The sequence below is a fragment of the Bacteroides pyogenes genome (assembly GCF_014196225.1).
In the GTDB taxonomy this organism is placed as follows: Bacteria; Bacteroidota; Bacteroidia; order Bacteroidales; family Bacteroidaceae; genus Bacteroides; species Bacteroides pyogenes_A.
Genome location: NZ_JACIDI010000001.1, coordinates 230,687 through 280,710 on the forward strand (window position 1 = coordinate 230,687; position 50,024 = coordinate 280,710).

46 protein-coding genes, 1 tRNA gene and 2 pseudogenes are annotated in these 50,024 nt (G+C 48.8%); 21 read left to right on the forward strand and 28 right to left on the reverse strand.

The window, feature by feature from the left end; genetic code table 11:
• Window positions 1-82 precede the first annotated feature (82 nt).
• Window positions 83-1,943, reverse strand: a pseudogene (locus tag GGR07_RS00865) (sensor histidine kinase).
• A complete protein-coding gene (locus GGR07_RS00870) occupies window positions 1,924-2,610 on the reverse strand; it encodes a response regulator transcription factor (RefSeq protein WP_034544039.1) in 687 nt (228 codons plus the stop codon). Before GGR07_RS00870 ends, GGR07_RS00865 begins: the two are co-directional and overlap by 20 nt.
• A 114-nt stretch (window positions 2,611-2,724) precedes the next feature.
• Between GGR07_RS00870 and GGR07_RS00875 the strand changes: the two genes are divergently transcribed.
• The 6 genes from GGR07_RS00875 to GGR07_RS00900 all read left to right on the forward strand — a co-directional run bounded on the left by GGR07_RS00875 (window position 2,725) and on the right by GGR07_RS00900 (window position 8,814).
• Window positions 2,725-3,159 carry a hypothetical protein gene (locus tag GGR07_RS00875; protein ID WP_122056549.1) on the forward strand — a complete coding sequence of 145 codons (435 nt, stop codon included), beginning with the start codon at window positions 2,725-2,727 and terminating at the stop codon, window positions 3,157-3,159.
• 381 nt (window positions 3,160-3,540) lie between these two features.
• Window positions 3,541-4,737 carry a hypothetical protein gene (locus GGR07_RS00880; RefSeq protein ID WP_034544095.1) on the forward strand — a complete coding sequence of 399 codons (1,197 nt, stop codon included), beginning with the start codon at window positions 3,541-3,543 and terminating at the stop codon, window positions 4,735-4,737.
• Window positions 4,734-4,916 carry a hypothetical protein gene (locus GGR07_RS00885; RefSeq protein WP_183200457.1) on the forward strand — a complete coding sequence of 61 codons (183 nt, stop codon included), beginning with the start codon at window positions 4,734-4,736 and terminating at the stop codon, window positions 4,914-4,916. Before GGR07_RS00880 ends, GGR07_RS00885 begins: the two co-directional genes overlap by 4 nt.
• 274 nt (window positions 4,917-5,190) lie before the next feature.
• Complete coding sequence (locus tag GGR07_RS00890) at window positions 5,191-5,994, forward strand: DUF3805 domain-containing protein (protein ID WP_122056702.1); 804 nt, start codon at window positions 5,191-5,193, stop codon at window positions 5,992-5,994.
• Window positions 5,995-6,037: 43 nt separating this feature from the next.
• Window positions 6,038-7,885: an ABC-F family ATP-binding cassette domain-containing protein gene (locus tag GGR07_RS00895; protein WP_122056551.1), complete on the forward strand. Its 1,848-nt coding sequence runs from the start codon at window positions 6,038-6,040 to the stop codon at window positions 7,883-7,885.
• A gap of 65 nt (window positions 7,886-7,950) precedes the next feature.
• Entirely contained in the window at window positions 7,951-8,814 is an 864-nt protein-coding gene (locus GGR07_RS00900; protein WP_034543677.1) for a histidinol-phosphatase, read from the forward strand.
• A gap of 163 nt (window positions 8,815-8,977) precedes the next feature.
• Here the strand turns inward: GGR07_RS00900 and GGR07_RS00905 are convergent, their stop codons facing one another.
• Entirely contained in the window at window positions 8,978-10,213 is a 1,236-nt protein-coding gene (locus tag GGR07_RS00905) for a fucose isomerase (RefSeq protein ID WP_034543678.1), read from the reverse strand.
• 172 nt (window positions 10,214-10,385) lie between these two features.
• Between GGR07_RS00905 and GGR07_RS00910 the strand changes: the two genes are divergently transcribed.
• Together GGR07_RS00910 and GGR07_RS00915 are read left to right on the forward strand one after the other, a co-directional pair.
• Window positions 10,386-11,588, forward strand: a complete 1,203-nt coding sequence (locus tag GGR07_RS00910) for a pyridoxal phosphate-dependent aminotransferase (protein ID WP_021646915.1) — start codon at window positions 10,386-10,388, stop codon at window positions 11,586-11,588.
• A 28-nt stretch (window positions 11,589-11,616) separates the two neighbouring features.
• The gene (locus tag GGR07_RS00915) at window positions 11,617-12,888 is read left to right on the forward strand and encodes an ABC transporter permease (protein ID WP_021646914.1); all 1,272 of its coding nucleotides are present in this window, start codon (window positions 11,617-11,619) and stop codon (window positions 12,886-12,888) included.
• 25 nt (window positions 12,889-12,913) lie between these two features.
• On the opposite strand, the gene GGR07_RS00920 is transcribed toward GGR07_RS00915, so the two are convergent.
• From GGR07_RS00920 to GGR07_RS00955, 8 genes are all read right to left on the reverse strand, one after another.
• Window positions 12,914-14,083 (reverse strand): glycosyltransferase, encoded by a 1,170-nt coding sequence (locus tag GGR07_RS00920; RefSeq protein ID WP_021646913.1) that lies wholly within the window; start codon window positions 14,081-14,083, stop codon window positions 12,914-12,916.
• Window positions 14,084-14,145: 62 nt separating this feature from the next.
• On the reverse strand, window positions 14,146-15,171 hold the full coding sequence (locus GGR07_RS00925; RefSeq protein WP_021646912.1) for an AI-2E family transporter: 1,026 nt from the start codon (window positions 15,169-15,171) through the stop codon (window positions 14,146-14,148).
• A gap of 555 nt (window positions 15,172-15,726) precedes the next feature.
• A complete protein-coding gene (gene bioD / locus GGR07_RS00930) occupies window positions 15,727-16,377 on the reverse strand; it encodes a dethiobiotin synthase (RefSeq protein WP_034543681.1) in 651 nt (216 codons plus the stop codon).
• Entirely contained in the window at window positions 16,377-17,174 is a 798-nt protein-coding gene (gene bioC / locus GGR07_RS00935; RefSeq protein WP_021646908.1) for a malonyl-ACP O-methyltransferase BioC, read from the reverse strand. Before bioC ends, bioD begins: the two co-directional genes overlap by 1 nt.
• A complete protein-coding gene (locus GGR07_RS00940) occupies window positions 17,167-17,841 on the reverse strand; it encodes a DUF452 family protein (RefSeq protein WP_034543682.1) in 675 nt (224 codons plus the stop codon). Before GGR07_RS00940 ends, bioC begins: the two co-directional genes overlap by 8 nt.
• Before the next feature lie 549 nt (window positions 17,842-18,390).
• Window positions 18,391-19,545, reverse strand: a complete 1,155-nt coding sequence (locus GGR07_RS00945; RefSeq protein ID WP_034543679.1) for an 8-amino-7-oxononanoate synthase — start codon at window positions 19,543-19,545, stop codon at window positions 18,391-18,393.
• 84 nt (window positions 19,546-19,629) lie between these two features.
• A complete protein-coding gene (gene bioA / locus GGR07_RS00950; RefSeq protein ID WP_021645014.1) occupies window positions 19,630-22,041 on the reverse strand; it encodes an adenosylmethionine--8-amino-7-oxononanoate transaminase in 2,412 nt (803 codons plus the stop codon).
• Between the two features lie 65 nt (window positions 22,042-22,106).
• Window positions 22,107-23,210: a DUF4421 domain-containing protein gene (locus GGR07_RS00955; RefSeq protein ID WP_021645015.1), complete on the reverse strand. Its 1,104-nt coding sequence runs from the start codon at window positions 23,208-23,210 to the stop codon at window positions 22,107-22,109.
• A 251-nt stretch (window positions 23,211-23,461) separates the two neighbouring features.
• Here GGR07_RS00955 and GGR07_RS00960 point away from each other — a divergent pair, with 251 nt between their 5' ends.
• Window positions 23,462-23,707: a GlsB/YeaQ/YmgE family stress response membrane protein gene (locus GGR07_RS00960; protein ID WP_021645016.1), complete on the forward strand. Its 246-nt coding sequence runs from the start codon at window positions 23,462-23,464 to the stop codon at window positions 23,705-23,707.
• Window positions 23,708-23,770: 63 nt separating this feature from the next.
• Here the strand turns inward: GGR07_RS00960 and GGR07_RS00965 are convergent, their stop codons facing one another.
• The 5 genes from GGR07_RS00965 to GGR07_RS00985 form a co-directional block, all read right to left on the reverse strand.
• The gene (locus GGR07_RS00965; protein WP_021645017.1) at window positions 23,771-24,538 is read right to left on the reverse strand and encodes a copper homeostasis protein CutC; all 768 of its coding nucleotides are present in this window, start codon (window positions 24,536-24,538) and stop codon (window positions 23,771-23,773) included.
• 89 nt (window positions 24,539-24,627) lie between these two features.
• Window positions 24,628-26,163, reverse strand: coding sequence for a ribonuclease Y (rny, locus tag GGR07_RS00970; protein ID WP_021645018.1), 1,536 nt, complete (start codon window positions 26,161-26,163; stop codon window positions 24,628-24,630).
• Between the two features lie 128 nt (window positions 26,164-26,291).
• Entirely contained in the window at window positions 26,292-26,582 is a 291-nt protein-coding gene (locus GGR07_RS00975; protein WP_021645019.1) for a cell division protein ZapA, read from the reverse strand.
• A 21-nt stretch (window positions 26,583-26,603) separates the two neighbouring features.
• Window positions 26,604-26,897 carry a hypothetical protein gene (locus tag GGR07_RS00980; protein WP_021645020.1) on the reverse strand — a complete coding sequence of 98 codons (294 nt, stop codon included), beginning with the start codon at window positions 26,895-26,897 and terminating at the stop codon, window positions 26,604-26,606.
• A gap of 203 nt (window positions 26,898-27,100) precedes the next feature.
• Window positions 27,101-27,256: a hypothetical protein gene (locus GGR07_RS00985; RefSeq protein WP_021645022.1), complete on the reverse strand. Its 156-nt coding sequence runs from the start codon at window positions 27,254-27,256 to the stop codon at window positions 27,101-27,103.
• Between the two features lie 31 nt (window positions 27,257-27,287).
• Between GGR07_RS00985 and GGR07_RS00990 the strand changes: the two genes are divergently transcribed.
• From GGR07_RS00990 to GGR07_RS01010, 5 genes are all read left to right on the forward strand, one after another.
• A complete protein-coding gene (locus GGR07_RS00990) occupies window positions 27,288-27,866 on the forward strand; it encodes a 5'-methylthioadenosine/S-adenosylhomocysteine nucleosidase family protein (protein WP_021645023.1) in 579 nt (192 codons plus the stop codon).
• Window positions 27,867-27,902: 36 nt separating this feature from the next.
• Window positions 27,903-28,643 (forward strand): (Fe-S)-binding protein, encoded by a 741-nt coding sequence (locus GGR07_RS00995; RefSeq protein WP_034543683.1) that lies wholly within the window; start codon window positions 27,903-27,905, stop codon window positions 28,641-28,643.
• Window positions 28,640-30,025 carry a lactate utilization protein B gene (locus tag GGR07_RS01000; RefSeq protein WP_021645025.1) on the forward strand — a complete coding sequence of 462 codons (1,386 nt, stop codon included), beginning with the start codon at window positions 28,640-28,642 and terminating at the stop codon, window positions 30,023-30,025. Before GGR07_RS00995 ends, GGR07_RS01000 begins: the two co-directional genes overlap by 4 nt.
• Window positions 30,022-30,603 (forward strand): LutC/YkgG family protein, encoded by a 582-nt coding sequence (locus GGR07_RS01005; protein ID WP_021645026.1) that lies wholly within the window; start codon window positions 30,022-30,024, stop codon window positions 30,601-30,603. Before GGR07_RS01000 ends, GGR07_RS01005 begins: the two co-directional genes overlap by 4 nt.
• 556 nt (window positions 30,604-31,159) lie before the next feature.
• Window positions 31,160-32,032: a pyridoxamine kinase gene (locus GGR07_RS01010; RefSeq protein WP_039972537.1), complete on the forward strand. Its 873-nt coding sequence runs from the start codon at window positions 31,160-31,162 to the stop codon at window positions 32,030-32,032.
• Window positions 32,033-32,312: 280 nt separating this feature from the next.
• Here the strand turns inward: GGR07_RS01010 and GGR07_RS01015 are convergent.
• The 3 genes from GGR07_RS01015 to GGR07_RS01025 form a co-directional block, all read right to left on the reverse strand.
• Window positions 32,313-32,385: transfer RNA gene (locus GGR07_RS01015), tRNA-Trp, on the reverse strand.
• A 66-nt stretch (window positions 32,386-32,451) separates the two neighbouring features.
• A complete protein-coding gene (locus GGR07_RS01020) occupies window positions 32,452-32,805 on the reverse strand; it encodes an arsenate reductase family protein (protein WP_021645030.1) in 354 nt (117 codons plus the stop codon).
• A 34-nt stretch (window positions 32,806-32,839) separates the two neighbouring features.
• Window positions 32,840-33,424: a uracil-DNA glycosylase family protein gene (locus GGR07_RS01025; RefSeq protein WP_021645031.1), complete on the reverse strand. Its 585-nt coding sequence runs from the start codon at window positions 33,422-33,424 to the stop codon at window positions 32,840-32,842.
• A gap of 94 nt (window positions 33,425-33,518) precedes the next feature.
• On the opposite strand from GGR07_RS01025, the gene GGR07_RS01030 reads away from it, so the two are divergent.
• Together GGR07_RS01030 and GGR07_RS01035 are read left to right on the forward strand one after the other, a co-directional pair.
• Window positions 33,519-34,235, forward strand: a complete 717-nt coding sequence (locus GGR07_RS01030; protein WP_021645032.1) for a nucleoside-specific channel-forming Tsx family protein — start codon at window positions 33,519-33,521, stop codon at window positions 34,233-34,235.
• Window positions 34,236-34,485: 250 nt separating this feature from the next.
• Window positions 34,486-35,814: a nucleobase:cation symporter-2 family protein gene (locus tag GGR07_RS01035; RefSeq protein ID WP_021645033.1), complete on the forward strand. Its 1,329-nt coding sequence runs from the start codon at window positions 34,486-34,488 to the stop codon at window positions 35,812-35,814.
• On the opposite strand, the gene GGR07_RS01040 is transcribed toward GGR07_RS01035, so the two are convergent.
• The 4 genes from GGR07_RS01040 to GGR07_RS01055 all read right to left on the reverse strand — a co-directional run bounded on the left by GGR07_RS01040 (window position 35,811) and on the right by GGR07_RS01055 (window position 40,123).
• The gene (locus tag GGR07_RS01040) at window positions 35,811-37,940 is read right to left on the reverse strand and encodes a KamA family radical SAM protein (protein WP_021645034.1); all 2,130 of its coding nucleotides are present in this window, start codon (window positions 37,938-37,940) and stop codon (window positions 35,811-35,813) included. The genes GGR07_RS01035 and GGR07_RS01040 overlap by 4 nt on opposite strands.
• A 159-nt stretch (window positions 37,941-38,099) precedes the next feature.
• Window positions 38,100-38,507: a DUF4332 domain-containing protein gene (locus GGR07_RS01045; protein ID WP_021645035.1), complete on the reverse strand. Its 408-nt coding sequence runs from the start codon at window positions 38,505-38,507 to the stop codon at window positions 38,100-38,102.
• Between the two features lie 118 nt (window positions 38,508-38,625).
• Window positions 38,626-39,258, reverse strand: coding sequence for a hypothetical protein (locus GGR07_RS01050; protein ID WP_039972539.1), 633 nt, complete (start codon window positions 39,256-39,258; stop codon window positions 38,626-38,628).
• A 220-nt stretch (window positions 39,259-39,478) separates the two neighbouring features.
• Entirely contained in the window at window positions 39,479-40,123 is a 645-nt protein-coding gene (locus tag GGR07_RS01055) for an AlbA family DNA-binding domain-containing protein (RefSeq protein WP_021645038.1), read from the reverse strand.
• A 147-nt stretch (window positions 40,124-40,270) separates the two neighbouring features.
• Between GGR07_RS01055 and GGR07_RS01060 the strand changes: the two genes are divergently transcribed.
• Entirely contained in the window at window positions 40,271-40,447 is a 177-nt protein-coding gene (locus GGR07_RS01060) for a hypothetical protein (protein WP_021645040.1), read from the forward strand.
• Window positions 40,448-40,648: 201 nt separating this feature from the next.
• Here the strand turns inward: GGR07_RS01060 and GGR07_RS01065 are convergent, their stop codons facing one another.
• Window positions 40,649-42,061, reverse strand: coding sequence for an MltF family protein (locus GGR07_RS01065; RefSeq protein WP_021645041.1), 1,413 nt, complete (start codon window positions 42,059-42,061; stop codon window positions 40,649-40,651).
• The gene (udk, locus tag GGR07_RS01070) at window positions 42,051-42,668 is read right to left on the reverse strand and encodes a uridine kinase (protein ID WP_021645042.1); all 618 of its coding nucleotides are present in this window, start codon (window positions 42,666-42,668) and stop codon (window positions 42,051-42,053) included. Before udk ends, GGR07_RS01065 begins: the two co-directional genes overlap by 11 nt.
• A gap of 90 nt (window positions 42,669-42,758) precedes the next feature.
• Here udk and GGR07_RS01075 point away from each other — a divergent pair, with 90 nt between their 5' ends.
• Window positions 42,759-43,058, forward strand: a complete 300-nt coding sequence (locus GGR07_RS01075) for a Dabb family protein (RefSeq protein WP_021645043.1) — start codon at window positions 42,759-42,761, stop codon at window positions 43,056-43,058.
• 18 nt (window positions 43,059-43,076) lie between these two features.
• Window positions 43,077-45,104 carry a protein-disulfide reductase DsbD family protein gene (locus GGR07_RS01080; RefSeq protein ID WP_021645044.1) on the forward strand — a complete coding sequence of 676 codons (2,028 nt, stop codon included), beginning with the start codon at window positions 43,077-43,079 and terminating at the stop codon, window positions 45,102-45,104.
• 138 nt (window positions 45,105-45,242) lie between these two features.
• Here the strand turns inward: GGR07_RS01080 and GGR07_RS13835 are convergent, their stop codons facing one another.
• On the reverse strand, window positions 45,243-45,407 hold the full coding sequence (locus tag GGR07_RS13835) for a hypothetical protein (protein WP_256680575.1): 165 nt from the start codon (window positions 45,405-45,407) through the stop codon (window positions 45,243-45,245).
• Window positions 45,408-46,177: 770 nt separating this feature from the next.
• On the opposite strand from GGR07_RS13835, the pseudogene GGR07_RS01090 reads away from it, so the two are divergent.
• Window positions 46,178-47,159, forward strand: a pseudogene (locus tag GGR07_RS01090) (ISAon1 family transposase).
• Between the two features lie 246 nt (window positions 47,160-47,405).
• Here the strand turns inward: GGR07_RS01090 and GGR07_RS01095 are convergent.
• The gene (locus GGR07_RS01095) at window positions 47,406-48,293 is read right to left on the reverse strand and encodes an ion transporter (protein WP_034543684.1); all 888 of its coding nucleotides are present in this window, start codon (window positions 48,291-48,293) and stop codon (window positions 47,406-47,408) included.
• 130 nt (window positions 48,294-48,423) lie between these two features.
• Window positions 48,424-49,404: a lytic transglycosylase domain-containing protein gene (locus GGR07_RS01100; protein ID WP_021646901.1), complete on the reverse strand. Its 981-nt coding sequence runs from the start codon at window positions 49,402-49,404 to the stop codon at window positions 48,424-48,426.
• Between the two features lie 125 nt (window positions 49,405-49,529).
• Between GGR07_RS01100 and GGR07_RS01105 the strand changes: the two genes are divergently transcribed.
• Entirely contained in the window at window positions 49,530-49,805 is a 276-nt protein-coding gene (locus GGR07_RS01105; protein ID WP_021646900.1) for a GNAT family N-acetyltransferase, read from the forward strand.
• Window positions 49,806-50,024: the final 219 nt, after the last annotated feature.

Here is a 50,024-nt window from a genome sequence, read left to right on the forward strand (position 1 = left end):
AATTTATGAATGGAGAAAACCTCAGACGCCGTTTCTTCGGACTGATTCTTTTTCCCCTCCGCATGAAAAGAGCAGGAGACTTCTATTTCCTTTTCTTCGATTGTTTGCCGATGGCGGGCTTTTCTTTCGCCAGCGTGAAAAGGAACTCCAGTCCTCCTTCGGGACTGTGCTTGGCGGAGATGCTTCCGCCGTGTATGAGAACCGCGTTCTTCACGATGGCAAGTCCCAACCCCGTTCCGCCGAGCTTGCGCGACCGCCCCTTGTCTACCCGGTAGAACCGTTCGAACAGACGGCTCAGGTGTTCGGGCGGCACTCCCGCTCCCGTGTCGGCAAAGCTGAAATAATAGAATTGGTTGTCTTCGCGGAAGCAGCCGATGCGGATCTGTATGTCCGTGCCGGCATAAGCGATGGCATTGTCCGTCAGATTGCGGAAGATGGAGTATAGCAGCGAATGGTTGCCCCTGATGCGTATGCCATCCTTCAGCGTGTTCGTCACGGTGATGCGCTTCTTCTCCAGCTCCAGCGACACTTCGCCGATGATGTCGCCCACAAGCGCGCCGATGTCCACCGTCTCCATGTCCGTCAGGTCGGCTGCCTCGTCCATGCGCGTGAGTACCGATATGTCGCGCAGCAGGCGGCTGAGGCGGTTGCTCTGCGCATAACACCGTTCCAGAAACGTATTCGCCTGCCCGTCGGAGATGCCCGGCGTGTTCAGTATGGTTTCCAGATACCCTTGTATGCTGCTGACGGGTGTTTTCAGCTCATGCGCTATGTTCTGCGTCAGTTGTCGTTTCAGGCGGTTCTGCTCCTCCTCGCGTGTGATGTCGTTGATGGAAATCTCGAAGCTCGCGTCTTGAAAGAGGATGCACTCGACGTGGAACGTCCGTCCGCTTTTCGGGATAACGACCGAGAGCTTCTTTTCTCTTTTCCCGGCGGTGGGTTGCTTCCGGTTCTGGTTGATGAAGCGGGTAATCTCTTCGAATTCGGCGATGGCGAAGACCTCTTCGGTCGTCTCCAGATTCGAGTCGGCTATCAGGTTGCTGTACCGGATGAAGAGGTTGTTCGCCAGAATCTCCTTTTTGTTCCTGTCGAATATCCCCAGCCCTTCGCGCGAGATCCGGAGGTGGGTGATGAGCTTTTCGCGTTCGATGTAAAGCGCGTCTTTGGTTTCGTGCAGCCGTTCGTATATCCGGATGATATGCTGCGATATTTCGCCCAGTTCGTTGTGAGGGAAGGCCGCTTGCATCTCCGCGCTGATGGGTTCGTTGCGGTCCGCCCGCATGGCAAATTCGCGCAGCCGGCTGACCGAAGTCCCCAGCTTGCGCACGTACCGGTAGAACACCGCCATCAGCAGCAAAGTGATGAGCGCCGTAAACCACAGGTAGTGCGAGTCCGCCCGCAGGGTGTGGCTCAGACTGACGTTGTAGGGAAGCGCCGAGCGGACGATGCAGCGCGGAAAACGAGTGGCGGAATAGAAGTACGGCAGTCCGGTGGTTTCGGAAGTGCGGCGGACGTCGAACCCGTCTCCGTTTTTCACCGCTTTCCGCACCTCCGGACGGTTCAGGTGGTTCTCGGCGGGATGGTTCGGAGCGTGAAAGCTGTCGTACGCCACATCGCCTTGCAGACTGATGACGGTCACCCGAAGTTCTTTCAGCCCGTGCTTTCGTATATAGCCGTCGACGGCTTCGCTCTCCGTCCTTCCATTCCCGTCCGTGTTTTCGCTCAACAGTTCGTACAGCCGCGCGTTGTGGTTTTGGAGTTGCGTGTGAAGCAATTCCACCTTATAGCTTTTCTCGCGGCGGTACTGGTAGGCGATGAAGCTCACGGCAAAGGCCAGAAACAGGGAAACCACCGAAAGGAACAGCTTCCGGCTGAAAGAAAGAATTCGTTTGCGGCGTACGGGCGTGTGCATGATGTCGGTCGTTATTCGGTTTCGAAACAATATCCGTATCCCAGCCGGGTGACAATGTTCTTGCCGTATTTCCCTATCTTCTTGCGCAGGCGGGTGATGTTCACGTCGACGGTGCGGTCGAGCACGTACACTTCGTCGGTCCACACGCGGTCGAGTATCTCCTCGCGCGAGAAGACACGCCCTTTGTTTTGCAGCAACAGCGAAAGAATCTCGAACTCCTTCTTCGTGAGCGGTGTCTCCTTGCCGTCGACGCTCGCTTTCTTCCTGCCTGCGTCGATAACGAGCGACTCATACGCTATGCTTCCGGAGGCTCCCGCAGAGTCGGCGGCAGTACGCCGCAGTACGGCCTTCACCCGGGCGACGACCTCGCGCAGGGAGAAAGGCTTGGAAATGTAATCGTCGGCTCCCAGATTGAATCCGGTCATCGTGTCGTTTTCGGTATCTTTGGCAGTGATGAAGATAATCGGTATCGCGGCGGTCTTCTTGTCTTTCTTCAGCATGCTTGCCATCTTGAATCCCGATATCTCGCCCATCATCACGTCCAGCAGGATGAGGTGGTAGCTGCCGATGTCCATTCGCAGCGCCTCTTCGGCAGAGTTGGCGGTGTCTGCTTCGTATCCTTCGTTTTCGAGGTTGAACTTCAGTATCTCGCAGAGGTCTTCTTCGTCGTCGACGATCAAAATGCGGTAGTCATTCATAAGCGGCGCATGTTATATACATGTTATATATTAAGTGTAACAGCCCAAAGGTAGGCTTTTCGTTTCATTTCCGCAGCAAAATTGCGGAGATTTTGTTACAGTCCGGTGAAACAAATGTTACGATTGCATTACATTTCGTGGGAAGCTCTGTGCCGTTGTGTGAAAAGTTGCATCGTTTCGTGGGAAGCTGTGCCTTTATGTGGCAAGCTCTGTGCCGTTGTGTGGGAAGCTGCGCCATTGTGTGAAAAGTTGCATCGTTTCGTGGGAATCTGTGCCTTTATGTGGGAAGCTCTGTGCCGTTGTGTGGGAAGCAGCGCCATTGTGTGGGAAGCTGCGCCATTGTGTGGAAAGTTGCATCGTTTCGTGGGAAGCTGCGCCTTTGTGTGGGAAGTTGCATCGTTTCGTAGGAAGCTGTGCCGTTGTGTGGGAAGCTGTGCCGTTGTGTGGAAAGTTGCATCGTTCCGTGGGAAGCTCTGTGCCGTTGTGTGGGAAGCTGCGCCTTTGTGTGGGAAGTTGCATCGTTTCGTAGGAAGCTGTGCCGTTGTGTGAAAAGTTGTATCGTTTCGTGGGAATCTGTGCCGTTGTGTGGGAAGCAAACCTCGTTGTGTGAAAGCAATCTCCGTTTTGTGAAAAACGAATCTCTGTTTCTCCTTTTACTTTATGGTCGCATACTTATCGGGATAGTGTTGTCTTCTTGTTTCTTGCCGATTGTTTATCTTGTTGCAGTTTCACAAAGATACGTTGCCGATGGAAGCTTGGGGCATGATGCCGGTTGTTTATCCTCTTGCAGTTTCACCCGCTTGATTCCTTGAAAAAAGCCTCTCTTGACTCGAATCTGAAAGATTTTGTCCGGTGGCTGGGAAAATACGCTTCCAATTTGTTATCTTTGCCTCATTAAAAACAGATTTTGTAAAAACAGACTTTGCCAAAATGACCATATCTATCGATTTCAAAAGATATAAACGGGAAATAACGGGGGCTTTCGTCGCTCTGCTGATTCTCATCGGGGGCGTGTCTCTGTTCAGGTACGCCTCTTCCGGTTCGGGATTTGAGATTGTGGACGATCTGGGAGGGAACATTTTCCCCTCGGCTATCCTCTCGGTAGCCACTACCGACGCACAGGTCATCGTGCCTTCCGATTCGATGTACGTGGGCAATCCGAAGTCGTGCGTTGCCGTCAGGCTGAAATCACGGAAGGCCTATACGCGGGTGCGTGTCGAAGTGGCGGGCACTCCTTTCTTCTCGCGCTCGGTTTCGGAGTTCGTGCTCGACAGGGCGAGAACGGAATATACCGTGTATCCCGATATCATCTGGAACTACGAAGCCTTGCGGAACAATGTGCAGGCGGAACCCGTGAGCGTGGCGGTGACCGTGGAGGTGAACGGCGAGGAGATGGGGCAGAAGGTGCGGACGTTTTCCGTGCGCAGCATCAACGAGTGCTTGCTGGGGTACGTTGCCAACGGAACCGACTTTCACGACACGAGCCTTTTCTTTGCCGCGTACGTGAACGAGGAAAACCCGCAGATCGACGCATTGCTTCGCGAGGCGCTCAATACGCGCATCGTCACCCGTTTTCTCGGCTACCAGAGCAAAGCCTCCGGGGCGGTGGACAAGCAGGTTTACGCGCTCTGGAACGTATTGCAGAAACGCCGCTTCCGGTACAGCTCGGTGTCGAACACCAGCCTGTCGAGCAATGTGGTCTACTCCCAGCGGGTGCGCACGTTCGACGACGCCTTGCAGTCTTCGCAGGTGAACTGTGTAGACGGCAGCGTTTTGCTGGCTTCGCTGCTTCGCGCCATCAATATCGACCCCATTCTGGTGCGTACGCCGGGACACATGTTCGTGGGCTACTACACCGACAATTCGCACAAGGAGAAGAATTTCCTCGAAACCACGATGATAGGCGATGTCGACCTCGACGATTTCTTTCCCGACGAGAAGCTCGACTCTACCATGGTGGGCAAGTCGCAGAACGAAATGTCGCTGCTCACGTTCGAGAAGTCGATGGAGTATGCCAACAAGAAATATAAGGAGAATGAAACGGGTATTCATTCCGGAAAGTTGAACTATATGTTCCTCGAAATATCGAAAGAGGTGCGGAGGAAAATACAGCCCATCGGGAAGTGACCCGGGAAGGAGACCGTCCGCTATTGCGGAATAAGCGGTGGGGAAAAGCGGCAGTGACGGAGCCGATGACAGAAAACTTTCACCTGTTTTCGAACGGCTCGGTTACTGGTGAAAAGCGGCAGTGGTGGAGGAGTCGCAGAAAACTTTCACCTGTTTTCGAACGGCTCGGTTACTGGTGAAAAGCGGCAGTGGTGGAGGAGTCGCAGAAAACTTTCACCTGTTTTCGAACGGCTCGGTTACTGGTGAAAAGCGGCAGTGGTGGAGGAGTCGCAGAACCTCTCACCTGTTTTCGAACAGTTCGGTTACTGGTGAAAGCGGCAGTGGTGGAGGAGTCGCAGAACCTCTCACCTGTTTTCGAACAGTTCGGCTGCGGTCGAAAGCGGCAGTGGAGGAACGAATGAGCAAGAATTTAAGCGTTGATAAATATAGAATCCAGATAGAACAGAAAAGATGATGAAAGGCAAGAAATTTATCTCTCCCGGAGGATGGTTCGCTATCGTCTATCCTTCCGACTGGAGCGAGTTTGAGGATGGCGAAGGCTCTTTCCTCTTCTACAACCCCGATGTATGGACGGGCAATTTCCGCATCTCCGCCTATAGAGGCAAACCCGGATACGGACGTGAAGCCGTCAGGCAGGAGCTGAAGGCGTGCGGTTCGGCGTCTGCGGTGCGTGTGGGCGGGTTGGAGTGTGCTTACAGCAAAGAGACGTTTCAGGAAGAAGGCGCTTGTTACACCTCCCATTTGTGGGTTACGGGCGTGGGAAATACGGCTGTGGAGTGCTCCTTCACCGTGCCTGATGGAGGGTCGGTGAAAGAAGCCGAAGAGGTGATCGCTTCTTTGCAGGTGCGCGAAGAGGGGCGGAAATATCCCGCCGAGCTCATTCCCATCCGTCTCTCGGAGATTTATCAGGTGAACGAGGGGTACGAGTGGGTGGTGTCTGCCGTCAGCCGCGAACTGAAAAAGGAGTTTCAGGGAACCGAAGCCGATTTGGAGTATCTTCAGCAGCTTGTCGACAGCGGCAGGATAGGCACGAAGAAAAAAGAAGAATGGCTGGCTGTAGGCATTGCCGTCTGTGTCATACTCGCCAACGAGGTGGAAGGCATGGAGTGGGTCACGCTCGTCGACGGCAATCGCGAGGCGCCCGTCCTTCGTTACAAGGAGGAGGTGATCGACCCGATGAAGATGGCATGGAGCAAGGTGAAAGTGGGTGAAGCCTGCAATGTGATCGAAGAATACAAGGCAGTGGTGGGCGGTTAGCGCAGCGTTGCCGGTTATAGGATATAACATAGAAATACGAATAATGACGCCTTATCTGCAAATAGACGGTCTGACCAAGTCGTTCGGCGACCTGGTTCTTTTTGAGAACATCTCTTTCGGCATTGCCGAAGGCCAACGCATCGGACTTATTGCCAAGAACGGAGCCGGAAAGACCACGCTGCTCAATATCATTTCGGGCAAGGAGGGATACGACAGCGGGAACATCGTTTTCCGTCGCGACTTGCGTGTGGGCTATCTGGAACAAGACCCCCGCTATCCCGAAGAGCTGACCGTGCTCGAGGCTTGTTTTCATCGGGGAAATGATGTGGTGGAGCTTATCAGGGAGTACGAACGCTGTATGGAGACCGAAGGACATCCGGGACTGGAAGAGCTGTTGGAAAGGATGGACCACGTCCGGGCATGGGAGTATGAGCGGAAGGCGAAGCAGATTCTTTCGCAGCTGAAAATCAGCGATTTCAACCAACAAGTGAAGCAGCTTTCCGGCGGGCAGCTCAAACGGGTGGCGCTGGCGAATGTGCTGATTGCCGAACCCGATCTGCTGATTCTCGACGAGCCGACCAACCACCTCGACCTCGACATGACGGAATGGCTGGAGGAGTATCTGCGCCGGGCCGGACTCAGTCTGCTGATGGTGACGCACGACCGTTATTTTCTCGACCGGGTCTGTTCGGAAATCATCGAGATAGACAACCGTCAGGTGTATTCGTACAAGGGAAACTACAGTTATTATCTGGAGAAACGGCAGGAACGCATCGATGCCAAGACGGTTGAGATAGAGCGGGCGAACAATCTTTACCGCACCGAACTCGACTGGATGAGGCGGATGCCGCAGGCGCGCGGACACAAGGCGCGTTATCGCGAGGAGGCGTTCTACGAACTCGAGAAAGTGGCGAAGCAGCGGCTGAGCAACGACCGGGTGAAACTGGAGGTGAAAGCCGCCTATATCGGCAGCAAGATATTCGAGGTCGACAGCCTTTGCAAGCGTTACGGCGACCTGAAGATTCTCGATGATTTCTCGTATATCTTCTCGCGCTACGAAAAGATGGGAATTGTGGGCAACAACGGAACGGGGAAATCTACCTTTATCAAGATTCTGATGGGGCAGGTGCAACCCGACAGCGGTACGGTGGACATCGGGGAAACCGTCCGTTTCGGTTACTACTCGCAGGAAGGGATGGAATTCGACGAACAGATGAAGGTGATCGACGTGGTGCAGGACATCGCCGAAGTGATAGAAACGGGCGACGGGAAGAGGCTCACCGCCTCGGAATTCCTCCGGCATTTCCTGTTTACGCCCGAAACGCAGCATAGCTACGTCTATAAGCTTAGCGGCGGAGAGAGGCGCAGGCTCTACCTGTGCACCGTGCTGATGCGCAACCCCAATTTCCTTGTGCTCGACGAGCCTACCAACGATTTGGACATCATTACGCTCAATGTGCTCGAAGAGTATCTGCAAAGCTTCAAGGGATGCGTCATCGTTGTGTCGCACGACCGTTATTTCATGGACAAGGTAGTCGACCACCTGCTGGTCTTCAACGGGCAGGGCGACATTCGCGACTTCCCCGGCAATTACAGTGATTACCGCGACTGGAAAGAGGCGGAAGCCGAGAAGCCTCGCGAAGAGAAAACGGCACGGGTGCGCCTGAACGACAAACGGAAGATGAGCTTTAAGGAAAAGCGGGAGTTCGAACAGATCGAGAAAGAGATAGTCCGACTGGAAACGGAGAAGGCGCAGATCGAGGAGCAGCTTTGCAGCGGCACGCTTTCGGTCGGGGAACTGACGGAGAAGTCGAAACGCTTGCCCGAAGTGAATGAACTGATTGACGAAAAGACGATGCGTTGGCTCGAACTGAGCGAACTCGCCGATTGAAAAGATGGAAAAATATTTGCAAGAAACCGGCGGTAGTTTCTTTAAAACCTGAAACCTGAAGAGATATGACGAATTTGACAAATTACCACAGCCATTGCCTGTATTGTGACGGGCGCGCAGAGATGGAGCTTTTTATCCGTTTCGCCCTCAGCGAGGGGTTCACTTCTTATGGGATTTCCTCCCATGCCCCGCTTCCTTTTCCCACTGCATGGACCATGGAGTGGGAGTGTATGGACGATTACCTTTCGGAAATCGCCCGTCTGAAAAAGAAGTACGCCGGGCGTATCGAATTGCTTGCGGGGCTTGAAATCGACTATCTGGACGAGGAGCATAATCCCTCGTCGGAGCGTTTCCGAAACCTGCCGCTCGATTACAGGATAGGGTCTGTGCACATGCTTCGCTCCATGGAGGGGAGGGTAGTGGATATCGACACTTCGCCCGAAAAGTTCCGCCGTTCGGTCGACCTCCACTTTGCGGGCGACCTCGATTACGTGGTTTGCCTGTATTACACAAATTCCATTCATATGTTGAAAGCGGGAGGGTTCGACATTGTGGGGCATCCGTGCAAGATGCACTATAATGCCTCTTGCTGCCGTCCCGGACTGGAGAATGAGAGTTGGTACAACGACTTGGTAAGCAGGCTATTTGAAGAGATTGCCTGTGGCGGATATATCGCCGAGATCAACACCAAGGCATACCGCGACACAGGCGTGTTCTATCCTTACGAGCGCTACTTCCCGCTGATGAAAGAGCTGGGCATACGGGTACAGGTGAACAGCGACGCTCATTGCCCCGACCTTGTCAACAGCGGCCGTCCGGAAGCGTTAGCTGCCTTGAAGCGGGCGGGGTTCACTTCGGTGACAGAGTGGAAAGATGGTGGATGGACGGAGGTGGAGATAGGCCGTCACGCAGCCTCCCCGTTCGGTTGACCTGAGGCATCCTGTGCGTTTCAAAGCTGCGCACTCACTGCGTGCGCTTACTCCGGCATATCGGCGTAAGCATTGTCCGGGCTTCGGATTTCTTCGCTCTTCATAGCCGGATGCTCTGACGACATATCGGCGTAAGCATGTCCGGGCTTCAGCCGGCTTGCACTTATTCCATCCGTTTGCATCCGTTCACCTGAAAGAACTCGTTCAGCGTCTCCTCATGGTTGCCCCGCACCATCACGTGGTGGTTGCCCAGCGGCGTTTTCAGGAAATAGTCCACCGGAGTATTCATCCGGATGCGCACCTGTGTACGGCACATATTCACGTAATTGGTGTTTTCCGTCAGGTTGCCCGTCGAAAGATAATACTCGTTCAGGCATTCGCCGCCGCATTTCACTATCGTCACTTCTCCGGTAGGCATCACTCCCTGTATGCCGATTCCCTTTTCCGTTTCGAAGTGGTTGCGCAGGATGTATGTGTCCGACTGCTTGAGCCCCACTGTGCAGTGCGACAGGATGAGGTCGTTTGCCGGGGTGTTGATCATCGAGGGGTTTGCCATAAAGCCGTCCTGCCCTGTCAGCGCCTTCACCGTCAGCAAGGTGAATACCGACTGTAAGTCTCCTTCGCATCCCGCCGTAATGCCTTCGTCGTTGAGTAACGAAAGCGCCAGATAGCCGGTCGTGTTGATCTCTTCGATCACTTTGAAGCAGCTTAGCGTGATGGCATCCAGTTTTTCTTCGTGGCACACCTGCTTGATGGCGCGGTACAGACGCATCGATTTCAGCAGTTCCTCAGGAGTTGCTTCGCGAAGCGCAATCGCCTGTGAGGCCACGGCAGCGCAGGCAGCTTCCACCTCTTTGTCTCCGATTCGTTGGAAATGCTCGTACACACGTTCCAGAGGAATGTCCATGTATTCGATTCCCCAACGGCGTTTGGCGAGCAGGTAATCTACGTTGCTGGCTATCAGCCAGGGCGAAGGAGAACCGATTACGCCGATGCGCTTGCCCGACAAAGAGCGTTGCGCCCGGAAATTGTTGTACAAGGCATGGATCCGTTCTATCACGGAAGTGGGGGCGCCATGAAGTATTTCGCTTCTCATTCCCCGCATCCTCAACCATGCCGATATTTCCAGAGCGGCAGCCAACGAATTTTGCATACCGTCGGCTAATAAAATCGCGGGGCGCGGCAAATGTTCGAACTGCTGCATGACAAGTTTTTCCACCCCTCCGGTAGCGATGAAAATGATTTTGAAGTCATCGTCGCTCAGCCGGTCCGTGTGCCGATAATCTACGAATCTGACGGTATAATGTTTTTTAAGTTCGTTCAGGATGGCTTCATGAGAATCGTGTAAAGATAGTTCGGGCTGAAGCGGCGATTTGAATGAAATAAGATGTATTTTCATGGAGCTTGTTTTTGTATTTTAGGTATCACAAATGTATGTTTTCTTTTTGTATTATCATAGCCTTTTTAGCCTTGATAAGTATTTTAAAGTTTTTATGTCTGTGTATTCAAATTATTGCTAACTTTGTCGATCCGTAAATATGATAACTGAACAATAAATCGAGAATTATCTTATGCCAACCATATCCATTCGCGGGAATGAGATGCCTGCATCACCTATCAGAAAGTTGGCTCCTTTGGCCGATGCAGCCAAGCAACGGGGAGTCCATGTGTTTCATCTGAATATCGGCCAACCCGATTTGCCTACTCCGAAAGCCGCGATTGACGCCATACGCAACATCGACCGCACGGTGCTCGAATACAGTCCGAGCGCAGGTTATGCCAGCTATCGCGAGAAGCTGGTGGGGTATTACGCCAAATACAACATCCGTCTCACCGCCGACGATATCATCGTTACTTCCGGCGGGTCGGAGGCGGTTCTTTTCGCTTTTCTTTCGTGCCTGAACCCGGGCGACGAGATTATTGTCCCGGAACCCGCCTATGCCAACTATATGGCTTTCGCCATCTCTGCCGGGGCCAAGATACGCACCATTGCCACTACCATCGAAGAGGGGTTCGCTTTGCCGAAGGTGGAGAAGTTCGAGGAACTGATCAACGAGCGTACCAAAGCCATACTGATCTGCAACCCGAACAATCCGACAGGTTATCTGTATACCCGCCGGGAGATGAACCAGATACGCGACCTGGTGAAGAAGTACGACCTCTTCCTTTTCTCAGACGAAGTGTACCGTGAGTTTATCTATACCGGTTCGCCTTATATCTCCGCCTGCCATCTGGAAGGGATAGAGAATAACGTGGTGCTCATCGACTCCGTGTCGAAACGCTATTCGGAGTGCGGCATCCGCATCGGGGCATTGATCACCAAGAACAAAGAGGTGCGCGACGCGGTGATGAAGTTTTGTCAGGCGCGCCTGAGCCCTCCCCTGATCGGACAGATTGCGGCGGAAGCTTCACTCGACGCACCCGAAGAGTATTCGCGTGAGACGTACGATGAATATGTGGAGCGCCGCAAATGCCTCATCGACGGGCTGAACCGCATTCCCGGCGTCTATTCGCCCATTCCGATGGGAGCTTTCTATACGGTTGCCAAACTCCCCGTCGACGATGCCGACAAGTTCTGCGCATGGTGTCTTTCGGATTTCGAGTACGAAGGGCAGACGGTTTTCATGGCTCCGGCTTCGGGTTTCTATACCACGCCGGGATCGGGCGTCAACCAAGTCCGCATCGCTTATGTGTTGAAGAAAGAAGACCTCACCCGCGCGCTGTTTATCCTGCAAAAGGCTCTGGAGGCCTATCCGGGACGAACCGAAGGATGATGCGCGATGAAAACGACAAGAGTGTGCAATGGCATTCGTTAAATCATACATAAAGGGTAGCCTTCCTTTTTTTCTGGCGAGGCGCATCTACCGTGAGAGCGACGGGGGGAAGCAAGTTTCGCGTCCGGCCGTGCTCATTGCCATGGCGGGCATTGCCGTCGGGCTGGCGGTGATGATCGTTGCGGTGGCGGTAGTGGTCGGTTTCAAGAGCGAGGTGCGCAACAAAGTCATCGGCTTCGGGTCGCACATCCAGATAACCAATCTCGACGCCGTGACGTCTTACGAAACACATCCGCTGGTGGTGGGCGACAGTATGATGGAGGCATTGAGGCGTTATCCCGAGGTGGAGCATGTGCAACGCTACGCTACCAAGCCGGGTATGATAAAGACCGATGAGGCTTTTCAGGGAATGGTGCTGAAGGGAGTCGGGAAAGAGTTCGACGCCCGCTTTATGAAAGAGCATCTGCTGGAAGGAGCGATACCCGCTTTCGGCGATTCCGCGTCCGCCAATCAAGTGCTTATCTCCAAGACTCTGGCCGACAAACTGAGGCTGAAAACGGGGGATAAAATCTATACGTATTACATTCAGGATGATGTACGTGCCCGCCGATTGACGATTGCCGGAATCTATCAGACCAATTTTGCCGAATACGACAACCTGTTTCTGCTGACCGACCTTGCCCTCGTGAACCGGCTCAACCGTTGGCAGAACGATCAGGTGAGCGGCGTGGAGTTGCAGATACGCGATTACGACCGCTTGGAGGAGGTTACCTACCGGATAGCAGCGGATACGGATAATCGCCGTGATGCGCTTGGAGGAGTATATTACGTGCGCAATATCGAGCAGATGAATCCGCAGATATTCGCCTGGCTCGACCTGCTCGACCTGAACGTATGGGTGATTCTTTTCCTGATGATCGGCGTGGCAGGCTTCACCATGATTTCGGGATTGCTGATCATCATCATCGAGCGTACCCATATGATCGGGCTGCTGAAAGCTCTGGGAGCCGACAACTTTACCATACGCAAGACTTTCCTCTGGTTCTCCGTCTTTCTTATCGGCAAGGGGATGCTTTGGGGAAATGCGTTGGGGCTGGCGTTCTGTTTCGTTCAGTCGCGGTTCGGCGTTTTCACGCTCAATCCGGAGACTTATTACGTGGATACCGTTCCCGTCTCCTTCAACCTGTTGCTTTTCATACTCATTAACGCAGGCACGCTTGCCGCCTCTGTCCTGATGCTGGTCGGCCCCTCTTTCCTGATCACCAAAATCCGTCCGGCAAGCTCCATGAGGTACGAGTAAGCCGTGACGCGAGGACCACTCCGGATCACCTTCTCATGAAGTCGCCCTTTCCTCTCAACCGTCGGTAGAGCTTGAACTTCAGAGTCTGCAAAGGCAAAAGAATGTCGAACACCGGCAGTGAGAAATAATACCTTCTGCCTCCTCCCAATTCTTTGGCTGCCCGGTTCACTACGACCGCTTGCAATGCGTAACGGCAGCACCAGACGCATAGGGCGACGCCTGCAACGAGCCAGTGGGCGTGCAGGATGCCCGAAACCATTCCCGCTATGCATACGGCATAGAGCATGAGGTAAGAGAACGTCTCAAATCCGCAAAGGTAGCGTTGGATGCCTTTGTAGAAGCGAGCCGTCGCCATGTAGCTTATCTTCTCTTCTTTCCATTCTTTGCGTGAGGCCGGCAGGATGCAGACAGTGGCGGACGGATCTGTCTCCACACGCGTGTTCGAGCGGGTTACCGAATGGTTTATGAACAGATCGTCTTCGCCCCGTTGCAGGTTCAGGTAAGAAGAGAATCCTTTCTGGCGGAAGAACACCTCTTTGCGATAGGCGAGGTTGCGGCCGATACCCATGTACGGACAGCGGGCGAGGGCGAAGCCCAGATAGCGCAAAGAGCGGAACAGATTGTCGAATGCCGTCCGTTTGTGAAACCATCCCTTCGTGCGGGCATATCCGCTGTAACCCAATACGATTTCCGTCTCCGGCGTGAAATTCCGCGCCAGCATCTTCAGCCATTGGTTGCTTGCCGGTGTGCATCCGGTCTCCGTAAATACCAGCCAGTCGTATCTGCTTGCCTTGATTCCCAAGGTCAAAGCCAGTTTCTTGTGACTGATGTACCGGGCCGTGTTCGGCGTGAAGCTGTGGTACAGATGGGGATACTTTTCTTCGAGCACGCCAAGCACGTCTTCGGTGTCATCGGTCGATCCGTCGTTGATGACAATCACTTCGAAGCAAGGATAATCTTGCTCCAGAACGGAGGGAAGCATCTTGCGCAGGTTGTCGGCCTCGTTGCGCGCACAGATCACCACCGAAAGCGGCTCGAAATCTGCCGCAAACGTTAGTTTGTTTTTGCCTGCGGCTTTGTTGCGGACATATATACGGTTGTATAAACCCAAATAATAAATCAGTTGAATTGCGAAAAGAACTCCGGCCGCCGATATTAAAATCAATTCGGCCGTGTTGAACGTAAATGCTTCCATCTGTTTGTTTGTGTAGTAATGTTTATTGCATGCAAATGTAGCCCTTTTCCAGAAGACTTTCCCTATTTGTAGAACCTTATTTTCCCGTTGTCCAGATATTCTCTTTTGAAAATATCGACAAACAGAAGGAAGAGGGAGAGAAGCAACGGTCCGAAAATGACCCCCATGAAACCGAAGAGCCGAAGCCCGATGACAACTCCGAAGACGGTGATGAGCGGGTGGATATCCGCCATTTGCTTCTGGATGATGAACCGGATGAGGTTGTCGGAATTGGATACAATGATAACTCCGTAGGCGGCTATCCCCACGGCTCCGAACCAATCGTCGCTGAGCGCCATGTAGATGGCGGCGGGCAGCCATACGATTCCCGATCCCACTACCGGTATGATGCTTGCAATGCTGGTGAGCACCCCCAGAATGATGGCGTTGGGAACACCGAATATGAAGAACCCGACTGTTGCCACAGCTCCTTGTATCAGGGCCAGCAGAGGGATGCCGATGGCATTGGAACGAATGATCATATTGATCTCGCTGGTCACGTTCAGTCGGTTTTCCTTATCGAAAGGAAGCAGTTCGCTCGCATATTGCTCCATCCGTTCGCCTCCCATCAGCATGAAGTAAAGCACGAAGATGAGTACGAAGATGTTGATTACGAAGCTGCCGATTCCGCCCATCACGGCCTGCCCGATACGCGGAAGCTGGGCTACCAGAAAAGAAATTGCGTCATCGCCCAGTATATCGTATCCCGTTTCTTGCCGGATAACCGTTGCCAATTGCTCTATGGGAGCAATGAATGACTGCGGGTCCAGATTGATGTCTTGCAGTTTGTTCACCAGCATCCAAACGATTAGCGAAAGCGGAACCAGAAAGAACAGGATCGCTTCTACGGTAATAATAACCGCTCCGATAACCCGTTTTATCCTTCGTTTCTTGGTGAGATAGAACATTTGCTTCCGTACGAGCGTATAGATGGTCAATGCTCCAAGCAATCCTCCTATGAAAGGAGCCATCTGTCTTAAGATGATGACGCCCATCAGCAGAACGATGCCAATGAGCGAATATTTCCGGTATCTGCTGGTAAAGTCCATGGTATATATCTTTGCTGTTTATGAAAAATAACACGAAAAAGGAGAAAAAAGTTTATTCGTCCGCTTTTTTCTTTCATTGTTTTGGTCGTTCTGCTTCGCATTCTTGCTACGGAGTGAAACAGTAGCCGGGTCTTCTCTTTCATGCTGGCAATATCTTGCAGGAAGTTACTGCTACGGGGCAAAGCAGTAGCCGAGTCTCCTCTTTCACTTCAGAGAAATCCGGCTGTACATCGAAGCTGATAGGCGAAGCAGTAGCCGGGTTTTTTCCGTTCATCGTCGCGAGCGTTCGATTTTGCTTGTCTGCCACAGGGGGAGCAGTATCTTGTTCTTCTTTTTCATCGTTTCAGTCGTACGATTTTGTTTTTTCTGCGGCAGGAAAAAGTAAGCAGGGGTTTCTTTTGCTACTGTCGTAAGCTTTCGGCACATGATAAACGCTACCGAATCGAAGTAAGCAGGGGTCTCTTTTGCTACTGTCGTAAGCTTTCGGCTTGCAGAAAAGGCGGGAATCGCCGTCGCTTTGCCGCGCCGTTTCTTCTTCCCCTTTTTGCCCTGCGTTTACTTGGTTTGCAGTTCAGGCACGAGCACGAATCCGGTTTCGGGGAAGTGCTTGCCGATATATTCGCGGATAAACTCCATCGTATCGTTCTGTATGGTTTTGTCTTCCACCGGCGGATACAGGTTGTACGCCACCGTGTCGAGGGTGATGCCCCGCCGCTGTATGGCCTCGAAGCTGAGCAACGTATGGTTGATGCTCCCCAGTTTGCCGGAGGTGACGAAGATGAGTGGATAGTCCTCCCGCGCGATGTAGTCGATGGTCAGAAGCTCCTTCGTCAGCGGAACCATGAGTCCGCCCGCCCCTTCCAGCAGTACGGAGTCGTAGCGTTCGCTCAGCCTTTCGGTCGCCTCTTTTATCTTGCGGAAGTCGATCGCGCGGTTGTCGATGCGGGAGGCGAGGAGCGGCGAGGCGGGATACGAGAAAATCTCCGGCATGGTCCATCCCTTCTCATCCTCTTCGGTGAACGGGATTCCCATGATGCGGCGGTGCAGGTCGATGTCTTCCGAATGCCCCACGTTGCCCGTCTGAATGAATTTCTGGGTGATGGTGCGCCGTCCCGCCCTGTTCCATTCGCGGGCGATGAAGGCTGTGGCATAGCTTTTTCCGGCATCCGTGTCGATGCCGCTGACAAAATATACATTCTGTTTCATCATTCTTTCTTTTTAGCGATTATATAAATAGGGTGATAAGTGAGCGATACGGAATGGTCGCGGCGGAAAAGGCGGTCGTACCGCTCGCAGAATTCGCGCAGGTCGCGGCGTGTCCACGGACGCGTCGCTCCACCTTCTTGTCCGGTTAGAATAGAGCCTCTGTTCGACCGAAATGGAGCGTTCACTCCGGTCTGTTTGAGGTGGTAAAGCACCTCGATAGAGCCTCTGAATGCAAGCGGTATGATTTCCTCCTCCGAGTGTATGATGTCGAAGCGGGGCGATAAAGCCTTTTCCAGTTCTTCCAACGAACGGTACGGAAGTCCGTTGCCGGTGAGCGTTCTCACTTCGCGCATGTTTTCCTTCCCGAAGGTGCTGAACGCAAAGTACCCCCGGCTGCGGAGCAGGGCATTGCACCGCTCGAAGAATTTTTCGGGCGATTCGAACCATTGCAGCGCAGAGCAAGATGTGATCAGGCTCGTACCGGCGGGAAACGGAATCGTTTCGGCATCGCCGGGCAGGAAAGAAACCCGGTGTTCTTTCAGCAGATCTCCGCAACACGCTTCCATCTTCGGGCAGAGGTCGTTCAGAAACAGCCTGCGGGGGCGGAAAGCGTCGAACAGCAAGCGGGAGTAAGTCCCCGTGCCGCATCCGAACTCGATGACTTCCGGGCATGGAGAGGGGATGTGCGTTTGCAGCAGCCCGATCATTTTGCCGGCTATCCGGCGTTGTACGTTCGCTTCTCGCGGGTAAGTCGCCGCCGCTTTGCCGAAACGTTCGGCTATCAGTGATTTATCCATGTACGTTTGTTATCTGTCGGTTGGTCAATAGGTTTTCGAAAAGAGAGCGGCTGTAATGGGCGGCTTCGGTCTGCGTCACGTCTGTCGTGCCCGACCATGCCCTCAACTGGTTTGCCGGCGGGAAAATCCGGTCGTCGGTTCCCACCACCGCCTGTCGCCACCGGAATGCCGGAGCCGGGAGCGCATCGTATTGCCTGCGGATGGATTCGAGTTCTTCCTTCAGCTCTTCCGCAGTCCGTTGCGGCATCACATCCGCAAAGGCCTCGTACTCGTCCGCCGAGCCGCACATCCTACGGCGGAACTTCCGCAGGGTCTGCTCGTTGAGCCCTTGCAACGTCCCCTCGAAGATGGAAGGAGGGATGCCCCTCGTTTCGTCGATGGGGTAGGGAGTGCCGTTGATCGCTATGCTTTGGGTGACGGGGAGATCCGGAAACCGGCGCATGACTTGCGTAGCCGCCCATACCCCCATCGACCATCCGATGAGGGTGATGCGGGAGTAGGCTTGCAGCAGGGTGTCGTCGAACTCCGGCGAGCGGTAGTCGTAGCAGATCATCCAGTCGCACCCCGCAGGACGTATGCGGGCGAACGGGCGTTCGTTCATCCCCCAGCCTGCGAAGAAAAGCAGCAGCTCCGGTTCGTTATTTTTTATCATAAACAGTTGCTCCATCGGTTTATCGTTTTTCAGTCGGTCTATATTATCTTTTTTATCGGTTAGTTTATACACTTCTTTCAGTTTGTTTACGCTCTGTCAAGCCGGTTTGTCTTGCTTTTACCAATCTGTTTATATCTTCTCTTTCAACCTTCTTTATCACTCCTTCCAGCCTTTTTACGCTCTGTCAAGTCAGCTTGTCTTCCTTTTGGCAGTCTGTTTATGTTCAGTTAGGTCGACTTGTTTTGCTTCTTTCAGTTTGTTTATAACCTTTTTTTTCAGTTCTGTTTATCGCTTCTTCCAGTTTGTTTACGCTCTGTCAAGTCGGTTTGTCTTGCTTTTGCCAGTCTGTTTATATCTTCTCTTTCAACCTTCTTTATCACTCCTTCCAGCCTTTTTATGCTCTTTCAAGTCAGCTTGTCTTGCTTTTGGCAGTCTGTTTATGCTCAGTCAGATCGACTTGTTTTGCTTCTTTACAGTCTGTTTATACCTTCTCTTTCAGTTTCCTTTATCACTTCTTCCAGCCTATTTATGCTCTCTCAAGCCGATCTGTCTTGCTTTTGCCAGTCAGTCTATCGCTTCTATCAACCTCTTTATATCGTGTTCCGTCAGGTCTGCCGTCAGCGAGAAGCGGAGGCGGGAAGTGCCTTCGGGAACTGTGGGCGGGCGTACGGGGAGGACGTAGAATCCTTTCCGCTGCAATTCGTCTGCTTTGAGCACGGCGGCTTCGCTTGCTCCCGCAATGAGAGGGATGATGTGGCTCTCCGAAGGACTATCGTATCCTTTTGCCGCCAACGCTTGTTTCAGCGTAGAGCTGATGCGTGATAAATGTTCCCTTCTGTCCGAAAATTCCGGCAGCCGACCGAGCACCCATGACGTCCATGCGATGTTCACCGGCGGGAGAGCCGTAGTGAAGATCAGCGTCCGCATCTTGTTGATGAGGTATTCTCTCACCACCTTCCGGCATACGATGTATGCCCCTGCGGAGGCGGCAGCTTTTCCGAACGTGCCCACCAGAAAGTCGATTTGCCCGATGCACCCCTGTTCTTCGGCGCATCCCAGTCCGTTCGCACCCCGCACACCGAAAGCATGCGCTTCGTCGACATACAGGAGCACGTTGGGGTAGCTTTGTTTCAGCCGCACCAACGCGCGGAGGTCGCTCACATCTCCGTCCATGCTGAATATGCTTTCGGTGACGAGGATGATTTGCCGGTACGCGTCGTGATGCTGTTCCACCAGCCGGGCGGCCTGCGCCAGATCGTTGTGCCGGTAACGGATACATTTGGCTGCCGACAGCCGGATGCCGTCGATGAGGCTGGCGTGTACCAGTTTGTCGGCGAGTATCAGCGTCTGTGCGTCGCTCACCGCAGGCAGAATCCCCGTGTTAGCATGGTATCCGCTGTTGAATATCAGCGCGCTTTCCGTTCCGAACATTTCCGCCAGTCGCCCTTCCAACTCTTCGCAGGCGGTAAAGTTGCCCGTGAGCAATCGCGACGAAGAGGCTGAGGGAAAGAAATTGCGGGGAGTGAGCGTGCGCATGAACGCTTCCCGCAACGACGGCTCATTCGCCAGTCCCAGATAATCGTTCGACGAAAGGTTCAGCATCCGCCGTCCGTTCAGTATCACTTCGCGTCCGTCGTGCACCAGCGGAGGAAGCGAACGGAAGTTCCCTTTCCTTTTCAGCGTCTCCAACTCTTCGTGCATCGTTTCCAATATATTCATCTCATTTCTTGTTTCCTTGTTGATGTATGTTACGAACCCAAGATGTCGGCTCATTTTTTCAAGCCTTTCTCAAGTCTTCCTCCTTTACATCTCTTTCACTATTTTCAGCACTCCCGCACTCAGCTTGCTCAGTTGTTCCGGCGTGATGACGAACGGCGGCATCAGGTACACCAGTCTGCCGAACGGCCGCACCCATATCCCTTCTTCCACGAATCGCCGCTGCATATAAGCCATATCCACAGGCTGCTTTGTCTCTATCACGCCGATGGCGCCCAGCACACGTACGTCCGCCACTTGCGGCAGTTGTGCCGCCGGAGCCAGTTCTTCTTTCAGTTGCCGTTCGATGCGTTTTACTTTCGTTTCCCAGTCCGATTCGAGCAACAGGCGGATCGAGGCGCAAGCCACGGCGCAAGCCAGCGGGTTGCCCATGAACGTGGGGCCGTGCATGAACACACCCGGAGCATGGTTGGATATGGTATCGGCTATCCGGTTGGAAGCCAGAACCGCCGAGAGCGTCACATATCCTCCCGTAAGCGCCTTGCCGATGCACATGATGTCCGGCTCTACGCCGGCATGTTCCCAGGCAAAGAGCTTTCCGGTACGTCCGAATCCGGTGGCTATCTCGTCGAATATCAGCAGGACGTCGTGTTTGCGGCATAGGCGGGCGGCTTCGCGCAGGTATTGCGGGTGGTAGAACCGCATTCCTCCCGCCCCTTGCACCACAGGCTCGAGAATCAATGCCGCCAGTTCGCCGGCATGCTCTTCCATTACCTTTTGAAGGGGCAGGATGTCTGAGGGATCCCACTCCCCATCGAATCTCGAACGGGGGGCGGGAACGAAATGGCGGATGGGCAGCGATGAACCGAAAAGACTGTGCATCCCCGTCACCGGGTCGCATACCGACATGGCGTTCCACGTATCGCCGTGGTATCCCGAACGGATGGTTGCGAAATTGCTTTTCGACGGTTTGCCTGCCGCATAGGCATACTGCACCGCCATTTTCATGGCAACCTCCACCGCCACCGAGCCCGAGTCGGCGTAGAAAATTTTCTGCATCGAGGGAGGGACGATACGGAGCAGCGACTTCGCCAATTCGATGGCAGGTTCGTGGGTCAGTCCGCCGAACATCACGTGCGACATGCTTTCCAATTGCTCCCGTACGGCTTCGTTCAGCACCGGATGGTTGTACCCGTGCACCGCGCACCACCACGAAGACATCCCCTCTACCAGCGTCTCTCCGCTTTCGAGGGTAATGGTGGCTCCTTCGGCACTCCTTACCTTGTACACCGGAAGCGGGTCGGTGGTCGAGGTGTACGGGTGCCACAGATGCTCTCGGTCGAACTGCGAGTCGGGGAAACGGTATCCTTTTTTCAGTATCATCTCTTTGTCGTCCGAAACCTTCGAACCGAGCGTGGTGAGCAGGTCGCCCACGATGGCGGAGTTGATCCCGATGTAGAGAGCTTTGTGCATGGCTTCCTGCGAGAGTTGCGAGCGTCCTCCCGCGAAACGGAGAAAGGCTGTGGGATTGATGAAGCGGAACAGGGCGATGGTGGTCAGCACCTCTTCCTCTTCCAGAGGCTTCTGCCCTTCGAGCGGAGTGCCTGCGATGGGACTCAGCAGATTGATAGGGATAGACTGCACGCCCAGCTTGCGGAGGGTGAAAGCAAATTCGATGCGTTGTTCCATCGTTTCGCCCATACCGATGATTCCCCCGCAGCAGATGTCCATGCCCACCCGTCGGGCGGCCGCCAGTGTCTCGAGCTTCTGTTCCTGAGTATGCGTGGAGCAGAGTTGCGGGAAATAAGAAGGGGCGGTTTCCAGATTGCAGTGGTAGCGTGTGATGCCGGCATCGTGGAGCTGCCTGAGCTCTTCTTCTTCCAACAACCCCAATGAGGCGCATAGTTGGATGGACGAATGGCGGCGGATATGGCGCGTGGTATCGCAAAGCCGGGAAAGTTGTTTGGAGGAAGGTTTTCGTCCGCTGGTGACGAGCGAGAAGCGGTTTACGCTTTGATTTTCGTTGTATCGGGCTTGCCGGAGGCATTCTTCTGCGGGGAGGAGGTCGTAAATATCCGCTTTGGTACGGTAGTGGGCGGATTGTGCACACCATTTGCAGTTTTCGGGACATTTGCCCGATTTGGCATTGATGATGGAGCACATGTCGAATTCTTGTGAGGCACAAGCGACGGTTATCTCGTGCGCAGCGGCATATAAAGCCTCGCGGTCGGCCGTATCGGCAAGCCAGGCTGCTTGTTCGGAAGAGATGTCGCCCCCGGACAACACCTGTTCTTTGATCTCTTCGAGTGTCATATAAGTAAGATATGGGATGGTTTGAGCGGCGTTCTGTTTCCGAAGAGACATCGCCACCACATTGGTATGCAGGTGGCCGATGCGGACTTCACGTCCCAGACTCGCGAATACGGCATAGTTTTTCCTGCCCCAATAGCGGAAGCTGGAAAAAGAATGTTTACCCTGTACGCGCTCTTTTCTCTTCATCTGAAAGCTGCTTGAATCTTTATTTACGGGGCAAATGTATAAAGAATCTTTTTGCCTGCAAATCTTTATTTCCTTTTTCTTTTGCGGTATTCTTTGCGCAGGTGGAAGTTGAAACCCGCGTAGATTTGAAGGACACCGAAGCCGTTATGAAGGGAAAAGCTGCTGCGGTGATAATTGAATACCTGTCCTACGAACGAGGTCCCCACGTAGTATTTGCGGTTGTTGTACACCACTCCCGCGCGGGTGAGGAAATCGACGCTGATCTTATCGCTTGTATTCTCTACTTCACTTGCTTCCACACTTATATCGGAGCTTTTATATGCCACCGACGGGTTCAGCGACAAACAAGCGAGGCAATTGCGTGCGAACACCCAGTTGTAAGCATATCCGATGTTGAAACTGGCGTTGCTGTATTCTATCCGTGTCACCCGCATATCGGGATTCATGTTCTTTTGCACAAAGTCGGGGAAGCGACTGTTGTCGAAGTCGAGTTTGTGTTTGGAGAACGAGAAACCCGCGATAAGCGAGCCCGCGTTCCGACGCTGGTTGGTCGACTGGCTGAAAGCTGCGGGATAAGAGAACTTGCGGTTGTTGAATATATAATAGACATTCAGCCCTTTGATATTCACGTTCAGGCCGTCGAACTTGGCGGAGTAGCGGGGAGGAATATCCTCCGGAAATCCTTTGAGCTTATGTATCTTGTATCTGTTTCCCGTATTCCTGTAGAATAAATCCAGTCCGATTTTGGAACTGTACAGGCTCAGGTCGAACTCCGTGTTTTTGTTCTTCCGGTTTGTTTTTCGCGAAATGTCGTTGACGTCTACCGACCATCCCAGAAATATCCAGCGCCAGCCGAAGTATAAACCTACCTTGTGGTGCGGGTTGGGCGAGAAGCTGATTTTTTGGGCGTCGGGCTCCGAACCGCTTAGCGAATAATACTCGAAGTTGGTGATATGCGCGCCCATTATCGTGTAGTTGTAACGGTTGGGGCTGATGTATAGCGTGTCGAAATCGCTGAAGTTCAGAAACTTTCTGATTGCTTTTTTAAATCCGCTTGTTTGGGGAGCAGATGGTATGCTGTCGTGCACGAAGGTGGTGTCCCTTTCGGTATGGGCGCATAAGGGCAGTGTATAAAATAATACCAGTATGAAGGCAGTCTTTTTAATCATGGCACGAAATTATGAGATTTCGTCGAGTTTTGCTAACTTTCGGTTCGAAAAAAGACCCGCCCGGTGTAAAATGCGGAAGCAGGCATCTAAGGGAGTCGTCCGGGCGAAAGATGATTCGCACCGATGAGGCCCGCAAATTCTCCGGCCCGCATTTCCAACCGCAACCTTGTTCTTTCTCTTTTAGTTAATATACTTTAAATGCTTAAACTATTCTGAATAAGTTCCTGTTTTTCAAGAAAAAAGTAATACGTATGAATACAATTTGGTTTATTATTATCGGTGTTCTTGCCGGTTTAATCGCAGGTAAAATAATGCGTGGCGGAGGCTTTGGATTTTTGATCAATCTGTTGCTCGGTATTGTCGGAGGAGTGATCGGAGGATGGGTATTCAGTCTGTTCGGTTTGGAAGCTTCCGGTTTGGTAGGAAGTTTGATTACCGCTACAGTGGGAGCCATCTTGGTGCTGTGGATCGCTTCTCTGTTTTCTCGCCCTAAATAGGGAAAAATAAATTACTCTCTTGGTTATTAAGAGCGTGAGTTCCTTGTACCGGGGAACTCGCGCTCATTTTTTATTTCCGGCAATGGAGCAGAGGGCATGGATGGTTTCCCTTACTCGTTTCACGGTAGTCGATGTGCGTTCGTACTCGTGGATATGCACCGTCCCTCCCATAGAAACCGATTCGTTTTTGTAAGTCATCGGGCTTCTTGCGCTTTCGCGGGCGGAGAAGTGAAACTCTTGTATGCCTGTTTCTTTCGCTATCCGCGCGATGTTCCCCTCATTCACCCCGCATCCCGCCAGCAGGATGATTCTTCCCGTCGCCTGTTTCTGCATCTCTCTGAGCAAAGGGATTCCTTTCTCGGCCGATGGCTGTTGCCCCGATGTCAGAATGCGGTGGCAGCCCAGTTCGATAATCTCTTCCATCGCTTTCTGCGGATTCCGGCACACATCGAATGCCCGGTGGAAAGTTACCGACATTCCTTTCGAGGCGTGCATCAACTCCCGCATGACGCTGAGGTCTATTTCCCCGTCGGTCGTCAGGCATCCGAATACCACTCCGTCTGCCTTTAAACGATGTGCCGCTTCTATATCCTTCAGCATGGTTCTCACTTCGATGGGAGAGTAGAGGAAGTCTCCGCCACGCGGACGGATAATGACATGCAGGCGGGTGTGGGTGAGAAGTTCGCGCGCCACGGATATTTCTCCGTAGGAGGGAGTCGTTCCTCCTTCGGGGATACCTGCGCAAAGCTCTACGCGATGCGCTCCGCCTGCTTGCGCCGCCAAGCAGCTTTCCACTGAGTTGGCGCAAATTTCAAACTGATATTTCTTCATAAACCGGTGTATTGAAAATCACGCAGACCGACGCCCCAATTGCATGTAATTGGGGCGTGAATCTGCGTGATTCTTTGGATTCCGTTTTGTTATTTCGCGAAACTTACCGCGCGGGTTTCCCTGATGACGGTGATTTTCACCTGTCCGGGGTAAGTCATTTCGTCCTGTATCTTCTTTGCGATTTCGCCCGAGAGGTTTTCCGTCTGCTTGTCGTCTATCTTATCCGCTCCCACGATGACGCGAAGCTCGCGACCTGCTTGGATGGCGTAGGTTTTCGTTACTCCGGGATACGACATGGCAAGCTGTTCCAAATCGTTCAGACGCTTGATGTAGGCTTCCACGATTTCGCGGCGTGCGCCGGGGCGTGCACCGGAAATGGCATCGCACACCTGCACGATGGGAGCCAGCAGACTCGTCATTTCCACCTCGTCGTGGTGAGCGCCGATGGCGTTGCAGATATCTGCTTTTTCTTTGTATTTCTCCGCCAGTTTCATACCCAGTAACGCATGTGGCAATTCCGGTTCCTCATCGGGCACCTTACCGATATCGTGGAGCAATCCGGCACGTTTGGCCTTTTTCGGATTCAATCCCAATTCGGAAGCCATGACGGCGCAGAGGTTGGCTGTCTCGCGAGCGTGTTGCAATAAATTCTGTCCGTAAGAAGAACGGTATTTCATTTTACCGATGATACGGATAAGTTCCGGATGCAAGCCGTGGATGCCCAGGTCGATCGTGGTCCGTTTACCTGTTTCGATGATTTCTTCTTCCACCTGCTTCTGTACTTTAGACACCACTTCCTCGATACGCGCGGGATGGATACGTCCGTCGGTCACCAATTGATGGAGCGCCAGCCGCGCAATTTCGCGGCGTACGGGGTCGAACGCCGAAAGCACGATTGCTTCCGGAGTGTCATCGACAACGATTTCCACGCCGGTAGCCGCTTCCAACGCGCGGATGTTGCGTCCTTCACGTCCGATGATGCGTCCCTTGATTTCGTCCGATTCGATGTGGAATACCGTGACGGAGTTTTCGATGGCTGTTTCGGTGGCTACACGCTGAATGGACTGGATCACGATGCGTTTAGCCTCTTTGCTGGCTGTGAGCTTGGCATCGTCCATAATATCGTTGATGTACGACTGAGCCTGTGTTTTGGCTTCTTCTTTCAGCGATTCCACCAGACGTTCTTTCGCGTCTTCGGCAGAGAGTCCCGAAATGGTTTCCAGCTTTTCTATCTGCTGTTGCTGCATTTTGTCGAGCTCTTCTTTCTTCTTATCGACGATTACCAGCTGTGTTTCCAGATTCTCTTTTACGGCTTCGGCTTCCTGTTTCTTCCGCTGAATTTCCTCGTGACGTTGGTTGAGCACCATCTCCCGTTGTTTCAGTTTGTTTTCCGCCTGCTGTATTTTCTGGTTGCGCAGGGCTACCTCTTTCTCCAGGTCGGCTTTCTTGTTGAGGAACTTCTCCTTTACTTCCAGTAATTTGTTTTTCTTGATTACTTCGGCTTCGGTCTCTGCTTCTTTCAGTACATTATCATATTTGGACTTCAGTATATACCGGAACAGTATATATGAAAGAATTCCTCCTGCGATAAAGAAAGCAACGGCTGTTGTTATTATTGCTGTCATTTCTACATTTAATTTAAAATATATAAATAAAAACGCACTGCCAACTATCGGAACAATTTCTTATCCGGATATTTTGCAGTGCGCGTGGTTGTTTCCTTTTCGATCGGCGGATGTCCGAAAACTTTTCTTCATTTTTCCTGAAAGTAGTTTTCCAACAATTCCGTCAGCTCTTTTATCTTTTCCGTATAGGGAGCGGTATCGTTACGTTGTTTCAGTTTGAGCTTTTCCAACGAAAACTGATAGGCTACCATGGGCATAATTCTTTCCGGATCGATGTCTTTATAGCGTTCCCGGTATTCATTAAGCCAGATGTTTACCTGTTTGGCAGCTTCCCGCACCATTTGTTCCTCCTCGCGGTTGATGGTGATCGGGTAGATTAAGTCTGCTATCGGCAGGTTTATCTTTATTTTATCGTCCATACATCTCCTTCTTCTTTTAAACTATTCATTCAATAAAGCGATGCATTTGTCGACCTCACGCACTAATTTTGACAATCGCAGCTTCGTCTCTTTTACGTCGCCGCTGTTAAGGCTGATTGCCGCAGCTGTTTTCAGGTTTGTGTAATCGATTTCCAGTTTGTCATATTGTGCTTGCACCTTCTCGTTTTTTAGTTTCTCATTTTCGAGAAGTTGCTTCAACCCGGCGTTTTCACGTTTAAGTTCATCGTGAAGATAGATTAAATGCCGCAGTTTTGTTTCGAAGGTATTCAATAACTTTTTTTCTTCTTCGGTCATCGCCACACAAAATTGTACACAAAAATACGATTAACTCCGGTATTTCAAAAACTTTTTAGCAGAAAATGTTTTTTCTTTAAAACTTATTGTGTTGTTTGCTTTGAAAACGATGCCCGACAGGAAGCAGATTGTCCGCATAGGGATGCAGACCGATCATGAACATTATTTGTCATTCTTTTGCTGCCGCACTGTGCAGAGATGCGTCAGGAGGTGAGCTGTTCCGGCGTTCCGTTTTCCTTTACATCCGCCATGCCCGTCGGCGTATGGTGTATTGTGCCTGCTGCATAAATCGGCGGAGTGAAATGAAAAAAACGGAAAAACGCTGTGGTGTTCGGATGATAAAGTTTATTTTTGTGCATTCGTTTTATTCTCTAAACAAAGAACAGATATATGTGGAAAATACTGGTGACTTATGCCGTGCAGGATGAGTTTGTCGAAATAAAATGGCCGGATGCGGAACCGTACTATGTACGTACGGGAATAGGTAAGGTGAAAGCGGCTTATCATTTGTCCGAAGCCATTCGTCAGGTGGAACCCGATTTGGTGCTGAACATCGGGAGCGCCGGCTCCGTCAATCATCGGGTGGGCGATGTTTTCGTATGCCGCCGCTTCGTAGACCGCGATATGCAGAAGCTTTCCGCCTTCGGACTGGAGTGGGAGATAGATACCTCCGCCTTGCTTGAAGAGAAAGGGTTTTGCAGGGATTGGACGGAAAACGGGGTTTGCAATACGGGCGACGGTTTTCTTACCGAACTGTCGGAAGTCGCCGGCGATGTAGCGGATATGGAGGCATACGCACAGGCATTCGTCTGCCGCGCAAGGCAAATTCCGTTCGTCTCGGTGAAGTATGTGACCGATATCATCGGGCGAAATTCCGTGAAGCACTGGGAAGATAAGCTGGCGGATGCCCGGCGGGGACTTTCCCATTATCTGAATGTGATGAAAAAGGGAATTGCGCACGAAGCGTAGCGAAAATAGAATGTGGCTAATTAATATAAATATATGATGAAAGTAGGTTTGTTTATTCCTTGCTATGTGAATGCTATTTATCCCAACGTGGGAGTAGCTTCGTATAAGCTGTTGACGAGTTTGGGAGTAGACGTCGATTATCCGTTGGATCAGACTTGTTGCGGACAACCGATGGCGAATGCCGGTTTTCAGGACGAATCCGTCAGGCTGGCGCTCCGTTTCGATGAATTGTTCCGCGAATACGATTATATTGTCGGTCCTTCTGCCAGTTGCGTGTCTTTTGTGAAAGAGAACCATCCGGATATTTTGAAGAAGGAGGGGCATACTTGCCTGAGTGCCGGAAAGATTTATGATATCTGCGAGTTTGTTCACGACGTGGTGAAGCCTGCCGGCCTGCCGTCGCGCTTTCCGCACAAAGTAAGCATTCATAACAGTTGCCACGGCGTGCGGGAGCTTTCGCTTTCGGCCCCGAGCGAAAGAAATATTCCTTATTATAATAAGTTGCGCAATCTGCTCGCTCTGGTAGAAGGGGTTGAAGTGTTCGAACCCTCCCATACGGACGAATGCTGCGGATTCGGCGGAATGTTTGCCGTGGAGGAGCAGGCGGTATCCATCTGCATGGCGCGCGATAAGGTGAAAGACCATATCGGCACGGGAGCCGAGTATATAACCGGAGCCGACAGCTCGTGCCTGATGCACATGCAAGGTGTCATCGAGCGCGAACATTTGCCGGTCCGGGTCATGCATATTGTAGAAATTTTAGCATCGGGACTATGAGTACACGACATTCGAAAGCTGCTGAAAAGTTCTTGCAAAACAGCAAGATGGCGGCATGGCATAACGAAACTCTTTGGATGGTTCGCGCCAAAAGGGATAAAATAAGCAAGACGGTTCCCGAATGGGAAGAGTTGCGCGACAAAGCCTGCGAGTTGAAACTTTATTCGAACAGTCATCTCGACGAGCTTTTGGTGAAGTTTGAGAAGAACGCCGAGGCAAATGGCGCTATCGTTCATTGGGCGAAAGATGCCGGCGAATATTGCCGGATCGTTTACGATATTCTGAGCGCTCATAAGGTGAAGCGGTTTGTGAAGAGCAAATCGATGCTTGCCGAAGAGTGCGGGTTGAATCCTTTTCTGATGGAACGGGGCATCGACGTAGTGGAAACCGACCTGGGCGAACGAATCTTGCAGTTGATGCATCTGGAGCCGAGCCACATTGTTTTGCCCGCCATTCATATCAAGCGCGAGCAGGTGGGCGAATTGTTCGAGAAGGAAATGGGAACCGAAAAAGGCAATTTCGACCCTACTTACCTCACTCACGCAGCGCGGAAGAATCTGCGTTCCCGTTTCCTGAATGCCGAAGCGGCCATGACCGGAGCCAACTTTGCCGTGGCTTCTACCGGAGATATCGTGGTTTGTACCAACGAGGGAAATGCCGATATGGGTACTTCGTATCCGAAGTTGAACATCGCAGCCTTCGGTATGGAAAAGATTGTGCCCGATATGGAATCGTTGGGGATATTCACCCGTCTGCTGGCACGGTCGGCTACCGGACAGCCCATCACTACATATACCTCTCATTACCGCCGTCCGCGCGAAGGGGGAGAGTATCACATCATCATCGTCGACAATGGGCGGAGCGCCTTGCTTTCGCATCCCGAACATATTAAGACGCTGAATTGCATCCGTTGCGGCGCTTGCATGAATACCTGTCCTGTCTATCGCCGTAGCGGAGGATACTCTTATACTTATTTTATTCCCGGGCCCATCGGCATCAACCTCGGTATGGTGCACGATCCCGAGAAATATTCCGACAATCTGTCGGCTTGCTCTTTATGCCTGTCTTGCTCGTGCGTTTGTCCCGCCAAGGTCGACTTGGGCGAGCAGATTTATAAGTGGCGACAGGAACTCGACCGGTTGGGCAAGGCAAGCAAGCAGAAGAAGATGATGTCCGGCGGCATGAAGTTGCTCATGGAACGTCCCGCATTGTTTAATGCGGCATTGCGGGCTGCGCCGATGGTCAATGCCTTGCCGCGTTTCATGAAGTATCACGCCCTGAATGACTGGGGAAAAGGGAGGGAACTCCCGAAATTCGCTCCGGAGTCGTTCAATGAGATGTGGAAGAAAAACAAAGTACAGAAAAAGGAGGAGAAGAAATGAGCAGCAGAGAAGAAATATTGGCCGCTATCCGGCGGAATACGCAGAAGCGGTATGAGAAACCCGACGTGCGGATAGAGAAGCGATTAAGCTATGCAGATAAGATCGGGCAGTTTTGCTCCGTCAGCCGGGCGGTCGGCGGTCGGGCGGTGGTACTTGGCGAGGGAGAAGACCTGAACGAGGCGATTCGAAGTGTTTATCCTTCTGCCAAGCGCATAGCTTCCGTGCTTCCGGAGGTCACGTGCGCTACCTTCAATCCTGATGAGTTGGACGATCCGAAAGAACTCGACGGTACAGATCTGGCGGTGATTTCCGGCGAATGGGGTGTGGCGGAGAACGGGGCGGTGTGGATTCCGCAGACGGTGAAGCATAAAGCCGTGTATTTTATTGCCGAACGGCTGGTGATATTGCTCGACCGGAATCGTATTGTAGATACCATGTACGATGTTTACCGGAAGTTGGATAAACAGCCGTATGAATTCGGGACGTTCATCTCGGGACCTTCGAAAACGGCTGATATCGAGCAGGCGTTGGTCATGGGAGCGCATGGCGCAAGGGAGGTTACGGTCATTCTTGTCTGACGTGTGTCGGGCAAGGAAGTACATAATTGCAAATCAGAGCCTTTATTTGATTGAAACGAAGGCTCTCTTTGGGGTAAACCAAGGTTCTCTTTTGAGAAAACAGAATCTCTCTTTTGAGCAATGGAGATCATTTTTAGGAGAAACGAAGTTCTTCTTTTGAGAAAACGGAGGCTGTTTGGAGAGAAACAAAGCTCCTCTTTGGGGAAATCGGAATCTCTCTTTTGAGCAATGGAGATCATTTTTAGGAGAAACGAAGTTCTTCTTTTGAGAAAGCGAAGGCTCTTTGGGGAGAAACGAAGTTCTTCTTTTGGGAAATCGGAATCTCTCTTTTAGGAAATGGAGCTTCTTTTTGGAGAAGCGAAAGTTATCTTTTTAGAAAATGGAGGCTCTTTGGGGAGAAGCGAAGCTCCTCTTTGGAGAAAGCGAAAATTTCTCTTTTGGAAAATGGAGCTCCTTTTTGAAGAAGCGTAATCTCTCTTTTGAGAAAACGGAACGTTTGTCTGAAAGTATTGTTATTTAATTTATCGATCATTAAAAATTAATCATTTATCATCACGTGTATTCGAATAAAGTTAAAAAAATTGCTGCCGTACATGATCTTTGCGGCATAGGGAGACTTTCACTGACGGTTGTCATTCCCATTCTTTCGTCCATGGGCTTTCAGGTATGCCCCCTGCCTACGGCAGTTCTTTCCAACCATACGCAGTATCCCGATTTCTCTTTTCTCGACCTGACGGATGAAATGCCGAAAATCATTGCCGAATGGAAAAGGCTGGGGATGAGGTTCGACGCCATCTATACCGGATATCTGGGCTCTTCCCGGCAGATTCGCATAGTTTCCGACTTTATCGACAACTTCCGTCAGCCTGACGGATTGGTTGTTGTCGATCCGGTATTGGGCGACAACGGTCGGCTGTACACCAATTTCGATGTAAAGATGGTGGAAGAGATGCGTCATCTCGTTGCCAAAGCGGATGTGATTACGCCTAACCTGACGGAGGTGTTTTATCTGTTGGACCGCCCGTATGAGACCGCTCATGCGGATGAAGAAGTGAAAGAGTATCTGCGATTGCTTTCCGATAAAGGTCCGCAGGTGGTTGTCATCACCAGCGTGCCTGTAAGCGGCGACAGCCATAAAACTTCCGTTTATGCTTACAATCGTCAGGGAGACCGTTACTGGAAGATTACCTGCCCTTACCTGCCGGCTCATTATCCGGGCACGGGAGATACGTTTACAAGTGTCATTACCGGGGCGTTGATGCAAGGCGACAGTCTGCCGATTGCTTTGGATCGTGCCACTCAGTTCATCCTTCAAGGCATTCGCGCCACTTTCGGCTATGAATACGACAACCGTGAAGGAATCCTTCTGGAAAAAGTGTTGCACAATCTCGACATGCCCATTCAAAGCTCCAGCTACGAATTGATATGACGGGCGGTCCTCAAACAGGCGAAATATAAAGAATATTCGCAAAGAAAAGTGTACCGAAGTTTCTTTTGCCGAGATGATATTTCGCAGGAGATATGCTTTGAACCGATGAAATTATCTTTCTTACAAACTCATGAGTTTGAAGGTTATAAGGTCTATTTCTCACTCTTTGCTTTGAGATGTTTTTTGCAGAATCGGTAAATCCCCAATTGTACTATACATATTAGCTTCTGAGGATAATTGGAAGTAGTGGTGTGAGGATTATAACTTCTTTTAGCTTGCGCACGGAAGGAGAGGCTCGAACTCCCGACACCCGGTTTTGGAGACCGGTGCTCTACCAACTGAGCTACTCCCGTGTTTGCGGCTGCAAAGGTAACAGAAACTTCCGAATCTGCAAGCGTTCGCTCGTGTAAGTTTCAAGATTATTTTAATTTTTCCCATTCATCGGCCTTGAAGCCTACTAAGACAAAAGTGTCGGTCACTACCAGCGGGCGTTTCACGAGTTTCCCGTTGGAAGCCAACAAGCCGATTTGTTCCTCTTCGCTCATTGCCGGCAGCTTTTCTTTCAGGTTCAGTTCTTTATAAACCAACCCGCTGGTGTTGAAAAACTTCTTTACCGGCAGGCCGCTGAGCGGAATCCATGCTTTCAGTTCTTCCACCGTAGGATTTTCTTCCACGATAAGCCTGCTTGTGTATGCTATTTTGTTTTCTATCAGCCATTTTTCGGCTTTCCGGCATGTACTGCATGCGGGGTATTGCAAAAATAAAGGTTTCATAATGATAATATTTAGCGGTTCTTACTCCATGTTTTTACAATTCATAACCCAGTTCTAAAAACATATTGCGATAGGCAGCCCCTTTCTTCTCCAAGGCCAGCGGGTATGCCCGTGAGGAAGAGGGCATGCGGTAGAGCTTCATCGCCCGGTTCTCAAAAAGAAATTCTGTAAAATCTCCCACTTTGGGTTCTTTCGTGGCAAACTGTCCGCGCAGGGTGTCTGTCGCTTTTTGTCCGGTGGTGACCAATGCTTTGCATAGCGGAATCTTTCGCAGCAAGGCGGCAATGTCGGTAGGGCGAACCACTTCCAGAAATTTGTCGGAAGCGTTGTCTTGCAACCGTCGGACGCAGGTGGCCGTGTCGAACAAAGCAATCCCTTTCTCGTTCAGAAAATCGACGATTCGCTCGCGGCAGAAAGCTTTCCGCGTATCGTTGAGGAAATGCTCTTTATCGTTGAAGAATAAAAGCCCGAAAATTCTCCACATGTCATTGTTCAGGTTCGGGTAATAAAAATCCATCGACCATCGTTTCTTTTGCGGAGGAAAGCTTCCCAGCATCAACAACTGTGCCTGAGGCGGAAGAAAAGGCTCCAGCGGATGTTTCTCTATTTCTATTTCCATCTCTTTCGATATTTTCTCAATTTTTTCACAAACATAGTGATAAAATCTGTAGGTTTAACTACTTTTGCGTCTTCATTTATAAAAAACATCTATTATGAAAAAAGTATTTTCTGCTCTTTTCCTGTGTATGTTGCTTTCTGCCGTAACAGGATTACAGGCGCAAAACGTTCAGTTGCATTATGATTTCGGTCGTTCGCTTTACAAGGAAATGAATACGGACGGCTTTAAACGCCCGCTGATAACCACCACAGTGGAGAAATTCCACCCCGATGCGTGGGGAAGCACATTCTTTTTCGTAGATATGGATTATACCTCCGCAGGAGTTACTTCGGCTTATTGGGAAATCGCCCGCGAGCTGAAATTCTGGCAAGGTCCTTTCTCCGCACATCTGGAATATAATGGCGGAGTGGCAAAAGGCTTTTCTTATGATAATGCTTATTTGGCGGGAGTGACTTATACATACAATTCTGCCGACTTTTCGAAAGGATTCTCTTTGTCAGCCATGTACAAATATATTCAGAAGCATAAATCGCCCAACAACTTTCAGCTGACGGGTACTTGGTATGTGAACTTCTGCGACAATCTGCTCACTTTTTCGGGTTTCGCCGACTGGTGGCGCGAGGAGAATAATTATGGGAAAACCATTTTCTTGTCGGAGCCTCAATTCTGGGTAAACCTGAATCGCGTAAAAGGAGTGAACAAGAACTTTAATCTGAGTGTGGGTTCGGAAGTGGAGTTGAGCAACAACTTTGCCAATCACGATGGCTTCTACGCTATTCCTACGCTGGCTTTGAAGTGGACATTCAATTAAAAAAAAACGACTGTACTGTATTCCCGGGTCGTTTCTGTAAGAACGGTTATGGAAAAGGCTTGAAGCAACCGGAGCACAAAAAACGGCTGTTTGTACAGAGCTGCCTACATTGTGCCCGGCATTCATTGAAGATTCTGTTTCGGGAATGTTTCTTCCCGGTATCGAAGAATGCGGCGTCTTATCCGACTTTGCCGCTCTTGTCGATACGGAATAACTGTGGAGATCCGGAATATTTTAAGCCTAAAATTGAATGAAAACAGATTTAATCTATGGCGTAGAAGATCGCCCGCCGTTTAAAGATGCTTTTTTCGCGGCATTGCAGCATCTGCTGGCTATCTTTGTAGCTATCATTACACCGCCTCTTATCATTGCCGGAGCTTTGAAACTTGATGTGGAAAAAACCGGCTTTCTGGTTTCTATGGCACTTTTTGCCTCAGGCATTTCCACTTTTATCCAATGCCGCAGATTCGGACCTTTAGGAGCAGGTTTGCTCTGCGTGCAGGGAACGAGCTTTTCTTTCATCGGTCCCATCATTGCCACCGGGCTTGTCGGCGGTTTACCTTTAATATTCGGAGCCTGTATAGCGGCGGCTCCTGTCGAAATGATAGTCAGCCGCACGTTCAAGTATCTCCGCGACATCATTACCCCGCTGGTTTCGGGTATCGTTGTCCTTTTAATCGGTTTAAGCCTTATAAAGGTCGGAATCGTAGCGTGTGCGGGAGGATATGGCGCAATGGACAACGGAACATTCGGGAGTTGGGAGAATCTGTCGATTGCCGCGCTTGTATTGCTTAGCGTATTGTTTTTCAATCGAAGCAAAAACAAATATCTTCGTATGAGTTCCATTGTGTTGGGCTTGTGCTTGGGTTATGGCTTGGCTTTCGTTTTGGGAAAGGTGGATATGAGCTCGCTCAGTGCCGACACCTTTATGAGTTTCAACATCCCTCAGCCTTTTAGATATGGCGTCGATTTCAATCTTTCTTCTTTTATCGCCATCGGTCTGGTTTATCTGATCACCGCTATTGAGGCGATCGGTGATGTGACTGCCAACTCCATGATTTCCGGTCTTCCGGTCGAAGGAGATTCGTACCTGAAGAGGGTATCCGGCGGCGTGATGGCAGACGGTTTCAATTCGTTGCTTGCCGGCGTGTTCAACTCTTTTCCTAACTCCATCTTTGCGCAGAATAATGGTCTCATTCAGTTGACAGGAGTAGCGAGCCGCTATGTCGGTTATTATATCGCCGCGATGCTTGTTGTCTTAGGGCTGTTTCCTATTGTAGGCGCTGTGTTCTCTTTAATGCCCGATCCGGTTCTGGGAGGAGCAACCTTGTTGATGTTCGGAACTGTGGCTGCCGCCGGTATCCGTATCGTTTCGTCCCAACAGATAGGGCGTAAGGAAACATTAGTCTTGGCAGTCAGTCTCTCCTTAGGCTTAGGCGTGGAGTTAATGCCGGATGTATTAAAACAAGCTCCGGAAGCAATTCGAAGCATATTTTCTTCGGGAATCACTACCGGAGGTCTCACTGCGATAATTGCGAATGTTGTCATTCGCGTAAAAGAAGAAGAGATAGGCGATTAAAGAACCAGATTACTCATTCTTTCCGTAGATTGGAAGGGGAAGTCGGGATACTCGTACAAATGAAAGCGAGGCTCGGTTTCTCCTTTTGTATAATTCCAAATGGATGCATAGTCTTCAATATCTTCGCCCATCTTGCTTAATTGACGCAAATAAGCCGCCAAGGATTTGTTTTCTACAATATAGATCTTTCCCATACGGTCTATGATCGGACTGTGGCGGCGTGTACGGTCGTGGTCGAAACGCAGGATGCGTTTTCCTTCGGGCGTGAGTCCTATCAGCCGGAAAGTCATGCTTTTCCCGATTGCCGGTAAGTTCAGCACATTGCGGTCGGTGGCTAAAAACGGCAATCGGTGCTTTTTCATGAATTGCTTTATTCGGGTGGCTACATCGCTTCGTTTGCTATTCGGCTCGTCCTGATTTTCTGATAAGAGATGGCACAGCTCTTCTGCTTGTTCCGCAGTCATTCGTCCGTATTTCTTTTCTTCCTGTTGCTCTTGTATGGAGCGGCTGTTGGGGGTAAATACGGTGTAGTTTTCATTGAATCCTTTGACCGAGAAAGTATAATAGCACATCACTCCCAATTTATTGAGGGCCTCACGAAGCCGTGCGGTATGTCCGCGTCGGGAAGCGGATACAGTGTACACCAGTTGGTTGGTTATGATCCATCCTGCCGAGAGAATCTTCCGGATGGCTTCTTCAGCTTCGGGGGTTATTTCCAATGGAGTTTGAAAATGGGTCTGTATGATAAATTGTCTCACTCCGATGGCTGAGGCTTTTTCTTTAAATTCTTTTAGAATCTCTACCAGTTCGTCGTTGATACGCATAGGCAAGTAGGCGGGTAGCCGCGAACCGAGCCTCATCCGTTGGATTTCTGCGAACTTTTCTCCTTCGGGACGTTGCAGGTTCGTTTTCTGTTTGCGTACTGCCATACGGTAAACGGCATTCAATAAATTGCGGAGTGTTTTGTTTTGGCTCATCAGTGCGTCGCCTCCCGTAATAAGAATATCTCGCAGTTGGGTGTCTTCTTCAAAATAGGTCATAAGGCGTCGCAGCTTGTGATCCCATGTTTCCTTCGGGCGTAAAGTGTCAAATTCAAAGTTCAGCCGTTCGCTTTGGAAGTCATACATCCGCTGGCACGAAGCGCAAAGCCCTCCGCACGCTCTACCCATTGTGTCGGGGATAAGAATGGCGACCTCCGGATAGCGGCGGTGTATGTTGTGCCCCTCAGGCAGTAACCATCCGGCGGCATTAGGTTTTCCAGCTTCTATCGCGTCTTCTTTTTCCCAGGCATGGATATGTCCGTAGGTTTCTACCAAGCGGGGAGAATAAAGGATGTAGCTTCGTATGGTTTCATCGTCGTATCCTTCTTTCGAGATGTTCAATAAAGATAAATAATAGGGAGTTGCGAAGAAAGGCATTCCTTTCTTGCGTGCCTGGTGAAGCAGGTACATGGTTTCTGTCGAAAGGGTGTTCCCAAGAAAGCGGTTTAACTCTGTCGGACTTTTAACAGCCATTGATAAATGAAAGCGCGATTCATTCCACCACTCGTTTACCAATCGGTATTTTTCCTCATAGCTGATCCCTTCTTCGAAACGGAAGCGTCCGGAAGACTTCGATTTACGGTTCTCTATTTTTTGAATCAGCAAATGAATCATCCGTTCCTTGTTTTCAGCCCGTATCTCTTTGACTTCTTTATTAAGACCGTCGGGCCATCGTTCGCTAAGGCTTTTGATTCTTTGGTGCGAGAGAGGGGGCATCGTCGCTCCTTTGAGGCGACGAAATACTTGGAATAATTCTATAAACAAATCAGTGGGCATTTCTGTATTTTCCAATGTGCCTGATAGAAATTGATGGAGTAAAGAAATCGTTTTCACGGGCATTTTTTGTCCTGTGGACAACTCATGCACTTCCTGTCCATCGTAATGGAGTAATGTTCGAATTTGCTCCCTTGCTTCTTCAGTCTTTTCATCGGTTGCAGAAAACTTATCCAAATATGCCGACAAGTCGGCCTTGAAGTCCTCGTTTGTCGGACTTCCCGAAGCTATTGCTGTTATTTCCGGTAATTCCTGAAAGTAAGTTTGCCTCAATTGAGAAAGAGTAAGGAGTAGCATTTTCTTTTGTTTCATAAGCAATTATTTTTATTTACCTTTAAATATAATAAAAAAAGCGGAGGAAAAATCCCTCCGCTTTTGTATGTTCTGAAACTTTTATATTTCTTTCTTTTTTGATAACAATTTCGCTTTTATTTAGTCTTATTGCTGTTGCAAGCCTGTTAATAGAAAATATTAGTAAGTAATAACAGGATCCAACTCTTTAGCCTGTGCAATCATTTTTTCCAATTCACTGACAGCCGGGACGCGGTTACAAAGATTTTTAGCTTCATTAGTTTCTACCAACTTGGCATGTAAGTTGGCAGGTACGCGGTGACGAAACTCTTTTACCGTATCCACTCCTGCTGCTTCCAGCAATTCGGCAAATTGTCCGGCGATTCCTTTAATGCGGAATAGGTCTGCATGATTTGTCCACTTGAGGATCAACTTTCCGCTAATGCCAGTTTCTTCGGCTAGTTTAGCACGTCCTGACGCCGTAGCTCCTTTTTGCAGTAAATCTTCGGTAGTCTTAATTCCGAGAGCATTTAATTTTTGTGCATATACTTCACCAATGCCCTCGATCTGTTCAATCTTATGTGCCATTTTCCGTTCTTTTTAAAAGGTTAATATTAAAAACTTTGGCACAATATAGAGATTCTTTTTGAAACGGGCAAGAAAAAAGGAATATTTATAGAATTTACTCATTTGTTTGACTCCTTTGCTATTCGGTTTTGGCATCTGTTTGCTCTTTGCGTTTGGGTTCTTTTTTCGCAAGCAGTAGAATGTTGTACACATATTCCGTCATCCATTCTTCTGAATAACCTAAACGTTCTTTATATTGGCGAACGGCTGCTGCCGTCTTGTGTACATCGTCCGCTTTCCATATCTGCTTTGTACAGACCTCATGCACAGACTTTTTGGTCATTCCGTAAAGCGCTTTTTTAAAGATAGAAGGCATACGGAGTTTCCATTGCATCAGATTGCCCATCAGCATCATCAAGTCGTTGGAGAAACCTTGATACATAAAAAGGTATGGCTGAATGTCGTTTTGAGTCCGGCAATTACGCTTTACCGAGGCGTCGATTTCTTTGAAAAAGTTTTCGCTGATCCCGTAGTCTTGCATCAGCATTTTGCGCGATGCCGATTTTTCCGCCAATCCTAATTTCCCGTTTTGAGTGGCTATTTTGAAAAGGCGTTTGAAGTTTGCCACGTCCGGTAAGAATCGGATGTTGGTGATGCCGAGATTGGTTGCGATAACTGACTGGAAATAAACCCGGGTGAGTGAGATGAAATCTTCTACATTACCGACTTGTGTTTTGTCGGATTTCTTCTTGAATACATCAAATAATCCCATTTTGTTATTTACGATTTTATTATTTACTATTAATTGTGTAACATTTGAGATGCTCGATTTCTCAAATCTTGGGCAAAGGTAGTAAATCTGTTGATTTTCACCAATACTCTGATTTGCTTTTCGATATCGGCCATACAATCTTCTTTTTGCTGTCATGATGTAAAGGTATGCCGGAGAACTGTTAATTCGCTTTTCGCTATCGGAGATACTTTCTTTTTTGTCATTTTTTTATGCGGAAATAGAACTTGTGATTCTCGAATATTGCTTCCACTATGCCGTAACGGATGAATTTAGCGAGCAAATGTTCGGCTGACCGGCGGGAAATTCCTGTTTGCCGGCAATAGCGACCGAGTGAAAATCGCGTGTCTTGTTCCAGCAGTTCGAGCAAGATTTGCTCATTTTCCGTATATCGAATCAATTCACCGCGGGGATTCTTTATTTGCTGCCACACACGTAAATGTACAGGAGTTGCCAGAATATTCTTATCTTGAATACGAATATAGGCAAGAGGCTTTTCGCTTTCGTCTTTGGCGTAAACCGGCTTTTGAGAACTTTCGTCAATCGATGCCAACAGAACTTGCCGCCCTTCTACGATATATGTCCGGATGGTATATTGCACTTTCGGGGTACAATAAAGTTGTGCAGCAGCCTCAATCATGTATTTTTCTTCTTCCGACCGTACACCGGCTATTTGTCCGTTATCTTTTACCCCGATAAGCAGGCGCCCTCCGTCAGTGTTGGCGAAAGCCGATAGTGTCTTAGCTATTTTGCGTGCATCAGATATCTCGAATTTGAAGTCTTGTTGCTGATGCTCGCCTTCGGCTATCAAAGCATAGATATAATCGCTGTCTGTAAACGGTTTCATAGTTACAAAGGTAGGTAAAAAAGGGGAAAATGTGCTTTATTATGGGGATTTCGGTCCTAATTTCAAAAAATATATATTTTTTTGTGTGTTTATTTCGAGAAACGGTGTATTTTTGCCACACATTATTAACGAAAAAATAAAAGGATTATGAAAGAATTGGTAGAAAAGATTGCAGCTTTATATGCTGACTTCTCGAAAGATGCTAACGCTCAGATTGAAAACGGAAACAAGGCAGCCGGAACCCGTGCTCGCAAGACTTCTTTGGAAATTGAAAAAGCAATGAAAGAATTCCGTAAAGCATCCTTGGAAGCTTCTAAGAAATAATCTTGGGAGTTCCTGTAATTATGTTACGTCCTAAATAAGCATTATAATGTTTATAGGATAAAAATAATTAACTTATCCAACCGTTGCAAGATTTTTTTGTAATGGTTGGACTTTTTATATGTTCTTATTTTCGGCTCTTATGGGAGTGAGCATTCTTCTTTTATGTAACGCAATGTTAGGGCGATATTTGGTTCCTGTTTTCTAATATCTGATTTTCTGCTTATAAACTTCGTATCTTGCCGTAATATCACGTACAAAGTTGTACGTCTCTATACCGCGGAAATATCCATTTTTGCAGACAGGGTCGTTGAAGTATTCTTCACTGCTTTTAAGCAAGATGTAGTTTTCCACATTGTCTTTCCAGATATATTTGTTTTTTCCATATTTATCGGCCAGAGCCATAGCGTCATAAATATGCCCTAAACCGGCATTATATGAAGCCAAAATAAAGTTTATCCGCTCTTCTTTATCTTTTATGGCTCTCAGGCTATGGTTGGTAGAGGCGATGTATTTAACGGCGGCCTTAATGCTTTCTTCGGCATTTTGTTCTTTACCTTGAGGTATTCCCATCGCTCTTGCTGTTGCAGGCATAAGTTGCATCAACCCTTTGGCTCCTGCCCAAGAAACTACCGTAGTATCGAAGTTTGATTCAGTATATGCCAAAGAAGCGAGCATACGCCAATCCCAGTCAATTTCCTCGGAATATTTTCTAAATAAATCGTCGAAATGCGATATTTTTCCTTCTTCTAAAGATAGTATAGGAGAATGCGGAGCCGTTTTACTGTTCTCGAAATAGCGTTTCATACTTGCCGTATATGCAGGAGAAGTCATATGTTCTTTGTGCCATTGGTTCGCGGCGGTGGCCAACTTCGGACAATCCCGCCGTACAGCCCATGAAGAACGTTGGTCGAAGCTGATGGAAAGATTTATGTTTAAGTTGGGATAATAAGTCTTGTTCAGTTTGGCGATATCATTATCGGCTACCGTATATGGTATTTCCCCTTGAGCGACTTGCGCTATCAATTCTTCGGATGTAATGCTGTCGCTACTTACGTTGTGGATATGAATACCGCCTCCCAATTCTTTGTTCAAATTTGTCAATCGGTCATAGAATCTTCCGGGCTTTACATATATGTCTTTTCCTACAAGGTCGGTAACATCCTTTAAAAGCGGGTATTTACCGTTTGCCTGTTGTATGATGACCTGATGGGTAATTACATCTTCACCGCAAAACAAAAGGCTGTCTTTCCACTCTTTGGTAATGGGTAGGTTGTAAGCAATTATGTCTCCTTCACCTGTAACAAGTTTTTCAATGAGATCTCGAATGCTATTGGCTACTTTAATTTTGAGGTTAAGCCCGAGGCTTTTTGCGAACTGTTCGCTTAGTTCGTACTGGAATCCCATTTCCTGCCCCCGGTATATGAAATAGGAAGTAGAGCTGTAGAGTGTTAGTACGACTAATTCACCGCTATCTTTAATCTGTGGAAGATCATGTGCTATTTGAATTTCTTTGCCGTGATGCCTGTTTCGGCATCCCGATATACAGTACAAACATATAAGGCATAGGAGTGCAACAAATGTCTTTACATCCTTTTTAAAGTTCTTATTTTTCATTTTTTAAGTGCTTCTTGATATACATTGTCAATATATCAACGGCTATTTTATTGTTACCGCCTTCGGGAATAATAAGGTCTGCGTATCTTTTGCATGGTTCGATGAATTGCAGATGCATCGGCTTTAAAACCCTTGTGTATCGTTCCATGACAGCTTCGGCTGTTCGTCCGCGTTCTACAACATCTCTTTGAATGACTCGAATCAAACGTTCGTCCGGATCGGCGTCTACAAATATTTTAAGATCCATCATACTGCGTAGTTTTTTATCGCACAGAGCGAGGATGCCTTCAATGATGATAACTTCACGCGGTTCGATGTGAATAGTTTTGGATTGACGTGTACAAGTCAGATAGGAATAAGTGGGCTGTTCAATGCTTTTTCCCTCCTTTAACATCCCCACATGTTTAGAGAGCAAGCTCCATTCAAAAGCGTCCGGATGGTCGAAATTGATGTTCTGACGTTCCTCGACGGGGACATGGCTGCTGTCTTTATAGTATGAATCCTGAGGTAATAAAACGACTTCTCCTGCGGAGAGGCTTTCGATTATTTTTCTTACAACGGTGGTTTTTCCCGATCCAGTTCCACCGGCTATTCCTATTATTAACATCTCTTTATAATGTAATTTGAACTAAATAGAGTATTTTTGCGTCATTTAATATGTTACAAATATAGAAACAATTCATTAAACTAGCAACGTATGGTAAAACACATTGTATTATTTAAATTGAAAGACGAAATCGCGACTGACAGAAAAATAGAAGTAATGAATAGTTTTAAGAAAGCTATCGAAGCACTTCCGGCAAAAATATCAGTCATCCGTAAAATAGAGGTCGGACTGAATATAAATCCGGGAGAGAGCTGGAACATAGCTCTTTATAGTGAGTTTGATACGTTAGAAGATGTGAAGTTTTATGCCGGTCATCCCGATCATTTGGCGGCAGGAAAGATTTTGGCCGAGACGAAGGAAAACCGGTCTTGTGTGGATTATGAAGTATAACCTTCTAAAATAATAAAAATGAAAAAGTTTTTCTTGCTATTATTCCTAAGTATAACGGCTTATACATTACAAGCGCAAATAAAGGAGCCCGTAAAGTTCAAAACAGAGTGGAAGAGTCTTTCTGATTCTGAAGCAGAAATAATATTCGCCGGTATTATTGATAACGGTTGGCATGTTTATTCAACGGAGCTGGGTGATGGTGGGCCAATCTCAGCAACGTTCAATATTGACAAGAAAGAAGGAGTCGAACCTGTCGGGAAATTAAGATTTGCGGGTAAAGAAATTGAAGCTTATGATAAGCTTTTCGAAATGAAGGTTCGCTATTTCGCAAATTCTGTGCAATTTATTCAGAAAGTAAAGCTGACCGGCGGTCCTTATTCGATAGAGGGGTATTTGGAATATGGAGCATGCAATGATGAAAGTTGCCTTCCTCCCACACAAGTGTCGTTTAAACATGCAGATCAATCCAAATCTGCCCCTGCTTTGCCTGCGGCTCCGGTTGTGAAGGATGAGAAAATAAAAAAAAACGAAGCTGACTCTGCTGAAATTGCTATAGCTCCGTTTGCCACGGATTCCGCCTCTGCGGAAATAGGTGAAGCGGCTTTTGCCACAGGCGATTTATGGAAACCCGTGATTACAGAATTGCAAGCTTTGGGAGAGGAGCAGGCAGGCGGAGATAAAACATGGCTTTATATCTTTATTGCGGGTTTCTTAGGCGGTTTGCTGGCATTGTTCACTCCCTGCGTGTGGCCTATCATTCCGATGACGGTCAGTTTCTTCTTAAAACGTAGCAAGGACAAGAAAAAAGGAATCAGGGATGCATGGATGTATGGGGCCTCCATTGTGGTTATTTATGTGACTTTAGGGGTTGCCATCACGCTTATTTTCGGTCCCAGTGCATTGAATGCGTTATCTACAAATGCCATATTCAATATATTCTTTTTCCTGATGCTGGTGGTTTTTGCCGCTTCTTTTTTCGGTGCGTTCGAAATAACACTGCCTTCGAAATGGAGCAATGCGGTGGATAGTAAAGCCGAGTCGACTACCGGGCTGTTGAGTATTTTCTTGATGGCATTTACTTTGGCATTGGTTTCTTTCTCTTGCACGGGACCCATCATCGGTTTGCTGTTGGTGCAAGTGTCCACTATGGGCAGTGTGATAGCTCCTACCATTGGAATGTTGGGTTTTGCCATTGCATTGGCTTTACCTTTTACATTGTTCGCTTTGTTTCCCACATGGTTGAAATCCATGCCGAAATCGGGCGGGTGGATGAATGTGATCAAAGTCACGCTTGGATTCTTGGAGCTGGCTTTTGCTTTGAAATTCTTGTCTGTCGCCGATTTAGCTTACGGCTGGAGAATTCTTGACCGGGAAACTTTCTTGGCGTTGTGGATTGTGATTTTTGCTTTGCTTGGTTTTTATTTGTTGGGAAAAATCAAATTTCCGCATGACGACGATGAATACAAAGTGGGGGTTACACGCTTTTTCATGGCTCTTATATCGTTGGCTTTTGCGGTATATATGGTTCCGGGATTATGGGGCGCGCCTTTGAAAGCAGTGAGCGCTTTCGCTCCGCCGATGAACACGCAAGATTTTAATCTTTATAAGAATGAGGTGCACGCCAAGTTTGACGATTATGATCTTGGGATGGAATATGCCCGTCGCAATGGTAAGCCTGTGATGCTCGACTTTACGGGATATGGTTGTGTGAACTGTCGTAAGATGGAGGCTGCCGTTTGGACTGATACGAAGGTCAGCGACTTGATGAATAATGATTATGTGCTCATTACGCTATACGTAGACAATAAAGAGCCGTTGCCCGACCACATAAAGGTTTCGGAGAATGGAAAAGAACGCACTTTGCGTACTGTGGGAGACAAATGGAGTTATTTGCAGCGTGTAAAGTTCGGTGCTAACGCCCAACCTTTCTATGTGTTGATTGATAACCAGGGAATGCCGCTAAATAAGTCTTATGCTTATGATGAAGATGTAGATAAATACGTTCAGTTCTTGCAAACAGGTCTGGATAATTATCGAAAGAAATAAGCGGTATTGTTTTTCTTTGCATGAGGGGAGAAGGTGCGCTTTTTGACACATTTACTGAATATCTCGTTTTAAAGGGATATTCTGTAAATGTCGTTGGATTTCGCAGATTTTATGTAATCGTTTCCTTATAAATTCAAATTATGCTGAAAATTTCATTTTATCTTGGCGGAAAAACCATTGGAAACTAAAATATAAAAAATTTTCTTTTAGTCTTTCCATCATTTTCTTCAAGTTCCAAGCAGTTGCAGCCAGATAAGCGTTGATTTGTATGTCTTTTTCAGCCCACAGGTAATTCTGTTCCATACGGAAGTCCTTTTTAAGATGTCCGAAAATAGGTTCAATTGCCGCTCTGGCTCTGCACTTGTATTCGTTTCTGCCGTTTTTGACAAGGGGTGTCTTTGGCTTTGGGTTTACCGGGAATGATGATGCTTACACCCCTTATTTGTTTGCGCCCCCTTTCCGCCTCGATCATAAATCAACTCTTGGGGTAATTTCAACCGACCAGCTTCCATCTGTGCAAGTAGTGGTTCTATTGTATCGCCCCGTCGTAAGGGTTTCCCAAAAATGCTTTTATAGCCGTGATAATTTTTCGCCCTTTTCTACCCGTGATTATTATCCCCACTTTATTACCGAACTCATATTGCTTGTGCGCCTTTCCCTTAGCAATACAGTGGGTAAAGGGAGCTCACCCGATATTTCGGGAGGATTAATTTGAAATGCTTATCTTTGCGGTATGGAACATCAAGGTCTTTTATCATTAGCTCAGTTACTTCTTCCCTCGGATACCTTGTTAAACTTTGAGGTAGTCCGCGTTGAAGAGGATAACTCCTTAATTCGAATCTATCTTGATGAGATCAAGGATAGCTATAAGAAGAATTCGGACTTAGAGTCTAAGGGTTTTCGCAAGGCAGTTGTGATTCGTGATTTCCCTTAGCAATACAGGCGTAGACTTAATTGTCCGTCGTCGTCGTTGGTATGAGAAAAGTAGTGGTCGTTACTTTTCGGAGAGTTATGACCTCAAAGCAAGAGAACCCGCAACTCGAAAGAGTTTGCGGCTTTTTTAAAAGGGTTGTATGGAGAGTATCCCTACGACCTCCGGTTCGCTTGACCGATACTACCACATCAATGGCGATACTTTTGAAAAACAGTATAAAGATATCTTGAGTGTCTACCGAGAGTGGCCTGAACTTTCGCATGCAGAGGATTGGTTGATTTTCCCGGAGAATATGAGTGAGAGTATCTGTATAGATGAAACAGCTCCTAGCAATGGAGAACTCTATACATTGGTAACCAATCGTGCATCTAAAGGAGGAAATGGAACAATCATTGCCATTATCAAGGGGGTGAAAGCCGACACCATTTGTGAGGTATTAAGACGTATAGATCGCGAAAAAAGACAGATGGTCAAGGAAATCACGTTGGATATGTCCAACTCCATGCTGGCTATTGTTCGGCGTTGTTTTCCTTGGGCGCTTCGCACCATCGACCGCTTTCATATTCAGAAATTAGCTTGTGATGCCCTACAAGAGATGCGCATCTCCCATCGCTGGGAGGCGATACAAGCAGATACTGATGCTCGTGAAGAGGCTGAGTTGTCAGGACTAATATACATTGCCAAAACAGTGCCAAATCAGTGATACCCCCGCAACTTCCAGCCCGTAGTCGATACCTTCTTTTTAAATCGGCTGACAAATGGACGCCTAGCCAAAAGTGGAGAGCAGAACTGCTCTTTGAGCAGTATCCTGACCTGAAGAAAGCCCATTCACTTACCCACTCCTTACGTATGATATTCTCTAGGAACTCGCACAAAGATGTGGCAAGAATGTCTCTTGCGCGCTGGTATGAATAAGTGGATCAAGCGGGCTTCAAGAGCTTTAATGTAATCTCGGCAACCTTGTATGAGCACTACGACGAGGTGCTCAACTTCTTTGTGAATCGTGCAACCAATGCCTTGCAGAATCGTTTAATGCAAAGATAAAATCATTTAGAGCAGCATTAAGAGGAGTGACGGATATCAGCTTCTTTCTTTTCAGACTTTGTAAACTCTATGCATAATCCCCCGAAATATCGGGTGAGCCCAAAAAAACAACTGACTCGCAATGAATTAGTTGGCTTTAATGTTAATATAAGTGGATATCCCATTTTAAAGCGGACATACTTTTATATAGGGAACTTTTTCAGGTTAGGTTCTGCGGGCTCTACAAGTAATAGTGAAAACGAGTAACATTCATTGCATATACTCTAAGATTACTCTATAATCTTGATAAGTAAAAAGAGCGGAACTGAGTATCCTGTTATGTTTCAATCTTCTGTGTCCGCTATTATTTTCTTTTTTGTCTTATGACTAGAGCTTAACTTATGGCCACAATACTTACAAAACTTCGTTTCCTTTTCGTGTCCTGTACGGTGGCACCCCGGACATCTCTTACCTCTATTATTGTCAGAGGTTTTTATGATTGAGGCAGACACGATACCCGTCGGCACGGCAATGATGGTATAACCCATGAGCATCACAAATGCCGACAGGAATCGCCCTATGCCCGTAACGGGAGTAATATCTCCGTATCCTACAGTTGTCATGGTGACAATGGCCCAATAGATGCTGTTAGGGATATTAGTGAACTGTGAGTTGGGATGTGTACCTTCTATCATGTACATCAATGTGCCGATGGAGGTGACAAGAATGACGACAAACAAAAAGAAAACAAGAATCTTTTTACTACTTTCTTTTACCGCATTGAGCAATCTTTCGCCCTCCGACAGAAAATTAAAGAGTTTGAATATGCGGAATATTCGTATAAGGCGGAAAGCACGAATAATAATCAGATATCGTGCTCCGGGAAAGATGATACCGATATATAGCGGCAGCGTAGCCAATAAATCTACAATACCAAAAAAACTGAATATATATGCGTGTGGTTTGGGAGAACAGTAAATCCGTGTCAGATATTCGAAGGTAAAGAAGAGCGTGAATAGATACTCCAATATAATAAATGGGGTATTCAGATATGCGGGAAGCCCTTGCAGGCTTTCTACGATAACCAGCAATACGCTGAGCAGGATACACCATATCAATGTTATGTCGAATATTTTGCCGGCCGGTGTGTCCGTATCGAAAATGATAGTGTATAATTTTTGTTTTAACTTCCGATTGTGGCGGAAATGTTGGAAAGTCTTTTTTATTTTCATCATACTAACCTTGTTCTATGTATAACAACTTTGTTTTTTATATATAGGACATCCGGCCTATAACGTGAAAAGCGAGAAAATGTTGTCCATTATACAAAATACCGCTTGCCGGACACCGGACTTTTTACATTCAATCTATCACCCAGTGCCTCTTGTAAGCTACCGTATTCTGAGGCTCATAGCGTATTCCTTCTTTGGTGGGTATGTGCAATACGTATGTTTTACCTCGGGGATTCTTCAGCGAATGATCTCTTAACCAGGCATTCGCATCTTTTAACTGAGCGTAAGTGATGCCGTGTTGCCGGGCAAAATGGCCGAGACTGTCGATAGATGTTCTGACCGTTACTTCTTTATAGGGGATAGCAGGGTATAGCTGTTCCCGCTTCAGTAAGAACCCGTAATGCTGAGGTTGACTGAAAACTTGTTTTGCCGCCAGTATCCGGAACATGTATCGGGAAGTCTCTTCTACCAGCCACAGATCCATGGCATGACCGGTCAATTGCTTTTCCAGTTGTGAGGATATGCGTGCCTGTCCGGCATTGTAGGCCGCAGAAACAGTCATCCAGTTGCCGTATTTGGCGTAGGCCTGCCTGAGGTATTTGCAGGCTGCTTGTGTTGCTTTCTCCGTGTGATAACGCTCGTCGACGTTATCGTTCACTTCGAGGCCGAACTCTCGTGCCGTGCCGGTCATGAATTGCCATAGTCCTGCTGCTCCCGCAGGGGATCGGGCTATATTGTTCAGATTGCTTTCAATGACCATCAGGTATTTAAAATCGTCGGGGATACCGTTTGCCTTCAGAATCGGTTCGATGATGGGAAAATATCGGTTTGCCCGTTTAATCATCAGCATTGTCGTAGAGTGCATATAGGTAAATGCCATCAATTCGCGGTCCATACGTTCGCGGCGGTCGTACGGGCGTAGGTCGATTACCTCTCCTGCAAACGAAACCTGTTCGGGAACTTTGGGTGAAGTTACGCAATAAGGAACCTCCGATTTTGCGGAATGTCCGTTCTCAACCGGTCTGGTACCTGTGAGTAGAGGGATTGCCGCGCCGATGCAAAGAGCAATTACAAATGTAAGAATATAGTTGATGCTTTTAGGCTGTTTCATTCGGTTGTATCTTTAATTCTGAATATGAGTTTTTGCAAAGATAACTTCATTTCTGTTTTCTCAAAGAACTTTTTGTGCATTTTATACGTTCTCTTAAACAGTAATCACTATATAAAAGGAGTATTATGGAGTACAATATTGTTCATCAACCCGGGCAGCAGCTGTTTAAAACGGAAGTGGAGGGGCGTACTGCTTTCGTGCAATATCGCTTGATAGAAGGAAGTCTCGATGTAATTCACACACAAGTACCTATTCCTTTGGAAGGTAGAGGTATAGCCTCCGCTTTGGTGAAAGCTGCTTACGGTTATGCTTTAGACAACGGACTGAAGCCGAAAGCTACGTGTTCGTATGCCGTGAAATGGCTCGAACGACATCCCGAACTCAGCAATAAAACGCTGTAGAGGTTTCATCGGGCGTTTCGAAGCTACAATGACTACCGGAGAAAGTTCTTTGTAAGCTGCCGCCATCTGATTACATCACTGTGTCTAACTGCCTGCCACTGCACGGGAAAGTTCTTCGTGAACTGCCGCCATCTGATTACATCACTGTGTCTAACTGCCTGCCACTGCACGGGAAAGTTCTTCGTGAACTGCCGCCATCTGATTACGTCACTGTGTCTG

Coding starts and splice junctions, on each gene's coding strand:
- GGR07_RS01050 (WP_039972539.1), bottom strand. CDS start 39,258: ATGGGATTATTTGATGTATTCAAGAAGAAATCCGACAAAACACAAGTC.
- GGR07_RS00925 (WP_021646912.1), bottom strand. CDS start 15,171: ATGGACTTTACCAGCAGATACCGGAAATATTCGCTCATTGGCATCGTT.
- udk (WP_021645042.1), bottom strand. CDS start 42,668: ATGTTAATAATAGGAATAGCCGGTGGAACTGGATCGGGAAAAACCACC.
- GGR07_RS00975 (WP_021645019.1), bottom strand. CDS start 26,582: ATGGACGATAAAATAAAGATAAACCTGCCGATAGCAGACTTAATCTAC.
- GGR07_RS01065 (WP_021645041.1), bottom strand. CDS start 42,061: ATGAAAAATAAGAACTTTAAAAAGGATGTAAAGACATTTGTTGCACTC.
- GGR07_RS00955 (WP_021645015.1), bottom strand. CDS start 23,210: ATGATTAAAAAGACTGCCTTCATACTGGTATTATTTTATACACTGCCC.
- bioD (WP_034543681.1), bottom strand. CDS start 16,377: ATGAAACAGAATGTATATTTTGTCAGCGGCATCGACACGGATGCCGGA.
- GGR07_RS00965 (WP_021645017.1), bottom strand. CDS start 24,538: ATGAAGAAATATCAGTTTGAAATTTGCGCCAACTCAGTGGAAAGCTGC.
- GGR07_RS01000 (WP_021645025.1), top strand. CDS start 28,640: ATGAGTACACGACATTCGAAAGCTGCTGAAAAGTTCTTGCAAAACAGC.
- GGR07_RS00980 (WP_021645020.1), bottom strand. CDS start 26,897: ATGACCGAAGAAGAAAAAAAGTTATTGAATACCTTCGAAACAAAACTG.
- GGR07_RS01075 (WP_021645043.1), top strand. CDS start 42,759: ATGGTAAAACACATTGTATTATTTAAATTGAAAGACGAAATCGCGACT.
- GGR07_RS01040 (WP_021645034.1), bottom strand. CDS start 37,940: ATGAAACAAAAGAAAATGCTACTCCTTACTCTTTCTCAATTGAGGCAA.
- GGR07_RS00940 (WP_034543682.1), bottom strand. CDS start 17,841: ATGGAGCAACTGTTTATGATAAAAAATAACGAACCGGAGCTGCTGCTT.
- GGR07_RS00880 (WP_034544095.1), top strand. CDS start 3,541: ATGACCATATCTATCGATTTCAAAAGATATAAACGGGAAATAACGGGG.
- GGR07_RS13835 (WP_256680575.1), bottom strand. CDS start 45,407: ATGGAACAGAATTACCTGTGGGCTGAAAAAGACATACAAATCAACGCT.
- GGR07_RS00870 (WP_034544039.1), bottom strand. CDS start 2,610: ATGAATGACTACCGCATTTTGATCGTCGACGACGAAGAAGACCTCTGC.
- GGR07_RS00890 (WP_122056702.1), top strand. CDS start 5,191: ATGAAAGGCAAGAAATTTATCTCTCCCGGAGGATGGTTCGCTATCGTC.
- GGR07_RS00985 (WP_021645022.1), bottom strand. CDS start 27,256: ATGCACAAAAATAAACTTTATCATCCGAACACCACAGCGTTTTTCCGT.
- GGR07_RS00900 (WP_034543677.1), top strand. CDS start 7,951: ATGACGAATTTGACAAATTACCACAGCCATTGCCTGTATTGTGACGGG.
- GGR07_RS01045 (WP_021645035.1), bottom strand. CDS start 38,507: ATGGCACATAAGATTGAACAGATCGAGGGCATTGGTGAAGTATATGCA.
- GGR07_RS00875 (WP_122056549.1), top strand. CDS start 2,725: ATGTTACGATTGCATTACATTTCGTGGGAAGCTCTGTGCCGTTGTGTG.
- GGR07_RS01080 (WP_021645044.1), top strand. CDS start 43,077: ATGAAAAAGTTTTTCTTGCTATTATTCCTAAGTATAACGGCTTATACA.
- GGR07_RS00960 (WP_021645016.1), top strand. CDS start 23,462: ATGAATACAATTTGGTTTATTATTATCGGTGTTCTTGCCGGTTTAATC.
- GGR07_RS01105 (WP_021646900.1), top strand. CDS start 49,530: ATGGAGTACAATATTGTTCATCAACCCGGGCAGCAGCTGTTTAAAACG.
- GGR07_RS00905 (WP_034543678.1), bottom strand. CDS start 10,213: ATGAAAATACATCTTATTTCATTCAAATCGCCGCTTCAGCCCGAACTA.
- GGR07_RS00920 (WP_021646913.1), bottom strand. CDS start 14,083: ATGGAAGCATTTACGTTCAACACGGCCGAATTGATTTTAATATCGGCG.
- GGR07_RS00895 (WP_122056551.1), top strand. CDS start 6,038: ATGACGCCTTATCTGCAAATAGACGGTCTGACCAAGTCGTTCGGCGAC.
- GGR07_RS00910 (WP_021646915.1), top strand. CDS start 10,386: ATGCCAACCATATCCATTCGCGGGAATGAGATGCCTGCATCACCTATC.
- GGR07_RS00990 (WP_021645023.1), top strand. CDS start 27,288: ATGTGGAAAATACTGGTGACTTATGCCGTGCAGGATGAGTTTGTCGAA.
- GGR07_RS01100 (WP_021646901.1), bottom strand. CDS start 49,404: ATGAAACAGCCTAAAAGCATCAACTATATTCTTACATTTGTAATTGCT.
- bioC (WP_021646908.1), bottom strand. CDS start 17,174: ATGGATAAATCACTGATAGCCGAACGTTTCGGCAAAGCGGCGGCGACT.
- GGR07_RS01005 (WP_021645026.1), top strand. CDS start 30,022: ATGAGCAGCAGAGAAGAAATATTGGCCGCTATCCGGCGGAATACGCAG.
- GGR07_RS01025 (WP_021645031.1), bottom strand. CDS start 33,424: ATGGAAATAGAAATAGAGAAACATCCGCTGGAGCCTTTTCTTCCGCCT.
- GGR07_RS00945 (WP_034543679.1), bottom strand. CDS start 19,545: ATGAATATATTGGAAACGATGCACGAAGAGTTGGAGACGCTGAAAAGG.
- GGR07_RS00995 (WP_034543683.1), top strand. CDS start 27,903: ATGAAAGTAGGTTTGTTTATTCCTTGCTATGTGAATGCTATTTATCCC.
- GGR07_RS01095 (WP_034543684.1), bottom strand. CDS start 48,293: ATGAAAATAAAAAAGACTTTCCAACATTTCCGCCACAATCGGAAGTTA.
- rny (WP_021645018.1), bottom strand. CDS start 26,163: ATGACAGCAATAATAACAACAGCCGTTGCTTTCTTTATCGCAGGAGGA.
- GGR07_RS01055 (WP_021645038.1), bottom strand. CDS start 40,123: ATGAAACCGTTTACAGACAGCGATTATATCTATGCTTTGATAGCCGAA.
- GGR07_RS00915 (WP_021646914.1), top strand. CDS start 11,617: ATGGCATTCGTTAAATCATACATAAAGGGTAGCCTTCCTTTTTTTCTG.
- GGR07_RS01060 (WP_021645040.1), top strand. CDS start 40,271: ATGAAAGAATTGGTAGAAAAGATTGCAGCTTTATATGCTGACTTCTCG.
- GGR07_RS01030 (WP_021645032.1), top strand. CDS start 33,519: ATGAAAAAAGTATTTTCTGCTCTTTTCCTGTGTATGTTGCTTTCTGCC.
- bioA (WP_021645014.1), bottom strand. CDS start 22,041: ATGAAGAGAAAAGAGCGCGTACAGGGTAAACATTCTTTTTCCAGCTTC.
- GGR07_RS01020 (WP_021645030.1), bottom strand. CDS start 32,805: ATGAAACCTTTATTTTTGCAATACCCCGCATGCAGTACATGCCGGAAA.
- GGR07_RS01035 (WP_021645033.1), top strand. CDS start 34,486: ATGAAAACAGATTTAATCTATGGCGTAGAAGATCGCCCGCCGTTTAAA.